This window comes from Thauera sp. 28, assembly GCF_000310145.2.
GTDB lineage: Bacteria > Pseudomonadota > Gammaproteobacteria > Burkholderiales > Rhodocyclaceae > Thauera > Thauera mechernichensis.
The window spans coordinates 1-48,085 of record NZ_AMXA01000028.1 but is presented as its reverse complement, the minus strand read 5'-3'; the positions used below and the strand labels follow the sequence as shown (position 1 = coordinate 48,085).

The 48,085-nt window shown below is 66.6% G+C and carries 40 protein-coding genes; 23 read left to right on the top strand and 17 right to left on the bottom strand.

Annotated elements, in window-relative coordinates; translation table 11 throughout:
• The coding region (locus tag C662_RS15905) for a U32 family peptidase (RefSeq protein ID WP_002931345.1) at positions 1 to 898 on the bottom strand (898 nt) is incomplete at its 3' end.
• A gap of 54 nt (positions 899 to 952) precedes the next feature.
• Entirely contained in the window at positions 953 to 1,969 is a 1,017-nt protein-coding gene (gene ubiU / locus C662_RS15900) for a ubiquinone anaerobic biosynthesis protein UbiU (RefSeq protein ID WP_002931343.1), read from the bottom strand.
• Positions 1,970 to 2,173: 204 nt separating this feature from the next.
• On the opposite strand from ubiU, the gene pomA reads away from it, so the two are divergent.
• Both pomA and C662_RS15890 read left to right on the top strand, forming a co-directional pair.
• Positions 2,174 to 2,932 (top strand): flagellar motor protein PomA, encoded by a 759-nt coding sequence (pomA, locus tag C662_RS15895; protein WP_002931341.1) that lies wholly within the window; start codon positions 2,174 to 2,176, stop codon positions 2,930 to 2,932.
• A gap of 10 nt (positions 2,933 to 2,942) precedes the next feature.
• Positions 2,943 to 3,836, top strand: coding sequence for a flagellar motor protein MotB (locus tag C662_RS15890; protein WP_002931340.1), 894 nt, complete (start codon positions 2,943 to 2,945; stop codon positions 3,834 to 3,836).
• A 24-nt stretch (positions 3,837 to 3,860) separates the two neighbouring features.
• Here the strand turns inward: C662_RS15890 and C662_RS15885 are convergent, their stop codons facing one another.
• The 4 genes from C662_RS15885 to ubiB all read right to left on the bottom strand — a co-directional run bounded on the left by C662_RS15885 (position 3,861) and on the right by ubiB (position 11,028).
• Complete coding sequence (locus C662_RS15885; protein WP_002931337.1) at positions 3,861 to 5,546, bottom strand: hypothetical protein; 1,686 nt, start codon at positions 5,544 to 5,546, stop codon at positions 3,861 to 3,863.
• Between the two features lie 46 nt (positions 5,547 to 5,592).
• The gene (locus C662_RS15880) at positions 5,593 to 7,053 is read right to left on the bottom strand and encodes a sodium:solute symporter family protein (RefSeq protein ID WP_002931334.1); all 1,461 of its coding nucleotides are present in this window, start codon (positions 7,051 to 7,053) and stop codon (positions 5,593 to 5,595) included.
• A gap of 121 nt (positions 7,054 to 7,174) precedes the next feature.
• A complete protein-coding gene (gene rocD, locus C662_RS20665; protein WP_002931325.1) occupies positions 7,175 to 9,394 on the bottom strand; it encodes an ornithine--oxo-acid transaminase in 2,220 nt (739 codons plus the stop codon).
• Positions 9,395 to 9,498: 104 nt separating this feature from the next.
• On the bottom strand, positions 9,499 to 11,028 hold the full coding sequence (ubiB, locus tag C662_RS15870; RefSeq protein ID WP_002931323.1) for a ubiquinone biosynthesis regulatory protein kinase UbiB: 1,530 nt from the start codon (positions 11,026 to 11,028) through the stop codon (positions 9,499 to 9,501).
• 170 nt (positions 11,029 to 11,198) lie between these two features.
• Here ubiB and argS point away from each other — a divergent pair, with 170 nt between their 5' ends.
• The 4 genes from argS to C662_RS15850 all read left to right on the top strand — a co-directional run bounded on the left by argS (position 11,199) and on the right by C662_RS15850 (position 14,731).
• Positions 11,199 to 12,962: an arginine--tRNA ligase gene (gene argS / locus C662_RS15865; protein ID WP_002931315.1), complete on the top strand. Its 1,764-nt coding sequence runs from the start codon at positions 11,199 to 11,201 to the stop codon at positions 12,960 to 12,962.
• Between the two features lie 16 nt (positions 12,963 to 12,978).
• Positions 12,979 to 13,572, top strand: a complete 594-nt coding sequence (locus C662_RS15860; RefSeq protein ID WP_002931314.1) for an SPOR domain-containing protein — start codon at positions 12,979 to 12,981, stop codon at positions 13,570 to 13,572.
• A 74-nt stretch (positions 13,573 to 13,646) separates the two neighbouring features.
• Complete coding sequence (locus C662_RS15855) at positions 13,647 to 14,279, top strand: thiol:disulfide interchange protein DsbA/DsbL (RefSeq protein WP_002931313.1); 633 nt, start codon at positions 13,647 to 13,649, stop codon at positions 14,277 to 14,279.
• The gene (locus C662_RS15850; RefSeq protein WP_002931312.1) at positions 14,276 to 14,731 is read left to right on the top strand and encodes a PilZ domain-containing protein; all 456 of its coding nucleotides are present in this window, start codon (positions 14,276 to 14,278) and stop codon (positions 14,729 to 14,731) included. The genes C662_RS15855 and C662_RS15850 overlap by 4 nt, the downstream gene beginning before the upstream one ends.
• Positions 14,732 to 14,802: 71 nt before the next feature.
• Here the strand turns inward: C662_RS15850 and C662_RS15845 are convergent, their stop codons facing one another.
• Entirely contained in the window at positions 14,803 to 17,409 is a 2,607-nt protein-coding gene (locus C662_RS15845; protein ID WP_002931311.1) for a TRAP transporter permease, read from the bottom strand.
• Positions 17,410 to 17,520: 111 nt separating this feature from the next.
• Entirely contained in the window at positions 17,521 to 18,489 is a 969-nt protein-coding gene (locus C662_RS15840) for a TAXI family TRAP transporter solute-binding subunit (protein WP_002931309.1), read from the bottom strand.
• 266 nt (positions 18,490 to 18,755) lie between these two features.
• On the opposite strand from C662_RS15840, the gene C662_RS15835 reads away from it, so the two are divergent.
• Entirely contained in the window at positions 18,756 to 19,592 is an 837-nt protein-coding gene (locus tag C662_RS15835; RefSeq protein ID WP_002931308.1) for a helical backbone metal receptor, read from the top strand.
• Here C662_RS15835 and C662_RS15830 read toward each other — a convergent pair.
• Genes C662_RS15830 through C662_RS15820 form a run of 3 tightly spaced genes read right to left on the bottom strand, consistent with a single transcriptional unit; the run spans position 19,570 to position 22,938 of the window.
• The gene (locus C662_RS15830) at positions 19,570 to 20,007 is read right to left on the bottom strand and encodes a putative toxin-antitoxin system toxin component, PIN family (protein ID WP_002931307.1); all 438 of its coding nucleotides are present in this window, start codon (positions 20,005 to 20,007) and stop codon (positions 19,570 to 19,572) included. The two genes, C662_RS15835 and C662_RS15830, sit on opposite strands and share 23 nt — an antisense overlap.
• A gap of 60 nt (positions 20,008 to 20,067) precedes the next feature.
• Positions 20,068 to 21,891 (bottom strand): class I poly(R)-hydroxyalkanoic acid synthase, encoded by a 1,824-nt coding sequence (gene phaC / locus C662_RS15825; protein WP_002931306.1) that lies wholly within the window; start codon positions 21,889 to 21,891, stop codon positions 20,068 to 20,070.
• A 33-nt stretch (positions 21,892 to 21,924) separates the two neighbouring features.
• Entirely contained in the window at positions 21,925 to 22,938 is a 1,014-nt protein-coding gene (locus C662_RS15820; protein ID WP_002931305.1) for an MBL fold metallo-hydrolase, read from the bottom strand.
• A 170-nt stretch (positions 22,939 to 23,108) separates the two neighbouring features.
• Here C662_RS15820 and C662_RS15815 point away from each other — a divergent pair, with 170 nt between their 5' ends.
• The 5 genes from C662_RS15815 (at position 23,109) to C662_RS15795 (ending at position 27,769) form a co-directional block, all read left to right on the top strand.
• Entirely contained in the window at positions 23,109 to 23,552 is a 444-nt protein-coding gene (locus C662_RS15815; RefSeq protein WP_002931301.1) for a MerR family transcriptional regulator, read from the top strand.
• Positions 23,553 to 23,643: 91 nt separating this feature from the next.
• Positions 23,644 to 24,111, top strand: coding sequence for a PaaI family thioesterase (locus tag C662_RS15810; RefSeq protein WP_198291784.1), 468 nt, complete (start codon positions 23,644 to 23,646; stop codon positions 24,109 to 24,111).
• Between the two features lie 48 nt (positions 24,112 to 24,159).
• Positions 24,160 to 25,302 carry a carbonate dehydratase gene (can, locus tag C662_RS15805; RefSeq protein WP_002931298.1) on the top strand — a complete coding sequence of 381 codons (1,143 nt, stop codon included), beginning with the start codon at positions 24,160 to 24,162 and terminating at the stop codon, positions 25,300 to 25,302.
• A 43-nt stretch (positions 25,303 to 25,345) separates the two neighbouring features.
• Positions 25,346 to 26,554: an acetyl-CoA C-acetyltransferase gene (locus C662_RS15800; protein ID WP_002931297.1), complete on the top strand. Its 1,209-nt coding sequence runs from the start codon at positions 25,346 to 25,348 to the stop codon at positions 26,552 to 26,554.
• 81 nt (positions 26,555 to 26,635) lie between these two features.
• Complete coding sequence (locus C662_RS15795; protein ID WP_002931296.1) at positions 26,636 to 27,769, top strand: acyl-CoA dehydrogenase; 1,134 nt, start codon at positions 26,636 to 26,638, stop codon at positions 27,767 to 27,769.
• Positions 27,770 to 27,850: 81 nt separating this feature from the next.
• Here C662_RS15795 and C662_RS15790 read toward each other — a convergent pair whose 3' ends face one another.
• On the bottom strand, positions 27,851 to 29,134 hold the full coding sequence (locus tag C662_RS15790; RefSeq protein ID WP_002931295.1) for a DUF3047 domain-containing protein: 1,284 nt from the start codon (positions 29,132 to 29,134) through the stop codon (positions 27,851 to 27,853).
• A gap of 168 nt (positions 29,135 to 29,302) precedes the next feature.
• Here C662_RS15790 and C662_RS15785 point away from each other — a divergent pair, with 168 nt between their 5' ends.
• Both C662_RS15785 and C662_RS15780 read left to right on the top strand, forming a co-directional pair.
• Positions 29,303 to 30,754: a sensor histidine kinase gene (locus tag C662_RS15785; protein WP_002931294.1), complete on the top strand. Its 1,452-nt coding sequence runs from the start codon at positions 29,303 to 29,305 to the stop codon at positions 30,752 to 30,754.
• On the top strand, positions 30,751 to 31,380 hold the full coding sequence (locus C662_RS15780; RefSeq protein WP_002931292.1) for a response regulator: 630 nt from the start codon (positions 30,751 to 30,753) through the stop codon (positions 31,378 to 31,380). The genes C662_RS15785 and C662_RS15780 overlap by 4 nt, the downstream gene beginning before the upstream one ends.
• Positions 31,381 to 31,414: 34 nt before the next feature.
• Here the strand turns inward: C662_RS15780 and C662_RS15775 are convergent, their stop codons facing one another.
• On the bottom strand, positions 31,415 to 31,903 hold the full coding sequence (locus tag C662_RS15775) for a tetratricopeptide repeat protein (RefSeq protein WP_002931289.1): 489 nt from the start codon (positions 31,901 to 31,903) through the stop codon (positions 31,415 to 31,417).
• Positions 31,900 to 32,751 (bottom strand): tetratricopeptide repeat protein, encoded by an 852-nt coding sequence (locus C662_RS15770; protein ID WP_002931287.1) that lies wholly within the window; start codon positions 32,749 to 32,751, stop codon positions 31,900 to 31,902. The genes C662_RS15775 and C662_RS15770 overlap by 4 nt, the downstream gene beginning before the upstream one ends.
• A 309-nt stretch (positions 32,752 to 33,060) precedes the next feature.
• On the opposite strand from C662_RS15770, the gene C662_RS15765 reads away from it, so the two are divergent.
• Positions 33,061 to 33,741, top strand: a complete 681-nt coding sequence (locus C662_RS15765) for a DUF3334 family protein (RefSeq protein WP_002931285.1) — start codon at positions 33,061 to 33,063, stop codon at positions 33,739 to 33,741.
• 142 nt (positions 33,742 to 33,883) lie between these two features.
• Entirely contained in the window at positions 33,884 to 34,306 is a 423-nt protein-coding gene (locus tag C662_RS15760) for a hypothetical protein (RefSeq protein WP_002931283.1), read from the top strand.
• A gap of 128 nt (positions 34,307 to 34,434) precedes the next feature.
• Here the strand turns inward: C662_RS15760 and C662_RS15755 are convergent, their stop codons facing one another.
• Positions 34,435 to 34,818 (bottom strand): hypothetical protein, encoded by a 384-nt coding sequence (locus C662_RS15755; protein WP_002931277.1) that lies wholly within the window; start codon positions 34,816 to 34,818, stop codon positions 34,435 to 34,437.
• Between the two features lie 255 nt (positions 34,819 to 35,073).
• Between C662_RS15755 and C662_RS15750 the strand changes: the two genes are divergently transcribed.
• The 3 genes from C662_RS15750 to C662_RS15740 all read left to right on the top strand — a co-directional run bounded on the left by C662_RS15750 (position 35,074) and on the right by C662_RS15740 (position 40,356).
• Positions 35,074 to 36,189 carry a patatin-like phospholipase family protein gene (locus tag C662_RS15750; RefSeq protein ID WP_002931275.1) on the top strand — a complete coding sequence of 372 codons (1,116 nt, stop codon included), beginning with the start codon at positions 35,074 to 35,076 and terminating at the stop codon, positions 36,187 to 36,189.
• Positions 36,190 to 36,253: 64 nt separating this feature from the next.
• Positions 36,254 to 39,229, top strand: coding sequence for a hypothetical protein (locus tag C662_RS15745; RefSeq protein ID WP_002931273.1), 2,976 nt, complete (start codon positions 36,254 to 36,256; stop codon positions 39,227 to 39,229).
• 11 nt (positions 39,230 to 39,240) lie between these two features.
• Positions 39,241 to 40,356: a ComEC/Rec2 family competence protein gene (locus tag C662_RS15740; RefSeq protein ID WP_002931271.1), complete on the top strand. Its 1,116-nt coding sequence runs from the start codon at positions 39,241 to 39,243 to the stop codon at positions 40,354 to 40,356.
• Positions 40,357 to 40,385: 29 nt separating this feature from the next.
• Here the strand turns inward: C662_RS15740 and C662_RS15735 are convergent, their stop codons facing one another.
• On the bottom strand, positions 40,386 to 40,868 hold the full coding sequence (locus tag C662_RS15735) for an acyl-CoA thioesterase (RefSeq protein ID WP_002931268.1): 483 nt from the start codon (positions 40,866 to 40,868) through the stop codon (positions 40,386 to 40,388).
• Between the two features lie 181 nt (positions 40,869 to 41,049).
• The gene (locus tag C662_RS15730) at positions 41,050 to 42,096 is read right to left on the bottom strand and encodes an AraC family transcriptional regulator (protein ID WP_002931266.1); all 1,047 of its coding nucleotides are present in this window, start codon (positions 42,094 to 42,096) and stop codon (positions 41,050 to 41,052) included.
• Positions 42,097 to 42,255: 159 nt separating this feature from the next.
• On the opposite strand from C662_RS15730, the gene C662_RS15725 reads away from it, so the two are divergent.
• The 4 genes from C662_RS15725 to C662_RS15710 all read left to right on the top strand — a co-directional run bounded on the left by C662_RS15725 (position 42,256) and on the right by C662_RS15710 (position 47,932).
• Positions 42,256 to 43,437 carry an isovaleryl-CoA dehydrogenase gene (locus C662_RS15725; RefSeq protein WP_002931264.1) on the top strand — a complete coding sequence of 394 codons (1,182 nt, stop codon included), beginning with the start codon at positions 42,256 to 42,258 and terminating at the stop codon, positions 43,435 to 43,437.
• A gap of 14 nt (positions 43,438 to 43,451) precedes the next feature.
• Entirely contained in the window at positions 43,452 to 45,059 is a 1,608-nt protein-coding gene (locus tag C662_RS15720) for a carboxyl transferase domain-containing protein (protein WP_002931262.1), read from the top strand.
• 9 nt (positions 45,060 to 45,068) lie between these two features.
• Complete coding sequence (locus C662_RS15715; RefSeq protein WP_002931260.1) at positions 45,069 to 45,860, top strand: enoyl-CoA hydratase/isomerase family protein; 792 nt, start codon at positions 45,069 to 45,071, stop codon at positions 45,858 to 45,860.
• A gap of 68 nt (positions 45,861 to 45,928) precedes the next feature.
• On the top strand, positions 45,929 to 47,932 hold the full coding sequence (locus tag C662_RS15710) for an acetyl/propionyl/methylcrotonyl-CoA carboxylase subunit alpha (protein ID WP_002931258.1): 2,004 nt from the start codon (positions 45,929 to 45,931) through the stop codon (positions 47,930 to 47,932).
• The last annotated feature ends 153 nt before the right edge of the window (positions 47,933 to 48,085 follow it).

The following is a 48,085-nucleotide window of genomic DNA, read 5'->3' as shown; positions in this document are numbered from 1 at the left end:
ATTGTTCGGCACCGGCGCGGCCGTGCCAGAAGCCGTTGCAGGGCGCCTCGATCATCAGTGCGCGGCTTGCCGCGAGGGCTTCGGCGGGCGAACGCTGGGCATCGATGGTGGTGCGGAACAGTTCGACGATGGCGCGCGTGTTGGCGCCCTGTGGGCTGATGCGCAGGACTTCGGCGTTGCCACGTACCGCGGCGAGGTCGCCGAGCAGGTTATGCACCCGTGCCGACTGCGTCTGCACGCCGTTCAGGGTCAGGAAGGGTTCGCCTTCGCGGGTGCGCAGCGTGATGCCGTCCATGATCGACAGACAGCGGAACTCGCAGGTGTCCTTCTGCAGGTTGAAGTGGCGGGCGGTGAAGCAGCGCGCCGAATGCGCGAGCGGCAGGCGGCCGTAGGCGAAGACCTCGGTTTCGATCGGGGCTGCGAGCGCTTCGCGCACCTCGGCAAGCGCGGCACCCGACATCTCCGGGGCGACGGCCCAGCGCGTGGCGCCCGAGTCGATCATCAGCTGCAGCGTGTTCGGGTTGAAGATGTTCAGTGTGGGGCCAGCGACCCAGTCGGTGATGCCGGCCTCGGCGAGCAGTCGCACCGCGCCCATGTCGTTGGCCTCGACGCGGAAGCCGGTCTCGCCCTCGCTGTGCTGGCGCACGATGCGGCGCAGTACCTTGAGGTCGGATTCGGATTCGATCAGGCCCTGGGTACTGATGACCACTTCCTTGCCGGCCGCGGCGAGCACCTTGCCGACCTCGAGCCAGTCGTCGAGGCGCAGTTCGTGGCGGCGCGAGCACACCGTCTCGCCCAGGTAGACGCTGTCGATCGGTGCTTCGACCATGTCGGCGTAGAAGTCGAGCACGCTCTGGTGCGGCCAGTAATAGAGCAGGGGGCCGAGGGCGAGTTTCATCGGGCGGGTCTCAGTTCGTTCGGGTGATGCGGTGCGAGGCGGCTTGCGCGACGCTCACTTCCACGGGCGGTAGTAGGCGCCCAGCGTATGGCTCTGGCCTTCGGAGACCTTGTTGAGCTCGGCCATCCACGCCGGCAGCACTGCGAAGCCTTCGGCGCCGCCGGCCTTGAGCTTGTCGAGCGCGGCGCGCCACACCTTGGTGACCTGGGCGACATAGGCTGGGCTGCGCTGGCGGCCTTCGATCTTGATCGCACGGATGCCGATGCGGGCGAGCTCGGGCAGCAGTTCGAGCGTGTTGAGGCTGGTCGGCTCCTCGAGCGCGTAGTAGGTCTCGTCGTTGACCTCGAAGCGGCCCTTGCACAGGGTCGGGTAGCCGGCGCGCTCACCGTCGGCGAAACGGTCGATGAGGATGCCGTTGAGGCGCGTCTCCATGCCGCGCGGCGTGTCTTCCCAGCGTACGTGCTTGCCCGGCGAGCAGGCGCCATTGCAGTTGGGCGACTCGCCGGTGGCGTACGCCGACAGCGCACAGCGGCCCTCGACCATCACGCACAGGCCGCCGAAGCCGAAGACCTCGATCTCGACCGGTGTGTTGGCGACCACGCTCTCGACCTGGGCCATGGACAGCACGCGCGGCAGCACCGCGCGCTGGATACCGAAGCGCTCATGGTAGTAGTTGATCGCCTCGTAGCTGGTGGCCGAGCCCTGCACCGACAGGTGCAGGCGCAACTGCGGATGCGTTCTGGCGGCGTAGGCCATAAGACCGGGGTCGGCGAGGATCAGGGCATCGAGACCGAACTCGGCAGCGCGGTCGATGGCCTGCGTCCAGCTCGGCCAGTTGCCGGTCTGCGGATAGGTGTTGAGTGCGAGCAGCACCTTCTTGCCACGGGCGTGGGCGTAGGCGATGCCTTCGCGCATCTGCGGCGGGTCGAAGTTGAGGCCGGTGAAGTTGCGCGCGTTGGTGGCGTCCTTGAAGCCGAGATAGACGCAGTCTGCGCCGTGGTCGACGGCGGTTTTCAGGGCGGGGAGGCTGCCGGCTGGGCAGACGAGCTCGATCGTATTGGGTGCGGACATTGGCGGCCGGGCGGGCAGGGAAGAACCCGGGCACCATAGTGCGTGGTCGCTGAGGTGGCTTTGACGAGTGTCAAACGCCCGTTGTGCAGCATCGTGCGGTGCGCAAAAAAACCTTATGATTCGGGCCAATGACATTCGGCCGCGATGGCGTCTGCACAAAGTGGTGCAGGCGCGCATCGGTGTGCTCAACGCAATGGAGCGTGCGTGGATCTTGCAACACTGATCGGGCTGCTGGGCTCGCTGGGCATTGTCGTCTCGGCCATCGTGCTCGGTGCGTCGGCAATGATCTTCCTCAATGGACCATCCTTGCTCATCGTTGTCGGCGGCAGCCTGTTCGTCGTACTCAGCAAGTTCACGCTGCAGCAGTTCCTCGGCGCGTTCAAGGTGGCGGCGAAGGCGTTCAAGTTCCGCCTGCCCGACACCGAGGAGGTCATCAAGGAGGTGATGGAGGTTGCGCAGGTGGCGCGCAAGGAGGGCATGCTGGCGCTCGAGAGCCGGCCCTCTTCCATCCCTTTCTTCCAGCAGGGCATCCAGCTCATGATCGACGGCCAGGCACCCGAGACGGTGCGCGAGATCCTGCAGAAGGAGCGCCTTCTCACGCTCGAGCGCCATCGCTGGGGGGCAAAGGTGTTCAGCGCCATGGGTGACGTCGGCCCGGCGATGGGCATGATCGGGACCCTCATCGGCCTGGTGCAGATGCTGTCGAACATGGAAGACCCGAAGTCGATCGGCCCGGCGATGGCGGTGGCGCTGCTGACCACGCTGTATGGCGCGATGATGGCAACGATGATCTTCCTGCCCATGGCGGACAAGCTCAACCTGCGCATGACCGAGGAGGCACGCCTCAACGCGATGCTCATCGATGCGATCTCGGCGATCCAGAACGGCACCAATCCGCGCGTGATCGAGACCCTGCTCACGAGCTACCTGCCGCCCGCCAAGCGCAAGTCCGAAGGCGGCTGAGGGCGCGCACATGGACATGCCCGAGGAGGAGAAGGCCGGCATCCCCGCCTGGGTGATGACATTTGCCGACCTGATGTCGCTGCTCATGTGCTTTTTCGTGCTCCTGCTCTCGTTTGCCGAGATGGATGCGATGAAGTTCAAGCAGATCGCCGGCGAGCTCACCAAGGCCTTCGGTGTGCAGCGCGATGTGCCGGCGATCGAGTCGCCGATGGGGACGACGCCGATCTTCGACAAGTTCTCGCCGGGGCCGCCCAAGCCCACCCCGATAGATACCGTGCGGCAGGAGACCTCCAAGGAGGATCCCAAGCTCAAGACCTACACCTCCAACGCGAGCAACGAGGCGATGGTGCGCGAGGTGTCCGAGCGCCAGGTCAGCAAGAGTGCCGACGAATTGCGCAAGACGCTCGAGAAGGAGCTCGGCCAGGGCACGCTCCAGCTCGACGAGGAGAAGAAGCGCATCGTCATCCGTATCGAGGAGCGCGGCGCCTTTCCGTCCGGCTCGGCTGACCTCGCGCCGGCATTTGCCGACGTGGCGCGCAGGATCGGCGAGTCGCTGGCCGATATCCCGGGGGAGATCGCGATCGAGGGTCATACCGACGACATCCCGATCAGCACTGCGCGTTTCCGCTCCAACTGGGATCTGTCGGCAGCGCGCGCCTCATCAGTGGCGAACGCGCTGCTCGCGACTGGCACCGTCGCGCCGGGACGGCTGCGTGTGCATGGCTTTGCCGAGACGCGTCCGCGGGTCGAGAACACGTCGGCAGCCCTACGCGCGCAGAATCGGCGGGTCGAGATCGTGATCGACATGTCCGGGCCGATCGAGGTGCTGGAGAACCGGGCGCGCCAGCTGATCGGTGGCGGCCATTCCGAGTTGCTGCCCTTCATGGGCTGGCAGGCGGAATAGCCCTATGGCCCTCCGAGGCCGGGCTCAGCGCCGCAGGGCCTGAGTCAGACGGGTGAACTCGGCGCCAAAGTGGCGAATCATGTGCTTGAATTCCGCATGGCGGTTGGCGTCGAGCACGGGGTCGGCGTCGCCGCCGTCGGCCCAGATCACGCCAACCGGACGATCACCGAGGTGGATGGCGCCAAGCAGGAAGCCCGCCGGCCGCACATGCGCGCGCAGGACCTCGGGGAGTTGGCGGCGACCGGCCGCGAGCCGTGTGCGGTCGATGCAGGTAGATCCCGCCGCGTGGCGGAACAGGCGTGCGAGCAGGTTGTCGTCACCCGCAGGCACCCAGAGGGCTTTCGCATTGTCCTCGGGGGCAAAACCGTAGGCGAAGTAGCAGCTCAGGCGGTCTGCGGCAGAGGCTTTCAGGAACAGCAGGCAGCGCGCAAGGCCAAGGCCTTGCTCAAGCGTGTGCGCCGTGTCCGCAAAGAACGCGCGCAGGTCGCGATAGCGGCCGTGCTGGCAGTTCTGCATGAAGGCCTCGATGATCTCGGTGACAGGCGCACCGCCGATGCCGCCATGGGCCTTGGGCTGCGTCGCCTTGGGTGCTGCGCTTGAAGGCTCGTCGGCCTGTGTCTCGCCTTCTAGCCTCGTTGTCACCAGTCGGGTGCGGTCGTCGCCGGCGTGTTGTGAGCGAGCATGCCATCCGTCAGTGTGCGCGTCGCTGTCAGCCGATCGCGCGGCCGCTCGGCTTGCGGGCATCTGCGCGCCGGGGCTGCGCGGTGGCGGTGGCGGCCAGAAAAAGCGCTCGCATGCGACCGGGCGATGGTCGATGAACGCAGCGGCATGGCTGATGCGTACTGCGACGCGCCGCGTGCTTGCGACGATTTCGTCGAGCGGCAGGTTCGTCATCGCCGACGCAGCGTGCAGCAGTGTCGTGGTGTGGCCACCATACCAGTTGTCATGTGTCGCCCAGGCGATGAGGTGGGCAAGGACGGCATCCGCGCCGCGCTGGTGCAGATAGCGGGCGAGTGCGATCGGCAGCTCGGGGGCCATGCCCCCTTGCCAGGCGTAGCGGCCCGCGTGTGCAAGCATGGTGCCCGCCCTGTCCATGATCGTCGTCAGCGCCGGGCTCGCCGGCAGGCCAAGATCCTGCAGGTGGGCAGCGTTCAGTTCGACGGGGGAGCAGCCTAGCAGTGCCTCCTCCACCCGCGCACGCCGCTCGCCGGCCGCGGCGCGCGCCTCGATCTCCTGGTGCAGTTCGGGGGCGGCGAGGGGGAGCTTCCAGCGCGCCACGCCGAGCAACAGCGTCAGCCATTCGAGATACTCGGCATGCTCGCCGCCGTGGTGGTGCGCCCAGTCGGCCTGCAGGACACGGCCGAACTGGCTCGTTGCCATCGCCCGTACCGCCTCGTGCCGGGCAGCGGCGCTTGCATCCAGGCCCTGGTCAGTACACCGTCTGGCCAGGGCCTGGACCTTGTCGACGCCAAGCATGTTGAGCGCATGCTGAAGGCCTTGCACCTCGCCGTCGATGCGCGGTTCGCGGGCGGCGAGCAAGATGACCTCGAGCGCAAGCGGGATGTCGCCGTGCAGCATGGTGCGCAGCGTGTCCATGCCGATCCCGGGGTCGAGCAGGGTCTCGAGCGCCTGTGCTGTCGACAGCACAGGCATGCGCACGGCGGCCAGTTCGCGCCGCCAGTAGTCCAGCCCCTTGGCCGTGCCATTCATGACTGCCGCCCCCTTGGCCTGGCCTCAGGACGCGCTGGCCGTGGGGTCAACGCGCGGTGTGGTAGGTGCCTGCGGCGGCGCGATGACCACCGACCTGCGGCCTGTGGTGCGTCTTGGGGCCGATCAGGCCGCCGACCAGCATGCCGAGCGCGCTTGCCGCCAGGCCGTAGAGCTGGGGCTCGACGTCGCCCTCGGTGACGAAGATCTCCAGCAGTAGCCAGGTCGACAGGCCGAGGATGATGGCCAGCGCTGCCCCCAGGTTGTTGGCGCGCTTCCAGAACAGGCCGGCGGCCAGGGGCACGAAAGCGCCGGCCAGCGTTACGCGATAGGCGCTCTCGACCATGTGGTGGATGGTGGCCTCTGTGGTGGTGGCGTACCAGGTCACGAGGACGGTGAACACCACCACGGTGACCCGCGTGCTGAGCAGGAAGGCGCGGTCGCTCATGCCCGGGATGAAGCCGCGCAGCACGTTCTCGGAGAAGGTCACCGAGGGCGCGAGCAGGGTGCCCGAGGCGGTGCTCATGATCACCGACAGCAGGGCGCCAAAGAAGATCACCTGGGCGAAGAAGGGCATGTGCTGGAGGATCAGCGTGGGCAGGATGAGCTGCGAGTCCTGCTCCATCAGGCGCTCGACCATGCCGGGGTCGATGATGTTGGCGGTATAGGCGAGGAACAGCGGCACCGCAGCAAAGAAGAAGTAGCTCACACCCCCCAGTGTGGTACCCCATACGGCGACGCGCTCGTTCTTCGACGAGTTGACACGCTGGAAGACGTCCTGCTGCGGGATCGAGCCCAGCGCCATGGTGGCGAAGGCAGCGAACCAGGCGATCATGTCGATGAGGTCGAGGGAAGGCAGCCACTCGAACTTGCCCTCGGCCGCGGCCTTGGCGATGACGAGTTCGAAGCCGCCAGCCTTGTCGCCGGCAAGCCAGGTGACCCACACCAGGCCGATCACGATCACGATCATCTGCACGAAGGTGGTCAGTGCCACCGACCACATGCCGCCGAACAAGGTATAGACCAGCACGACGGCGGCGCCGATCAGCATGCCCTCGTTCATGCTCACGACGTCGTTCGACAATACATTGAACACCAGTCCGAGCGCGGTGATCTGCGCCGCTACCCAGCCAAGGTAGGACAGCACGATGCAGATCGACAGCACGAGCTCGGTCGTGCGGTTGTAGCGCATGCGGAAGAAGTCGCCCAGCGTGAGCAGGTTCATGCGGTAGAGCGGGCGGGCGAAGATGAGGCCGAACAGGACCAGGCAGGCTGCCGCGCCCAGTGGGTCGGAGATCAGCCCACGGAAGCCTTCGTCCAGGAAGGTGGCCGAGATGCCGAGCACGGTCTCGGCGCCGAACCAGGTTGCGAACACCATCGCCAGCACGATGTACATCGGCAGGTTGCGACCCGCAGTGATGTAGTCGCGCGCATTGTGTACCCGGGTGGCGGCATACAGTCCGATGCCGATGGAAATGACCAGATAGGCGACGACAAGCCAGAGCAGCATCAGGGAGCCCTTCGTTGAGGCGCACGCACGCGCACGGTTGGAAAAACAGGCGCGAGTTTAGCAACAGGAGGCGTTGCGATGGGGGGCGAATGTGGTCGATCCGTGCGCGAACACGCCTGCTTCATTGCAGATCTGCAACGCTGTCGGCGAGCCGTGTCCGTTTCGCCGCGAACGCACGCAGCGTGGTCACGATGGTGGTGATCGCCTGCTCCAGCGTCTCCTCGTCGATGATCAGCGGTGGCGCCAGGCGCAGCACGTTGCCGTTGGTGTCGCGAGTGGCGATGGCGTGTGCGAGCAGGCGCTCGGCAATGGCGCCGGCGTCGGCGAAGTTCGGCTCGAAGGCGACCCCGACCAGCAGGCCCCGGCCACGGATCGCGCGCACGCCGGGCAGGTCCGCGTCGCGCAGGGACTGGATCAGGTGTGTGCCGAGCCGCTCGGCGCGCTCCCAGGGCCGGAGCTGTTCGAGCAGCGCCAGCACTTCGGTGCCTACGGCAGCTGCCAATGGGTTGCCGCCGAAGGTCGAGCCATGGTCGCCGGGGCCGAACACGTCCATGAGCGCGCGATCGGCAAGGAAGGCCGATACCGGCAGCAGTCCGCCGCCCAGGGCCTTGCCCAGGATGAGTCCGTCGGCACGCACGCCCTCGTGGTCGCAGGCGAGCAGGCGCCCGGTACGGCCGAGGCCGGTTTGCACCTCGTCGGCGATCAGCAACACCTTGTGCCGGCGGCAGATCTCGGCGCATCGGGACAGGTAGCCAGCCGGCGGCACCACGATGCCGCCCTCGCCCTGGATCGGCTCGACCAGAAAGGCAGCAGTGTCGGGGGTGATTGCCGCTTCGAGGGCGTCGGCGTCGCCGAAGGGGATGCGTTCGAGCCCCGGCGGGAAGGGGCCGAAGCCGGCGCGATAGTGCGCATTGGAGGAGAGTCCGACGATGGCGATGGAGCGGCCATGGAAGTTGCCATCGCAGGCGATGATGCGGGCCTTTCCGGGGGCGATGCCCTTGACCTGGTAGCCCCATTTGCGTGCCGCCTTCAAGGCCGTCTCCACGGCTTCCAGGCCGGTATTGACGGGCAGGGCACGCTCATAGCCGAAGGTCGCGCACAGGCGCTCGAGGAAGACCGGCAGACGGTCGCTGGAGAAGGCGCGCGAGGTCAGCGCCAGGCGCTGGGCCTGCTCGGTGAGGGCCTGGACCAGGCGCGGGTGGCTGTGGCCGAAGCTCACTGCCGAGTAGGCGCTCATCATGTCAAGGTAACGCCGGCCGTCGGTGTCCCACAGCCAGACGCCCTCGCCGCGCTGGAACACGGCGGGGAGCGGGGCGTAATTGGCGGCGCCGTAGCGGCGTTCCTTCTCGCGCAGCCAGGCGGTCGATGGGCCGAGCGCAGCAGCGGCAAGCTCGCGTACCCAGCGCATGCCGCTGCCGTCGGCATCCAGTTCGGGACGGTATTCGACGATCTCCAGCGCGATGAAGTCGGCGCAGGCGCGCAGACTGAACAGGCAGTCGGTGAGCGCACGGGGTGCCAGGCCGCCGGGCTCGGGGCAGCTCACCGCCGGGAAATGGCCCGGATCGAGGGCGTCGAGGTCGAGGCTGACGCCGAAGCCCGCCTGCTCGTCTGCGCGCACGATGCTCAGTGCATCGCAGAACACGGCCGCCAGACCGCGCTGCGCAATCTCCTCCATGTCGAAGATGCGCACGCCCAGACGCCTGAGCAGGTCGCGCTCCTCGGCCTCCCAGGCGCGTGCGCCGAGCACGCAGGTGCGCGCGGGATCCAGCGTCGGCCCGGGGATGTCGCACAGTTGCGGGTGGCCGACCCCCAGCAGCGCAGCCAGAGGCATGCCGTGGATGTTGCCGGAGTGGGTGCTGGTGTCGGTGTGGCTGTCGAGGTGGGCGTCGATCCACAGCAGCCCGGGGGAGCGTCCGCAGCGTCGGCCTACGCCTCGCCAGGTGCCTGCGGCGATTGCATGGTCACCACCGAGCACGAGCGGGAAGCTGCCGGGTGGCACTGCTGCCACATGGTCGGCGAGGCGACGGGCAAAGCGGCCATTGTCGTCGAGGCGCCGGGCCATGTCGGCGACTTCCGTGCTCTCGGCAGTGCTTGCCGGATCGGCTCCTGTCTGAGCTGCCGCCTGTGCAGGTACGCCGGCAGCGAGGGGGCGCAGGGTCTCGAGCCAGTCGACGCCGAGTCCGATTGCGTGCAGATGGGCGCAAAGGCCACCGCTTTGCAGACTGTCGGGGCTGGCCGCCGTACCTGGGGCAGGGGCGCCGAGCGCGCTCGCGGCGCCGATCACCCGGATCATCGAGTGAGGTACGTGCGGCGCCATGCCATCCATGCGTGTCGTCGTCATTACGGCACCTCCATGCATCCTGGTCGCGCCCGCACGCGGCGGGCCGAATCATGTGTGCATGAGTTGGATGCGGGGGCGCCCGATTCGTTCAGCCTCCGCTCGGCTCAGCCCAGCAGGCGATGCAGCTCGAGGCCGAGCAGGGTGGCTGCGACCGCGCCGACCAGCAGCAGCAGGCGGGTGAGCCGGCGCTGGCCGGCTGCCAGGTCGTCCAGGCGCTGCTGTTGCGCGCTCTGCTGGCGGCCGGATTCGGTCAGCGCATGGTGCACCAGGCGAGGCAGCTGCGGCAGCGTGCCGGCCCAGGCCGGTGCTTCTTCCTTGACGCCGCGCACCAGCGCACGCATGCCCATGCGCTCATCCATCCAGCGCTCCAGGAAGGGCTTGGCGGTCTTCCACAGGTCGAGCTCGGGGTCGAGCTGGCGGCCGAGGCCTTCGATGTTGAGCAGGGTCTTCTGCAGCAGCACGAGCTGGGGCTGCACTTCCATCTCGAAACGGCGTGCGGTCTGGAACAGGCGCAGCAGGGTCTTGCCGAAGGAGATGTCCTTGAGCGGCTTGTCGAAGATCGGCTCGCACACGGTGCGGATCGCGGCCTCGAACTCGTCCACGCGCGTCTTCGCCGGCACCCAGCCGGCTTCGATGTGGGCAAGCGCCACGCGCCGGTAGTCGCGCTTGAAGAAGGCGAGGAAGTTGGTGGCGAGGTAGTTCTTGTCCACCTCGTTGAGCGTGCCCATGATGCCGAAGTCGAGCGCGATGTAGCGCCCGTCGCGGTGCACGAAGATGTTGCCCGGGTGCATGTCGGCATGGAAGAAGCCGTCGCGGAACACCTGGGTGAAGAAGATCTCCACGCCGGCGCGCGACAGCGCCGACAGGTCGGTGCCCTGGGCGAGCAGCGCGGGCGTCTGCGAGATCGGCACGCCGCGCATGCGCTCCATCACCATGACCTTGCTGCCGCACCAGTCCCAATGCACTTCGGGCACGATGAGCAGCGAGGACTCCGTGAAGTTGCGCCGCAGTTGCGAGCAGTTGGCGGCTTCGCGCATCAGGTCGAGTTCGTCGTGCAGGTACTTGCTGAACTCGGCGACGACCTCGCGCGGCTTCAGGCGACGGCCCTCGGGCCAGATCTTCTCGAGCAGCACGGCAGCGACCTCGAGCAGCGCAAGATCGTGCTCGATCACGCGCTCGATGCCGGGGCGCAACACCTTGACGGCGACCTCGGTGCCGTCGGGCAGGAGGGCGAAGTGCACTTGCGCCACCGAGGCAGAGGCGACCGGGGTTCGCTCGAAGTCGTCGAAGACCTCGTCGATCGGTTTGCCGTAGAAGCCCTCCAGTACCGCCAGCGCCTGCTCGGTGGGGAAAGGGGGGACGCGGTCCTGCAGCAGCGCCAGCTCGTCGGCGAGGTCGGGGGGCAGCAGGTCGCGCCGGGTGGACAGCATCTGGCCGAACTTGACGAAGATCGGTCCCAGCGACTCGAGCGCCTGGCGAAGGCGTGCGCCGCGCGGCTGGGAAAACGTCCGCCAGAAGAAGATCGTATGCCATATGCGTTCAAGGCGTCCGCTGCTGTCGGCGTCGAGGACCATGCGGTCGAGGCCGAAGCGCAGGCTCACGGAGACGATCTTGGCGAGGCGGAAGAGGCGCACGTTGGGAAGCCGGGCAGACGCAAACCCGGGACTTTAGCCGGAAAGCGACGGCGGGGGAACGCCGCCTGTGCGTGACGCCTGCCACGGCGCGCAATCTGCGCTCACATCCTCGACCGGGCCCGAGGCTGCCTTCCGCTATAATCGCGCGTTTCGAATCCATCCCGAGTGCCATGAGCGCCGACCCCAAAGTCCTGTTGACCGACCTGCTCAAGACCGCGCTGAAGAGCGTGGCGCCCGACCTGGTCGATACGCCCATCCTGCTGGAGCGCCCGAAGCAGGCGAGCCACGGTGATTTCGCCACCAACCTCGCGCTGCAACTGGCCAAGCCGCTCAAACGCAATCCGCGCGAGCTCGCTGGTCTGCTGCTCGCCGAGCTTCCGGCCTCGAAGCTGGTCGAGAAGGCGGAGGTTGCCGGAGCCGGTTTCATCAACTTCACCCTGGCCGCAAGCGCCAAGACAGCGGTCGTGCGCGAGGTGCTTGGCAAGGGCGCGGGGTTTGGCCGTGGCGACGTCAAGGGCGTCAAGGTGCAGGTCGAATTCGTCTCCGCCAACCCGACCGGCCCGCTTCATGTCGGCCACGGCCGCGGTGCGGCCTACGGCGCCTCGTTGTCGGACGTGCTGGCGTTTGCCGGCTATGACGTCACCCGCGAGTATTACGTCAACGACGCCGGACGCCAGATGGACATCCTGGCGCTGTCGACCTGGCTGCGCTACCTGGCTTTCTTCGGTATCGAGATTCCGTTCCCGCCGAATGCCTACCAGGGCGACTACGTGATCGACATGGGCCGTGAGATGCGCGACGCGCATCAGGATCGCTTCGCCAGGGTCAGCGCCGAGCAGATCCTCGCCGGCACCCCCGGCCTGCCGCCGGCCGATCGCAAGGACGACGAGGCCAAGCAGCAGCGCGAGGAGCACCTCGACGCGCTGATCGCCAACGCCAAGCGCTTGCTGGGCGAGGATTACCCCTGGGTGCATGGCTTCGCGCTCAACGAGCAGCTCGGCGATGGCCGCGAGGACCTGCAGGAATTCGGCGTGCGTTTCGACAAGTGGTTCTCCGAGCAGAGCCTGTTCGACACCGGCCTGGTCGAGCGCGCGGTCGCTCAGCTCGAGAAGCAGGGTCACATCTACCTGCAGGACGGCGCGAAGTGGTTCCGCTCCACCGCTTTCGGTGACGAGAAGGACCGCGTCGTGCAGCGCGAGAACGGTCTGTACACCTACTTCGCTTCTGACATCGCCTACCACCTCAACAAGTACGAGCGCGGCTTCGATCGCGTCATCGACATCTGGGGTGCCGACCACCACGGCTACATCCCGCGCGTGAAGGGCGCCATCGCCGCGCTCGGCCTGCCGCCCGAGAAGCTCGAGGTGGCGCTGGTGCAGTTCGCAGTGCTGTACCGCAACGGCCAAAAGACCTCGATGTCCACCCGCTCGGGTGAGTTCGTCACCCTGCGCGAGCTGCGCCGCGAAGTCGGCAACGACGCCTGCCGCTTCTTCTACGTGCTGCGCAAGTCCGATCAGCACCTGGATTTCGACCTCGATCTTGCCAAGAGCCAGAGCAACGAGAATCCGGTGTACTACGTGCAGTACGCCCATGCCCGGGTGTGCTCGGTGCTCAACCAGTGGGGTGGCGAGGCGGTCGAGCTGGCCGCGGCCGATCTCGGTCTGCTGCAGAACGAGCGTGAGCTTGCCCTGTGCGCCCGTCTGGCGAGCTTCCCCGAGCTGGTGCAGAACGCGGCTGCGGATTACGCACCGCACCAGATCGCCTTCTACCTCAAGGATCTCGCTGCCGACTTCCACAGCTGGTACAACGCCGAGCGCATGCTGGTCGAGGACGAGGCGCTCAAGCTCGCCCGCCTGGCGCTTGCCGCCGCGGTGCGCCAGGTGCTCGTCACCGGCCTGAAGATGCTGGGCGTGTCCGCGCCCGAGTCGATGTGATGCGGGGAGCGCAATCGTGAGTCGAGACCGCAAGCCGGCGCGTGCCGCCCGCGCGCCGGCCAGGAGCGCCGGCGGGACGCTGATCGGCATTTTCATCGGCTTGGTCTTCGGTGCGCTGATCGCAGCCGGTGCCGCCTGGTACTTCACCCGTGCCAACCCTTTCCAGCCCGCGCCGGTCGCGCCGCGCGTGCAGGCGCCCGACAACGGCCCCGCCGCCTTGCCGGGCAAGCCGGGCGATCGCCCGGTGGTCAAGCAGGATTTCGAGTTCTACCGCATCCTCCCGCAGGGTGAGAACGTGCCGGCCCAGGCCCCGACCCCGACCACCCCGCCGACCCTCCAGGCGCCGGTCGAGGATGCAGTCGCGCGACCGGTCGAGCGTCTGTACCTGCAGGTCGGAGCATTCGAGAATCCGAGCGAGGCCGACAATCTGAAGGCCCGCCTGGCCCTGTCCGGCATCCAGGCCAGCGCCCAGCGCGCCCAGCTCGAAGATGGGCGGGTGGTGCATCGGGTCCGGATCGGCCCCTTCGCGCGCCCGGAAGACATGAACCCGATGCGCGCGCGTCTGGCCGAGGCCGGCTTCAATGCCTCGGTAAGCCGCGGCAACCCTTGATCTCCAGATGTGGCGGCCGGGAACGCCCGGCACACCGCAGCGTCTGATTGACCTGACAGCCAACGGAGCACAGCATGAATCGTCGTGATGCACTCAAACTCAGCGCCCTCGCCCTTGCCTTGCCGACCGCATCCGTGAGCTGGGCGCAGAGCCCGTTCACCGTGTTGAATCCGCCGCAGAAGGGGGATGATCCGAGCAAGATCGAGGTCGTCGAGTTCTTCCACTACGGCTGCCCGCACTGCCGTGATTTCGATCCGCTGATCAGCGACTGGAAAAAGAAGCTCCCCGAGGACGTTTCCTTCCGCGCAGTGCCGGCGATCTGGAACAACGCGCAGCTCACCGGGCTTGCGCGGCTTTACTACGCGGCCGAGGTGTCAGGTCAGCTCGACGCCATTCACGGTGCGGTGTTCGTGGCCGTTCAGGAGGAAAAGCGCCCGCTGTTTACCGAGGAGCAGGTGCGTGAGTGGGTGAGTGGCAAGGTGGCCGACCCGGCCAAGTTCATGGATGCCTACAAGTCCTTCGGGGTGAATTCGCTGGTGCAGCGCGCGGACCAGCTCGCTCGGGCGATGAAGGTCCAGGGTGTTCCCACCGTGGTCATCGATGGCACATATGTGACGTCTGCCTCGCTCAGTGGCAGCCACGTCAATACGCTCAAGGTGACGGACCAGCTCATCGCCCGTGTGCGCGAGGAGCGCAAGGGTAAATGAGCGTCGTCCAGTCGGGCGTGCCCAGTCCCGCTCAGCCGTCGGCGGGTGAGTCCGGTGAGGACAGCGGCGAGCGCAGGCGCATCCAGCGCTTCCTTGCGCTGCGCCGTGGCGAGCCCTGCTTCTGGGTCGATATCGACGGCCTGGGCCGCCGGGCCTTGCGCGACATCTCGGTTGAGGGCTTCTCGGTCGGTGCCGAAGCCGGCTTGGCCGAGGGGGCCTTGTTCGGCTTCGTGCTGCATCGAGAGGGGGTGCCTGATCTGATCAGGGGGCGCGCCCAGGTCGTCAATTGCATCGCCGCGACGGCGCAGGCGGGTTGCCGCTTCGTTGCGCTCGAGGGCGAGGATCGTGAGCGCCTGCACGACTGGCTGATCGCCCTGGTCATCATGAACGCAAGCGTGCGCATCACCGAGAAGGATGCGGCGGCAATCGTCGATGGCCCTTCGCTGATCTGAGCGCCCGCGCTTACTGCACATGAAAAGGCCGCCCGCTCCAACCGGAGGGGCGGCCTTTCTGCGTAGCGGGCTCAGGCCTCGGCTTCGGTTTCCCGGCGCCGCTGTCTGGGTTTCTGCATTGCATAGACCAGGCCCAGGAGCACGAAGGCCGGGACGAACATCCACTCCTTGGCGGGGCGCTCACCCGAGGGCAGCTCGATCGTCGTGATGGTGAAGCCCTGCTCGAGGCCCAGCTTCTCCGCCTGGCTGCCGAAGCGCACCGCGGCGATCTGGACATCGTCGCCAAGGGACATCACGGTCAGGCCCATCGCGTTGAGCCGTTCGCGTGCCGGGCCGCGCTCGCCCAGCGGCAGCAGCACACCCTTGGAGATGTCGCGGCCTTCCAGGCTCATGCCTTCGATCCATATCCGCAGCTTGCCGTTGCGCGGTGCCTCCTCCACCAGCCGGCTGAGCTCGGTTGGCGCGACCTCGTCGTAGGGCGGATAGAGCATGTCCATCCAGAACCCGGGCCGGAACAGGGTGAAGGTGACCAGCAACAGCAGGATGGTCTCGTGGATGCGGTTCCTGGCGATGAAGAAGCCCTGGGTCGCCGCGGCGAACATCATGCTTGCCACCGTGGCGGTGACGATCGTCAGCACGAGCTGGAAGCTGCTGTCGATGCCGATCAGCAGCAATTGCGTGTTGAAGATGAACATGAAGGGCAGTACTGCGGTGCGCAGGCTGTAGCCGAATGCGGTGAGGCCGGTGCGTATCGGGTCGCTCTTGGCGATGCCGGCCGCGGCATAAGAGGCCAGGCCCACAGGCGGCGTCACGTCGGCCATCAGACCGAAGTAGAACACGAACAGGTGCACCGCGATCAGCGGCACCAGCAGCCCGCTCTGCGCCCCCAGCTCGACGATCACCGGCGCCATCAGCGACGACACCACGATGTAGTTCGCCGTGGTCGGTAGCCCCATGCCGAGGATCAGGCAGATGACTGCGACCAGCACCAGCATGATCATCAGGTTGCCGCCCGAGAGTACCTCGACCAGCTCCGTCATCGCCAGGCCGATCCCGGTCAGGGTCACTGTGCCGACGATCACGCCTGCGGTGGCGGTGGCGATGCCGATGCCGATCATGTTGCGCGCGCCGGTGACAAGACCCGACAGCAGGTCGTGGAAGCCCTGGCGGGTTGCGGCGCCGAGCGCACCGGTGCCGCGGAACAACGCGAACAGCGGGCGCTGGGTGACGAGAATGAACATCAGGAACAGCGTCGCCCAGAATGCCGACAGCGCGGGCGAGAGCTGCTCGACCATCAGGTTCCAGATCAGCGCTGCTACCGGCAGCAGGAAGTGCAGGCCGGACTTGAGCGTGGGGCCGATCTCGGGCAGGTACTCCATGGTCTCGCCCGGCTTCTCGAGGTGCAGTTCGGGGTACTTCGCGCCATGGCGGACAATGAAGATGTAGGCAATGAGCATCAGCACGCCGACCACGATGAAGGCGCCGTCGCCAAAGAGGTCCTTGATCCAGCCAAAGCCCCAGTAGATTACCGCGGACAGGATCACCAGCCCGGAGAAGGTCATCAGCGTCGTGATCACCGCCTTCTGCCAGGGCAGCGGCTCGCGTCGCGGCAGGCCCTTCAGGTCCATCTTCAGGGCCTCGAGGTGCACGATGTAGAACAGCGCGATGTACGAGATCAGCGCGGGCAGGATGGCGTGCTTCATCACCTGCACGTAGGTGATGCCGACGTACTCGACCATGAGGAAGGCCGCGGCGCCCATCACCGGGGGCATGATCTGGCCGTTGACCGAGGAGGCGACCTCGACCGACGCCGCCTTGTCGGCACGGTAGCCCACACTCTTCATGAGCGGGATCGTGAAGGTGCCGGTGGTGACCACGTTGGCGATCGACGAGCCGGAGATCAGGCCGGTGCTGGCCGATGCGACCACGGCGGCCTTGGCCGGACCGCCGCGCATGTGGCCGAGAAGCGCGATCGCCGACTTGATGAAGTAGGCGCCCGCGCCTGCGGTCTCGAGCAGCGCACCGAACAGCACGAACAGGAAGATGAAGCTGGTCGACACGCCGAGTGCCACGCCGAACACGCCCTCGGTGGTCAGCCACATGTGGCTCATGCCCTTGGCCAGCGAGGCGCCGCGGTGGGCGATCACGTCCGGCATGTACGGGCCGAAGAAGATGTAGCACAGGAACACGACGGCGAGGATCACCATCGGCAGGCCAAGTGCGCGGCGCGCGGCCTCGAGCAGCAGGGTGAGGCCGACCACGGCGGTGGCAATGTCCATGTCGGTGGGCAGGCCGGGGCGGGTCGACAGCTCGCGGTAGAACAGGAACAGGTAGGCCGCACAGTAGGCCCCTGCGCCGGCGAGGATCCAGTCCTGGATCGGCACGCGGTCGCGTGGCGAGCGCTTGAGCGCGGGGTAGGCAGCAAAGGCCAGGAACACGGCGAAGGCGAGATGGATTGCACGTGCCTCGGTGTCGTTGAACACGAACACGCCTAGCGAGAAGGGCAGCGGCGAGGCAATCCAGAGCTGGAACAGCGACCATGCCAGCGCCACCACGAGCAGCACGTTGGCGGTCAGGCCGGTGGGCTTGCGTCCGCCGGTATCGGCTTCGGCAACGATTTTCTGCAGTTCTTCGTCGGACAGCTCGAAGTTGTCCTTGTTGTCATTTTTGCGGGTCATGAGCAGCGCCCCTCGAAGTCGGATCGGAGACGACAACGGCGGGGGGCTGGGCGCCCGCCGCCGTTGTCTGAAGAGCATCCGGCACCGCCCGAAGGGTGCCGGCCGGCGGACTTACATCCAGCCCTTCTCCTTGTAGTACTTCACCGCACCCTCGTGCAGCGGGGCCGACAGGCCGTCCTTGATCATGTGCGCGGGATCGAGGTTGGCGAAGGCAGGGTGCAGCTTCTTGAAATCCTCGAAGTTCTCGAACACGGCCTTGACCATCGTGTAGACGGTGTCAGCCGGTACCTTGGCCGAGGTCACGAAGCTCGCCACCACGCCGAAGGTTTCAGCCGGATCGGGGTTGTTGGCGTACATCCCGCCCGGAATCGAGACCTTGGCGAAATAGGGGTGCTCAGCCACAAGCTTGTCCACGCCGGCTCCGGTGATCGACACCAGCTTGGCGCCGCAGGTCGTGGTCACGTCCTGGATGTTCGCCGCCGGGTGGCCGACAACGAAGGCAAAGCCGTCGATCTTGTTGTCGCACAGCGCCGAGCCATGCTCATCCGGGCGCAGCTCGGACACCAGCGAGAAGTCCGAGGTCGACATGCCGATCGCGGGCAGCAGCATGTCCATCGTGGCGCGTTGACCCGACCCCGGGTTGCCGACGTTGAAACGCTTGCCCTTGAAGTCTTCCATCTTCGCGACACCGGCTTCCTTGCGGGCGAGGATGGTGAGCGGCTCAGGATGCAGCGAGAACACCGCGCGCAGGTCGGACACGGCGCCACCTTCGGCGAACTGTGCCTTGCCGTTGATGGCGTTGAACTGCACGTCGGACTGGGCGACGCCGAAGTCGAGCTCGCCAGCCTTGATGGTGTTTACGTTGTATACCGAGCCGCCGGTGCTCTCCACCGAGCAGCGCAGGCCGTGCTGGGCGCGGTCCTTGTTGATCAGACGGCAGATTGCGCCGCCTGCGGCGTAATAGACGCCTGTGACCCCACCGGTGCCGATGGTGACGAACTTCTGCTGCGCCTGGGCCGGTGCGGCACCGAGGGTGCCGACGAGGGCAAAGGCAGCGGCAATGGCGGTCAGTTTCTTCATGGATTCCTCCTGGGTCGTGTCAACGAGGGTGAGAGCGTGGTCGCCCGTACGTGCAGGGGGTGTCCGTCACGAGGGCGTGCGCGGCAGGACACCAGATCATGGCGTGACAGGCTGTCGATCGGCCAACGCAAGAGCCGACAGCTTTTCACAACCTGCGTTTCGGCGCTAGTCGGGTTTCCCGCAGGGCGCAGTGGAGCGCGCTTTGAGGCGTACTACAATGCGCTGCCGGATGTGGAGGACATACGTTGATTGCACAGCAGCCAGGAGTGACGAGGAGGGAGGCTTGGGACGACGATGGCGGGCAGCGCCATGAACGGGCGGACGGTGGTGCGCGCATCGTGTCGCTGGTGCCCTCGCTCACCGAGCTGCTGTTTGCGCTCGGCCTTGGCGGGCAAGTGGTCGGTCGCACGGGGTTCTGTGTGCACCCGCGCGAAGCGCTGCGTGCGGTGCCGAAAGTAGGGGGCACCAAGGACGTCCGGCTGGAGCGAATTCGCGAGCTCGAGCCCACCCATGTGCTGGTCAACATCGACGAGAACAGGCGTGAGACGGTGGACGAGCTTGCCGCCTTCGTGCCCCACATCGTCGTCACGCATCCCTGCTCCCCGCAGGACAACTTGCGCCTCTTCGATCTGCTGGGCGGGGTGTTCTCGGCCGCGCAGCGTGCAGCGCTGCTTGCCGCCGAGTTGCGCGCAGCCCTCGACGAGGCTGCTGCGCTGCGTGCGGAGCTCGATGATGAGCGCGTTCTTTATCTGATCTGGCGCGAGCCGTGGATGACGGTGGCGCGTGACACCTATATCGCGGCGACGCTCGCCGAGGTCGGTTGGGAGACCCTGCCGGCGCGCCATGGCGGTGCGCAGGGCGCAGCGCGCTACCCCGCCTTCGAGTGGGGTGAGCCCTGGCTCGCGCAGGTGGAGCGCGTGCTGCTGTCGAGCGAGCCCTACAGGTTTCGCGACCTGCATGTGACCGAAGTTGCCGGTCTGTCCGCCCTCCCGGCGCAGCTCGTCGACGGCGAGATGGTTTCCTGGTACGGCAGTCGGGCCGCGGAGGGGCTGCGCTACCTGTGTGCCCTTCGCCGCAGCCTCAGGGAGCAAGCTGGCGGCTGAACGCCTCGGGCGTGACGATGGCGAGAAGGCCGGAGATACCGCGCCTGCGCGCCATCTTCAGCAGTGCGCGGTCGCGTGTGAGCAGGTGGGTCGCGCCGGCGCCCACGGCCAGTTCGAGGAACTTCTGGTCATCGGGATCCTTGCAGGCCGGCAGTGTCGGGGCAGGCGGCATCGCGATCTCGCGAATCCGTCCGCGGTAGGCCGACAGCAGTGCTTCGCGGGCCTCGAGGCCCTGGCCGAACTGGGCGTAGCCGAGCACGGCACGCAACTCGCCGAGCGTGTCTGCACACGCCAGCAGAGGCGGCCGGCTGCGTTCGATCCAGTCGCGCAGCGCGGCGAGCGCTGGGTCGCGGAACATCCACAGTGCGAGCACGGTATTGGTGTCGAGTACCAGGCGGACGTCTGGATGCGTCATCGGGTCGATCGTCAACGAAAAAGGGGAGGGTTCCCCCTCCCCGGAGTGGCTAGGCAAGGCTCAGGCGGCAGCCTTGGCGTCCACGCGGATCTTCACGAAGCTGCCAGGAGCGTCCTCGATCGGCTTGATCTTGCCCTTGGCCGGATCGCGCGCCTCGACCTGTTCGCCGTCATGCGACGTGACCCAGGCTTGCCAGTCGGTCCACCAGGAGCCCGGGTGCTGCTGCGTGCCTTCGAACCAGGCGTCCGCGGTTTCGGCCAGCTTGGCAGCCGGGTTGACCCAGTAGCCGTACTTGTTGGCGGCAGGCGGGTTGACGATGCCGGCAATGTGGCCGGAACCGCCGAGCACGAAGCGCACCGGGCCACCGAAGCGGCGCGCACCCATGTAGGTGCTCTTCCACGGTGCGATGTGGTCTTCGATCGTGGAGATGAAGTAGCACGGCACCTTGATCTTGCCGAGGTCGATCGGCACGCCGTCGATCTCGATGCCGCCCGGCTCGATGAGGCGGTTCTCCATGTACATCCTGCGCAGGTAGAAGCTGTGCATGGTCGCCGGCATGCGCGTGGAGTCGGAGTTCCAGTACAGCAGATCGAACGGGAAGGGGTCCTTGCCCATCAGGTAGTTATTGACCACGAAGGACCAGATGAGGTCGTTGGCGCGCAGCATATTGAAGGTGCCGGCCATCTCCGAACCTTCCAGATAGCCGCGCTCGAACATCTTCTTCTCGAGGCTGGTGACCTGGCCTTCGTCGATGAACACGCCGAGCTCGCCCGGATCGGTGAAATCGGTCATCGTGGTGAAGAAGGTCGCCGAGGCGATGCGCTTCTGGCGCTTGCCGGCAAGGTAGGCCAGGGTGGTGGCGAGCAGGGTGCCGCCCAGGCAGTAGCCGGCGGCGTTGACTTCCTTCTCGCCGGTCTGCTTCTCGATGGCTTCGAGTGCGGCCACGACGCCTTCCTGCACATAGGCGTCGAAGCTCTTCTCGGCCAGGCGCTCGTCCGGGTTGACCCAGGAGATCACGAATACGGTGTGGCCCTGGTCCACCGCCCACTTGATGTAGGAGTTCTTCTCGCGCAGGTCGAGAATGTAGAACTTGTTGATCCAGGGCGGAACGATCAGCAGCGGCTTCTTGAGCACCTTGTCGGTGCTCGGCGTGTACTGCAGCAGCTGCATCATCTCGGTCTGGAACACGACCTTGCCCGGCGTGGTGGCGACGTTCTTGCCCAGCTCGAAAGCCGTGGTGTCGGTCATCTTCACGCGCAGGTTGCCGCCGCCGTCCTCGACGTCGCGCAGCAGGTTGTTGAGGCCCTTGAGCAGGTTCTGGCCGTGGCTCTTGACCGTCTCGCGGAAGACCTCGGGGTTGGTCATCGCGAAGTTCGACGGCGACAGCGCGTCGATGTACTGGCGGGTGTAGAAGTTGACCTTCTTCTGGGTCTGCTCGTCGAGGCCGTCGACGCCGCTGACCGTGTCGTGGATGTGGCGCGCGGCGATCAGGTAGGACTGCTTGATGAAGTCGAACAGGAAGTGCTGCTCCCACTCCTCGTCCTTGAAACGCTTGTCGGACTTCTCGGGTGCGGCGACCGGCGCGGCATTGAGGCCGGCGAAGCGCATCATCGAGTGCTGCCACAGCGAGAAGTAGTCCCACACCAGGTTCATCTGCGCCTGGGCGAGCTTGTAGGGGTTCGACAGCAGCTTGGCCATCATGTCCATGAAGGCCTGGGCGATGCCGAGCTCGTCGGCTGGCGCAGAGACGCCTTTCTTGAGCTGGCGTTGCACATGGTCGCTGATCAGGTGCGAGGCGCGGCGCGCCACCTCGGCGTAGGTCTTGGCGACTTCTTGCGGATCGGGCAGTTCTGCCTTCTGGGGGTCGTTGCTGGGTGCAGCCATGTTGTTTGGGCTCCTGTGGTCGCGCGGGGCGGGCTAACGGCAAGTGGTGAAGCGGACCAGGCCGCTCGCATCGACCTCTCTCGAGAGTGCTCCCTGCCTCTCGAGATGGTTGAGGTGGGCAATGGCCTCCCCCATGGCGAACATGACCTGATGGGTATCGAGTTCGCGGGGAAACAGCGTCCCGAGCAGGTCGCCCGCGCTGCTGGGCGTGCTGCAAGCATTGAGCAGCGCGCCACAGCGCTCGCGGTGATGCTCGATGAGCTGGTCCACGCGGACCCTGATGCCCTTGAAAGGTTTGCCGTGCGATGGTAGCACGAGCGTGTATTCGGGCAATGTGCATAGTGCCCGTAGCGAGTCGATGAACCAGCCCAGCGGGTCGTCGTCGGGCGTGGCCGCGTAGACGCTGATGTTGGTCGAGATGCGCGGCAGCAGCATGTCGCCTGAGATCAGGATCCCGAGCTCCGCACAGTGCAGGCTCGCATGTTCCGGGGCATGACCGTGGCCGACGATGACACGCCAGTTGTGGCCGCCGATCTGCAGCTCGCTGCCGGCGAACAACCGGCTGAACGTGCCGGGCAGTTCGGGCACGCCGCGCCGGTAGGCGTTGCCACGTGCGCCAAGGGCTTCGAGCCGTGCTGCGTCGAGGCCATGGCGGCGGAACTGAGCGACCATGTCCGGTACACAGTAGCCCGGCAGCTGATGCCAGATGGCGTGGGCGGCGAGGAATTCCCCCTGTGTCATGTGGATCGTGGCACCATCGCGCGCCGCCAGCCAGGTCGCGAGGCCGAGGTGGTCGGGGTGGTGGTGGGTGACGATCACCCTGCGCACCGGGCGCGGGTCGGCAGCGAAGATCGCCGTCCATGCGGCACGCGTGTCGTCCTGTCCGTAGCCGCAGTCGATGACGGTGAGCGCGTCGCCGTCATCGAGCAGCCACAGGTTGATATGATCGAGGGCGAAGGGCAGCTTCATGCGTACCCAGCGCACGCCGGGTGCAATTTCGAGCGTGTGGCCGGCGTCGGGAAGTTGGTCGATCGGGTAGCTAAGCATGGTTCGCGTTCTTGCGCTCAGGTTGTGGTCGGGGGCGTGGCCGGTGGGTGCCGATTGAAGAATGGCCCGGAATCTGTTTAACTTTTGCGATTGTGTTGTTATTTTCAGACAAAACAAGGGTTTGATGTCGGTCTGCGCAGCTGTTGCCTGCGCCGCGGGCATAACTGAACATGGGTAACGAAGAAACCTATTCCATCACCGAACTTGCGCGCGAGTTCGACATCACCCCGCGTGCCATCCGATTCTACGAGGACCAGGGTTTGTTGACCCCGGCTCGCGCAGGCCGGGCGCGTGTCTATACAAAGGCCGATCGCACCCGTCTCAAGCTCACCTTGCGCGGCAAGCGGCTCGGCCTCTCGCTTGCCGAGATCCGCGAACTGCTCGACATGTACGGCGGCGTGCGCAACTCGAGCACGCAGCTGCAGCGCTTTCTGGGCGTACTTACTGTGCGCCGCGCTGCACTCGAGCAGCAGCGCAAGGACATCGAGGCTGTGCTGGACGAAATCGACATGCTTGAGCAGCAGTGCCAGGCATTGCTCGGCGACAACGCGGAGGGCGCCGCCGCTGCACGCGCCGAACTCGCGCGTCGCATCCAGCGGGCAAGCGTGAGCTGAAAGCGCTCGCCCGCTTTTTTTGCGCTGCAGTTTACGTTAACGTAAACGTCAAGCTCGGGAAAGAGCCCCCAATCGACTGAAGAGGTGACGCATGAGACCGGAGATGCCCCAGTTCCAGCCCAAGGACCCGGGCTACGCTGCGCGTGTGCGTGCCAGCTTTGGCCTGCAGCAGGCAATGCAGCTGATCGGTGCAGAACTGGCGATCGTCGAGCCCGGCTACACCGAGATCCATCTGCCGTTCAAGGCCGAGATCTCGCAGCAGCACGGCTATATCCATGGCGGGGTGGTCGGCATGATCGCCGATTCGGCCGCGGGCTATGCCGCCAACACACTGACCCCCGCTGATACCAGCGTGCTCACCGTTGAGTACAAGCTCAACCTCGTTGCCCCTGCAGACGGCCAGCGCCTGGTAGCACGCGGTGAGGTGATCAAGCCGGGCCGCACGCTGATCATCACGCGTGCCGAGGTGTTCGCCATCCGTGACGAGCAATGGACCTTGTGCGCGATCATGCAGCAGACCATCATGGCCATGCAGGGCAAGAGCGAGCGATCCGGCTGAGGGCAGCCGGGCGTAGCGCCGCCTGAAGAAACCCAGGGGGAAAGTTGAATGAGCAGTCGCATCATCGCACTCGGCGCGTCGGATACCGTCGAAATCGGCCATGTCCGCCAGTTTTTCCGCAACTATGCGGCGTGGCTGGGCGTTGACCTGAGCTACCAGGGCTTTGCTGACGAGGTTGCCAACCTGCCCGGGGCGTATGGAGAAGCCGATGGCCGGCTGTTCTACGCCGAGCTCGATGGCCGGCCGGCCGGTTGCGTAGGCGTTCGCCGCTTCTCGGAGGGTGTGTGCGAGATGAAGCGGCTCTATGTCGATCCCGATGCGCGTGGTCATGGCCTTGGCCGCCAGCTCGCGATGGAGGCGATCAAGGCGGCCCAATCCTTGGGCTACCGGCGCATCCTGCTCGACACCCAGCCGGCGATGCGCATTGCGCTGAAGCTTTACCGCGAGCTCGGCTTCACCGAGGCGCCTGCCTATTACCCCTCACCGATCGAAGGCACGATCTTTCTCGCCCTCGACCTTGCCACCTGGTCCGAGGACGAGGTCCGCAACGAGAACCTGTTCCACCTCTTCGACTACAACCAGGCCTGGTCACGTCAGGTACAGCAACTCGACCCTGGCTTCTTCGAGAAGCTGTCGCATCTGCAGACGCCGGACTATCTGTGGATCGGCTGTTCCGATTCGCGTGTGCCGGCAAACCAGATCGTCGGCTTGCTGCCGGGCGAGGTCTTCGTCCATCGCAATGTCGCCAATGTGGTGGTGCATACCGACCTCAACTGCCTTGCCGTGGTCCAGTACGCGGTCGATGTGCTCAAGGTCAAGCACATCATGGTCGTCGGCCACTATGGCTGCGGCGGCGTCAAGGCCGCGCTCGAGCGTGCCCGCGTCGGCCTCGTCGACCTTTGGCTGCGGCACGTGCAGGACGTCCACGTCCGCCATCTGGACGAGGTCAACGCCTTGCCGCCCGAACTGCGCCACGACCGCCTGTGCGAGCTCAACGTGCTCGAGCAGGTGCTCAACGTTGCCCAGACCGTGGTGGTGCAGGACGCCTGGCAACGCGGCCAGCCACTCACCGTCCACGGCTGGATCTACGGCCTCAAGGACGGCCTGATCCGAGATCTCGGCCTCAACGTCAGTCGTCGCGAAGACCTGCTGCCGCGCTACATGGCAGCGCTCGAGACGCTCGGTAGCTGAGCCTATCCACACTTCATTCGAACAGCCTCAACAGGAGAACTGCATGTCCGATCCCGTCGTCATCGTGTCCGTCGCCCGCACGCCGCTGGGCGGCTTCCAGGGCGAGCTGTCCAGCCTGACCACGCCGCAGCTCGGCGCTATCGCCATCAAGGCGGCGGTGGAGCGCGCCCGCCTGGCACCAGAGCAGGTACAGGAAGTGATCATGGGTTGCGTGCTGCCTGCCGGCCTAGGTCAGGCGCCCGCCCGCCAGGCCGTGCTCGGTGCAGGGCTGCCGCTGTCGGCCGGCTGCACCACCATCAACAAGGTGTGCGGTTCGGGCATGAAGGCCACCATGCTGGCACACGATCTCATCCTCGCCGGCAGCAATGAGGTGATGGTCGCCGGCGGCATGGAGTCGATGTCCAACGCCCCCTACCTGCTGCCGAAGGCGCGTGGCGGCTACCGCCTCGGCCATGGCCAGATGTTCGACCACATGTTCCTCGACGGTCTGGAAGACAGCTACTCGAAGGAAAACAAGGGGCGCCTGATGGGCACCTTTGCAGAGGACTGCGCCAGCCACTTCAGCTTCAGCCGCCAGGCCCAGGACGAGTTCGCAATCGCCTCGACCACCCGTGCCCAGGCTGCAATCAACAACGGAGACTTCACCTGGGAGGTGGCACCGGTCACCGTGCCGGGCCGCAAGGGCGATGTCCTCGTCGACAAGGACGAGCAGCCGCTGAAGGCGCAGATCGACAAGATCCCGGGCCTCAAGCCCGCATTCAAGAAGGACGGCACGGTGACCCCGGCCAATTCGAGCTCGATCTCCGACGGTGCCGCCGCCCTCGTGCTGATGCGGCGGTCCACCGCCGACAAGCTCGGCCTCAAGCCGGTCGCCACCATCGTTGGCCATGCCACTCATGCGCAGGAGCCGCAGTGGTTCACCACCGCGCCGGTGGGCGCGATGCAGAAGGTGCTGGCGAAGGCCGGCTGGAGCACCGACGACGTCGACCTGTGGGAAATCAACGAAGCCTTCGCGGTCGTCACCATGGCCGCGATGCACGAGATGAAGCTGCCGCACGACAAGGTCAACGTGAACGGCGGCGCCTGCTCGCTCGGTCACCCGATCGGCGCCTCGGGTGCGCGCATCCTGGTCACGCTGATCGGCGCGCTGCGCAAGCGCGGCCTCAAGCGCGGTGTGGCCAGCCTGTGCATCGGCGGTGGCGAGGCCACGGCGATGGCGATCGAGGTCGATACCGCGGTGGCCTGCGGCTGATTCCGAACGACGGCAGTGGGGACGCCCACGAGGTGGCCCTGCTGCGCTCCCAGCAGAGATTTCTACAAGGACAGCAGTGCAATGATTCTTACCCCGGAACAGGAACTCATCCGCGACTCGATGCGCGCCTTTGCGCAGGAGCGCCTGGCCCCCTTCGCCGCCGAATGGGACCGCAACCACACCTTCCCGCGCGAGGCGCTGAATGAGCTCGCTGAACTCGGCGCGCTCGGCATGGTGGTGCCCGAAGAGTGGGGCGGCGCCGGCATGGACTACATGAGCCTGGTGCTGACGCTGGAAGAGATCGCGGCTGGCGACGGCGCCACCTCGACCATCGTCAGCGTGCAGAACTCGCTGCCCTGCGGGATCATCAACCGCTTCGGCAACGATGCGCAGAAGGAGGCCTGGTTGAAGCCGCTCGCCCGTGGCGAGAAGCTCGGCTGCTTCTGCCTTACCGAGCCGCATGTCGGCTCCGATGCCTCGGCGATCCGCACCAGCGCGGTCCGCGAAGGCAACGAATGGGTGCTCAACGGCGTCAAGCAGTTCATCACCACCGGCAAGCATGCCGATGTCGCCATCGTGTTCGCGGTGACCGACAAGAGCGCCGGCAAGAAGGGCATCACCTGCTTCCTGGTGCCGGCTGATGCGCCTGGCTACCAGGTCGGCCGCATCGAGGAGAAGATGGGCCAGAAGGCTTCCGACACCACCCAGATCCTGTTCGAGAACTGCCGCGTCCCGGCCGACTCGGTGATCGGCGCCGAAGGCGAGGGCTACAAGATTGCGCTCTCCAACCTAGAGGCCGGCCGCATCGGCATCGCCGCGCAGTGCCTGGGCATGGCGCGCGCCGCGCTCGAGGCGGCGGTCAAGTATGCGCAGGAGCGCGAGAGCTTCGGCAAGCCGATCTTCGAGCACCAGGCGGTCAACTTCCGCCTCGCCGACATGGCGACTCAGCTCGAAGCCGCGCGCCAGCTCGTGTGGCACGCCGCCACCCTCAAGGACGCCGGTCGCCCCTGCCTCAAGGAGGCTTCGATGGCCAAGCTGTTCGCCTCCGAGATGGCCGAGCGCGTCTGCTCGGATGCCATCCAGGTGCACGGCGGCTATGGCTACGTCACCGACTTCCCGGTCGAGCGCATCTACCGCGACGTGCGCGTGTGCCAGATCTACGAAGGTGCGAGCGACATCCAGAAGCTGGTGATCGGACGCGCGCTGACGAGCTGATCGCGGCGCCGTCGGCGGCGCGGAGCAGGGGAGCGGGCAGGCCTGGCCCGGAGGGACTCGGCTGCCCCCTCCCCATTCCAGCTAGAGCACCACCTGCAAGCGGTCGGGCTGACCGATCGCGATCTTGCGGTATGCGCATTGACCGTGTTGGCGCATGAAGAGCGAGTTCGCGATCAGCCAGATCCTGACGACGCGGGTGGCCTGGCCACCGACCAGACGCTGATAGTCGCGGAACAGGTCGCAGCGCTCGTGTAGTTCCTGTCCCAGCGTGTCCGTCCCGCTGCGCTGCACGACGTGCGTCTCGATGGCGTTCCAGCCCGGGATCGGGCAACGGAAGGCCGTGCCGACCGGCAGGGTCGAGCTCCACATGTAGGTGATGTCCTGGCCGTCGTCGAACTCGATGGCGATCGACAGATAGTCGTGGTTCAGCAACGCGTCCTCGGGCAGGGCCGAAGGCAGGCGGTCGACCACCCAGGTCCATTCCAGCTGCAGCCCGGGGCGTAAAGGCTGGTCGGCGAGCGGGTACTGCAGGATGCCGACGTTCTTGTGTGTTTCGCATGCGATGTCGCCCCTTGGCGCCTCGCTGAAGATTCCGCCATCGCCAAAGGCGAAGAAGTTGTGCCAGCCCTTGGGCATCAGGCGTTCCTGGCGCATGCGCTGCAATTCGGAACGAATCATGCCATGCGCGTCGCCGCGCGCAGACAGGGCGAGCAGGCCTTCATGCGCGTCGCCGCTCCATACGATGGCGACGCCTTCCACCTGGCCTTGAGCCGCGAGGTACTGTTCGAGCGGCACCCACAGTTCGCCCTGCGGGCTTGCAAACTCGCCGACGGAGCGCGCGATCTGCAAGGTTCCGGCCCTGTCCGCGGTCAGTGTTCCGGTGTTCTGCATGCAGTTGTGGATGGCGCTGTTGCCCGTTGTTCCAGCTACGCGGGCGAAGAACACGAAGCCCGGCTCCAGCCAGCGTCCATGATCCTTGCTGAACCACCACAGCCCATCGAGGAAAAAGGACACCTGTTGCCCGGCATCAAGCAGCCCCAAGGCCTGCGTCCAGGGCAGATCGGCTGGCGTGATGGTGAACGGCTCGATGCGTGCTACGGCGGAAAGGCCCTCGGCGAGGCTGGTGAAGCGGGCCGCCATCGCCGCTGCGCTCAAGGCGGGCCCCTCTTGAGGCTCGAGGCTGCCAGCATAGGCTTGCACGCAGGGCCCGGCCAGGAGTGGCGCGGCGACCAGCCCCTTCGCCCATTGGCGGCGGCTCGCACTGACGAGGCCGTGGCGGGCATGGTCGTGAGTGCAGGGCTCATGCGCGCGCCCATGTGTCTGGGCGGCTGACGGCGGGGCGGTGTTCGCGTACAGTGGCATCATGTGTCTCCTGGGCGTGGGCTCGGTCCTAGTCGATATGCATCCGAGGTGGCGCTGATCATAGCGTCGGGCCGGTGGGCCGTGCCCCGCACGGCCTGCGGGCGGGCAATTTGCCTGTGCTGCGCCGGTAGCATTGGGCGCCGATGCCGATCAGGGGGGAAATGACGCACCATGCCGCCCGAAGCCGAATCCACGAATCGACTCGATAGGACACCGCCGCCTGCGCCTGATGCGGCCAGGCCGCTTGTCGGCCCCACCCGGGCGGCCCTCGATCTGCAGCGCAGCCTGCTGCAACGGCTACTGGCCTTCGCCTGCCTTTTGACGCTGCTGTTGCTGGCAGCGCACGGCTGGCAGATCCGGCAACAGGCGCTGGCGGACACGCCCGACACTGCAGCCGTCATCCAGCAATTGCTGAACCAGGATCAGCCCCGCCAGGCCGATGTGTTCAACCGCGAATCCATCCGGGTGGATCTTGCCGTGCTGGAACCCCTCGCACGTCGGCTGGCGTTTTGTGTGCAAGTGGAAGACCTGTGGTCGCGGCAGATTGGTGCTGCCTGCGTGCGCCCCTCTCCCCCTCGCTCAGGCGCCGGGGTCGTTGCCCGCTGGCTGGAGGCCCTGCACACACCAGCTGACACCAGCGTCCGCCCCTTGCTGCGTGCGCCCGGCGTCGCGGTGGGCCATATCCATGTCCGCCCGGACTGGCACACCGAAGCCTCACACTGGCTGTCGTCGATGTATCTGGTGCTGGTCGGCTGGGCCGCATTGGCGGTGCTGGCAGCGGTGATCGTGCGCCCCGTCCGCCGCGCCTTGCGCCCCGCCGACCAGATCCTTGCCGCCGTCGGCCGGCTCGAGGGCGGCGACACCACGGTGCGCCTGCCCGCCTTCGAGCTCGATGAATTCCGCCGGATCGCAAACGAGTTCAACAGTCTTGCCGCCCAACTGGCCACGACCCGAGCCGCCGAGCGCAGGCTTGCAACACATCTGCTCGATGTCCGCGAGGACGAGCGCCACTACCTGGCCCGCGAACTGCATGACGACATGGGGCAACACCTGACCTCGCTGCGTGCCGACGCCGCCTACCTCAGACAGTCGCTAGCCGCGTCGACCGCTCACGCGCCGCTGACGTCCGTGCTGGACAGCCTGTGCGAAACCCTCGCCCGCATGCACGAGAGCATCCAGAACATTGTTCACCGTCTGCGCCCGCCAAGGCTGGAAGCCTTCGGTCTGATCGCCGGACTGGAGCAACTGATTGCCGACTGCAAGCGCATGCACAGTGGCGCGCCCAGCATTCAATTCCATCATCAGGGCCTGCTCGACACGCTCGAGCCAACGCTGATCATCCACCTGTACCGCATCGTTCAGGAAGGGCTGACCAACGCCCTTCGTCACGCCGATGCCCGTCAGATCGAGATCGATCTTCAACGCAATGGCGACCGCTTGCGCCTGTCCATCCGCGATGACGGCAAAGGCGACACCGCCGGTCCGGTACTGGAAGGGCTCGGGCGACTGGGTATCCGCGAACGGGCTTACGCGCTGGGTGGCACGGTGGAATGGATCAGCGCGCCGGGACAAGGCACGCAGTTGCGGGTCGAACTCCCGGCAGGCACGTGGGGCGCCACATGATCCAGTTGCTGCTGATCGACGACCATGCCGTCGTCCGGCAAGGGTATCGCCGCTTGCTGGAGTTGCAAGGCACGATGACGGTAATTGCTGAGGCGGGTACCGGCGAAGACGGCATGCGCCTGTGGCGTGAGCGCCAGCCCGACCTCTGTATCGTCGACCTGGCGCTGCCCGATCTTGGCGGATTGGAAGTGATTGCGCGTATCCGCCAGCGCGACCACTCGGCCCGCCTGCTTGGCTTCAGCATGCATCGTGATGCACTGTGGGCACTCCGTGCGCTGGAGGCCGGCGCTCTGGGTTATGTCACCAAAAGCAGTCCGCCAGAGGTATTGCTACAGGCCGTCAACACCGTGGCTGGACGGCGCACCTTTATCAGCCCCGACCTTGCGCAGGAAGTTCGCCAGCTGCGCGGAGAGGGCGAACGCGGCCCTTCCGACCAACTGACACCACGCGAAAGCGAGATCCTGCGCCTGCTGCTGGACGGCCGGTCGGTTGCCGACATCGCCACCACCTTGTCACTCAGCCCCAAGACCGTGCATAACACCCACTATCAGATCAAGACCAAGCTCGGCGCTGCTAACGACTTCGAACTGGTCCGCCTCGCCCGCCGCATCGGCTTCGGCAACTGACGGGCAAATCACGCGGATACCGATCCGACCGCGCTCAATCCGCTTCGCGCCAGCGCAGCAGGGCGTCTGCGGCCAATACGTCGCCCTCGTCCGCGGCGCGCTGCAGCCAATGTCTTGCGCGTGCCGGGTCGGCATCCACGCCTCGTCCCTGCGCCAATGCCATCCCCCAGTGATAGCGCGCCAGGGTCGCATAGCCACCCACCTCATCGCTCATAGCCCCGCGCTCCATCAGCCGCGCGGCACGGGCTTCGTCGCGGGCAACCCCTACGCCCGATTCCAGCATCTGTGCCAGCCAGATCATCGAATACACATCGTTCCAGCGCGCAATGCAGTCCTCGAAAATCCTGACTGCAGATACGTGGTCGCCCGTTTTTTCAGCGACGTAGCCATACAGACACTTGATCCGACGTGGGCTGTCCACAAAGTGGCGGTAGCTGAGATCCCCCTCATCCTCCGCCTGTGCGACGGGCCCCTGCAGCAACAGCAACCACGCAAGCACGCCACGCAGGGCAATGGCTTTCATGGCCGCAGCTCCACAAAGTCCGGGTCACGGAACAGGCGTCCATCGATGCGTCGCCACGCTGAATGCGTGCCGGTTCGCAGAAACTCGTCCGCCGCACTGTCACCAAGACTTGCAGCCGTCTGGAACAAGGCCAGCGCGCGGGGCCGATCCACCGGCACGCCAACACCAAAATACAAGGCCGTGGCGTATAGCGTCTTGGCACTGATGTGATACTCGGTATTGTCCGCCGAGGCCGCCCGCGCCAGAAAATGCGTCGCACGTTCCGCGCGCCGGGGCACGGCGGCACCGATCTCGTATAGCTGGGAAATACGCACCAGACCACCTGCATGGTTCTGATGCGAACACAGGCTGAGCAGCTTCAGCGTGGTCTCATGATCGCCACATTTCTCCAGTTCGAGCAATGCGGACGAAAAATTGCCAGTGCTCAGCCCGCAATCGGTCGCGGCCTCGAGGCTGGGTTCCGGCACCTCGTCATGACGCGGATCAGGCTGCAGACCACGACAGTAGCGGTTACGCTGCACCTGCTCCAGCGCGACCCGCTCAACCCCCTCGACCCACCGCCGGAATCCGTCGGAGTCTGCGGACTCCCCCATCCCCGCCAGGCGCGTGCCTCCGTCCACCTCATCCCAATCCACCGATACGCTCACTGGCAAGGCGTCGTCCAGCACAATGGTCGCCTCAAAACGCTCATGATCGACCGCCAGCACGGGCACCCCGCTGCCCAGGACCGCAGTCCACACACGCGCCGGTCCGGCGCTCAGCGTACGCTCCACCGTTGCCGCGCCAACCGCCTGCGTCAGCATGGACAACATCGCACCCAGCACCCCTGCCACCTTGATTGCCTTCATCGCCGCCTCCCTGGATCGATGCACCGATTCTAGGAAGCCGCACCGCGTCACGTCCCGGGCAAATCGCCCGCACAATACCTCCCGGCTTCTGGCCCCGCTTCATGGTGTGGTTAGGTCATGGCCCTGACGGAGCCAGCCTTTTCATCGTCATGCCGCCCGCAGCATTTGTTCGCCGATAGCGTCGCAATACACCTGGTCGGGAGTGCGTCCCTGGTGAGCGCCGTGACGCCGCCCATCCGAACCGCTGACAGCTCGTGCAGTGTGGTATAGAGTGGGTTTCGCCATTCCATGCGCACAAGGATGCCACTGATGAGCAGATCTCGAGACAACGCCGTCGTTTTCGGTACCGAAGACCTCCTGAAAAGCCTGTGCGATTCGGTCGCCAAGGTGCTCACGGCGGCGACACAGAGCGAGATCCGCTACTCCGGGATGGTCCAGCGCATTTCCAAGACCTGCCTCAAGCCTGATATCGGCTGTTTCGTGCTCTTCGATGGCGGTTTTTCCGGTTTGGTCGTCATTAATTTTTCGGCTCCGGCAGCCATGGAGCTGTACCAGAAGTATCTGCTCAGCATGGGAATGGCGTCGAGCGAACTCGCCGCATCGCACACGTCGGACGAGGTCAGCAATGTCATGGGTGAGCTCATGAACCAGATCGTCGGCGACTTTACCGGCAAGGTGGGGCGCCAGCTCCAGACCCATATCACGCAGAACCAGCCCAAGATGCTGGTGCTCAACAAGCAGGTCATCCTCAGCGTCGACACCAAGCTCGACAACCCGGAGGCACGCCGGGTCACCTTCTACACCGGTGGGCACAACGTTTTCTACCTCGAGCTTGCCGTCGATCGTGCGGAGTTCATCCAGCTCAACGACTTCGATGCCCACGAGGTTCTTGATCCGGATGCGCTGCTCGAGCAGGCTGCGCAGCCTGCCCGCGTTCCGGTTGCGCCCGCGAATGATCACGATGATTTGTTGAAGTCGCTGGGCATGTAGTGCGCAGTGACCGTGACGCCCTTATCGGTCACGGGCGTTCGCGATATGTCACACTGGCAACACATGTTCCTGGGCGCGCGCCTGCCACGAGCGGGCCGGGCATTCGAAGTGCAGGGAAGCAGACCACAGGAGGGGGTAGGCCATGGATGCGATCAATACTGCGACGGGACTCGCCGTCCGCGATGCTGCACGGCTACCCGAACTGCGCCAAGCGCAAGCCATGCCGCAGGAAGGGCAGGCTGGGCGTGCCGCCGATGCCGCGTTGGCAGATGCCGCCAGAGCCAGTTCCCCAAGCGCCGTCGTGTCCCTCAGTGCCGAGGCACGAAGCGAGGCTGTTCGCCAGTCGGCGCCCAGCCCGGACAACGGCACCCAGGAGGCGCGTGCGGTTGAGCAGGCGCGCGCCGCCGCCGCGAATGCCGATATCCGCAACAACTACTCGGCCCAGCGGGCGTTATCCAGCTATGAAGCGATGGCGCAGGTCGGTGCAAACGCGGCCGTGCGTCCGGCTCCGCCCGAGCAGACGACGGCGCCGGGCCAGCAGGACCCGAGCGTGCTGCGTACCTGATTCCTGCGCCTCCGGGCGGTACGCCTGGTCCTGAGTGCGGCCATCCTTTGCCCGTCGCCGCAGACGCTTGAAACGCAGTGCCGCGCCCTTGGTGGCGCGGCACGCTTGCGATCAGGCTGGCGCGTCCCTCAGACGGGGCCACCCGAGCCTTCGCCACCCGAGCCTTCCCCACTCGGCGCGGCGCTGCGGCGCTTGCTGCGTGTGTCCACATAGCCGCCGCTGACGACCGGCGATTTCAGCAGCACGTCATAGCCCACGATTGCCGCCGCGTCCTTCCACTGGTAGCCGACGCCAACCGGCAGTCCAACCTTGCTGCCGGTGGCGAACGGGTGGTAGCTGAGGCCGGCGGCCAGGATGCCGCGGTCCTGCTTGCGCGTCGAAGTCGCCTGCACGGTAAAGCCAATACCTTGATTCGAGCCGAAGGCATAGGTGATGCCGACGAACGCCCCGACATCGGCTTGCGCCGTCCCGGTGGCGAGAACGAATGCGCTGGCGAGGAAGACTCTTTTCATGATCACTCCTTGTCATGGTCGATGGGAAACGCTGCTGACCGCCACTACGCCATGGTCGTGCCCAGAAGGCCCCCAGGCGTGTCGGCAAATACCTAAGCTCTCATGTCCAGCATAGACCTGCCGTCGCCCCATGTCATTGCCTGGCCGCTTTGCACGGCGCCGTCTTACTGCTCGTGCTGACGCGGCGCCTGGGCGGGCCTATATTGGATCGAGGCGCGGGCGCCTGCCGAGCGCTGCAGCCAGGAGGGGACGGAGATGAGCAGGGGAGACGAAGCAAGGGTGGGGCTCGCCCTATCGGGCGGGGGGTTTCGCGCAACGCTGTTCGGCCTCGGGAGCCTGTGGAGGCTCAACGAAGCAGGCCTGCTCGGGCGCCTGGCGCGGGTCACGAGCGTTTCCGGCGGGTCGATCCTCGCGGGCGTGCTTGCCCACCGCTGGCGCGCGCTCGCGTTCAGCGAGGGGCGCGCGGACAACTTCGAGACAGTGATCGCGCAGCCGGTGCGTGCCTTCTGCAGCCAGTCCATCGACGTCAAGACGGCCGCGCTGGGCCATCTCGTACCTTTCGTCACCTCGGGAGACTTCCTCGCCCGTCGCTACGCCAAGGACCTGTTCGGCGACACGCTGCTCAGGGAGCTGCCGGATCCAGCGCTGGAGGCTGCGCCGCGTTTCATCTTCTACGCCACCAACATGCAGACCGGGCGGAGTTTCCGCTTTCGCCAGGACTACATCGCCGACTACTACCTCGGTCTGTCGCGCAGTACCGACGTCAGACTGGCGGAAGCCGTTGCTGCATCGAGCGCCTTCCCGCCGATCTTCTCGCCGGTGGTGCTGAAGTCCGACCCTGCCACCTGGGTGCAGCCCGAGCGCGAGCTGCCGAACCTTGAGGCACTGCGGCGGCGAATTGTGCTCGCAGACGGCGGGGTGTACGACAACATGGGGCTGGAGGCCCTGCTGCGCGAGATCGACCTCATTCTCGTGAGTGATGCCGGGGCGCCGTTCGAGATCGACGAGTCGCCGTTCGAGGACGATCTGCTGCAGCTCGGTCGCGTGCGCGACATCCTCATCGACCAGACGCGCGCGCTGCGCAAGCGCTGGCTGGTGGAGGATTTCCAGGCCGGTCGCCGCCGTGGTGCCTACTGGGGGATCGGTACCCGGATCGGCGATTACAAGGATCCACGGGCATTGGTTGCCGACAACACCCTCACCACGACGCTCGAGCACATTCCTACCCGGCTCAAGAAGTTCGAGCCTCGCGACCAGGGCCGCCTGATCAACTGGGGTTATGCGCTGGCCGATGTTGCCCTGCGCATGCGGGCAGGGCTCGCCATTCCCGCCGCGCAGGGCTGGCCCGTACCGGAGTGGCCTCTGGGCTGAACGCAGCGGCCGGTGCGCCCGCTGGCGCCGGTCGCATTGCAGTTACTGACAGGAGCGCGCCGCCATGATCGATCGCGATCGCCTTGCCGCCTGGGGCTTGGGGCTTGATGACGACGACTTTGCGCGAGCGTGTGCGGCCCTCGGGGCGCTCAACGCCGCACAGCGCCGCTTGCGTCGCCGCGTATCGGCGCAGCGCGTGTCCGCGGGCGGCTCGTTTGCGCGGCCGAGGGCGGCCGAATGGTCGATTGCCCAGGCGGCGGACCGCCGCGACGGAGCGCCGCTGGTGGCGTGGGAGCTGCCAGCCCTGCAACGCCTGCCCGCCTTCCCGGCGGCGCTCGAACTTGCGCAAGCCTGGCAACGCTACCTCGACGACGCGCCCTGGGGTACTCGGCTCGCGGTGTATGGCCGCGGACGGGACTGGCAAGCCCTGCTGCCCTTGCTGCGCGTCCTGCAGCAGCCCGCGGTGAGTGCCGCGGCAGTCTTCGTGGCCGACGCCTTCGCGGCCGACGGTCGCGTGGACTGGGCCTTGCCCTTCCGCCTCTGTGTGCTGGCTGATGATCCGCTTGCCAACGCCTTCGGCGCGTTTCGCGCGCACTGGAGGGAGCCGTGGCCCTACCGTTTCATGCGTGCGGATCGCGCCGTACCAAGGGTGGAGGTGATGGTCTTCAGCGGCTCGCTGCGTGCAGTGGCGGCTCGACTGCTGGCCCGGGGGGCGCCCTGTCGTGCGGCGTTTGCGCTCGTGCTTGGGGGCACGGATGTCGAGGGCGGGCAGGACGGAGGCCAGCTCGAGCGTCTGGTGCGCGTCGTGGCGGACGTGCTGGCGGCCGAGGGTGTTGCCTGCGTGCGCTCGCTCGGCACCGCCGGCGTGGATGTCGAGCAGCGCATGCCTGCCCTGGTACGCCTGGGCGATGAGCTCACCCACAACCTACCGCTCGATATAGCGCTGCGGCAGGCCTTCGGTGCCGATGTCTTGGCCTTTCTCAATCGCGACCTGATCCGACTCAGTCATCTTGCCAGCGCAGCCGACCGCCTTGCAGGGCGGTTGAAGGCGGCTCCTGCCCAGGCCTCGCTGGCGCTCAGCGAGCGTACGCTGGCGCAATTGATCGGTACGCCGGGCGTGGTCGAAGCGCTGGAGCAGGTTCGCCCCAGCCAGGCCCGCGGTCTGGGGCGGGTGGCGCAGGCTGTAGTGGGCGCGGGCGAGAACTTGCGCAGCGTGGCACCACGGGCGCTCGCGCGTGGCATCGATGCGTCGCGCGAGCGCTACCGCTACGTCCGTGAGTCCGACGAAGCTTCATCCCTCACCGAAGCTGTGGCTGCGCTGGCTGCCGTGGAAGCCGTGCAGGCGGCCGAGCAGCCCGAGACACGCTACGTCCAGCACGGCTTCTGGCGCCGGGAGGGTGAAGATCTCGTCGAGGAGCACGAGTGCCTCAGGGTTGGCGAGCAGGTGCTGCTGCGGCTGCGCATCGGCCCGCCGGGCGAAGGCTGGCAGACCGCTTCCGAGGCCTTTCCCGCACATGAGCTGCCGCCCCGGCGACGGCGCCACCGCCTGCAGGTGGTCTTTCACGAGCCGCTCCAGCTCGATGCGCCGCTGACGGGTGTGCTTTGGTTGCCCCGTTCCGGGCCGAGCAGCGTGCTCGAGTTCGTGCTCACGCCGCGCATGGCGGCGGCGTTCGAAGGCCGTATCAGCGTGCTGCACCGTGGGCGTGTGCTGCAGACGGTGCTGATCCATGCCCAGGTGGTCGAGCAGGGGGGGCTGACCGGTCCCCGCCCGGCAATCACCCAACAGGTCGAGGCGCGGGTGCGCGAGCATTGGAGCGACCTCGGTTCGCGGCGGCGCTTCGATGCGTCGTTCGTGCTCAATCACACGCATGGGGCACGCCCGCTGCTCACCGGCATCGCTGGCCGGCGTGCATGGGCGACCGACCTCAGCGGCATCCAGGAGCCGGTCGATGCCATCAACCGACTACTCTCCGAGGTTGCCTACAGCGTGGCCGACTACAGCGCCGGACTGACCACGGGTGACAACCTCACGCTGTTCTTCAGGCTTGCCCGGCTCGGGGGCGACCTCTACTCCGCGCTGGTCATCGACCATCTGCAGGCCCTCAATAGCGGTGGCATGGATGTCGACGAGGCGACCCACATCCAGATTGTCAGTACGCGCGCAGATGCCGTGGTGCCCTTCGAGTTCATCTACCAGTATGTGCCGCCGGACGATGAGGGCGATGTGCGCTTCTGCCCCGACGCGCTCGAGGCCCTGGCCGCGGGCGCCTGTCCGGGCCATTGCGCGGGCCAGCAGGACCCCCGCCGGCATGTATGCCCGATGGGCTTCTGGGGGCTGCGCAAGGTGATCGAACGCCATGTCTTCAATCCCGCGCTGGGCCGGCCGGGAGATGCCGAAGTGCTCGTTCAGGCCGAACCGGCGGGTGACCGTCTGCGCCTGCAGCTCGACCGCTCGGCGCTGGTGGGCTATAGCGCGGAGCTGCGGCAGGAAGAGGTGGGGCCGCTCATCCGCCTGCTCGAGGGCAGGATGCAGGGCGCGGTGCGTGAGGTGAAGGACTGGGACGAGTGGCGGGCTGCGGTCGGCGGGGAACGCCCAACATTGCTGGTGGCGTTTCCTCACAACACGGGCGACAAGCAGGATGTCGCGCTCGAGATTGGTGGCAAGCCGTTCAAGACCTTGCGCCTGCCGCGCGAATACGTGCACATCGATGGACCCTACCCGCTGGTGCTGCTGCTGGGGTGCGATGTCGCCAGTACGGCGCAACAGTACGCCAGCCACATACGCTATTTCCGTCAGGCCGGTGCGGCGGCCGTCGTGTCCACCATCGCTACCGTATTCGGTCCGCATGCCGTCAAGGTGGGCGAGAAGATCCTCGATGGCCTGCTGGCCGCGGCCGCAGGGCGGGATGAGGGCGGGGGTGCCGAGGGCTCACGCTGCCTTGGTGAAGTGCTGCGCGCGGTCAAGCGCCAGGCCCTGCTCGACAGTCTGCCGATGGCGCTCTGCGTGGTGGCGTTCGGCGACGCCGACTGGCGCTTGTGAGCCTGCAACCCATGAGCGCCGCACCATTCTTTCGCATCGAGATGCTGCCGGCACGACACGGTGATTGCCTGTTCGTCGAGTACGGCGATGCGTCGCGCACACGGCGCATGTTGATCGATGGCGGCCCGATCGCGACCTATCCTCACCTGGAGGCCCGCCTGGATGCGCTGCCGCAGGGTGACAGGCGCTTCGAGCTGGTCGTGATGAGTCACGTCGACACCGACCATGTCGAGGGGCTCGTCCGCCTGTTCGCCAACAAGCCCGTACCGGTGCGCGTGGTCGACATCTGGTTCAACGGCTGGAGTCATCTGCAGGCAGGCGGCCGCGTGCTGGGCGGCAAGCAGGGCGAGTTCCTCAGTGCGCTGATCGTGCGACGGTTCGACGCCGGACAGTGGAACAGGGCGTTTGCTGGCAATGCGGTGGTGGTGCCCGATACGGGGGTGTTGCCGGAATGCACCCTGGCTGACGCGCACGGCATGCGTCTTACCCTGCTGTCGCCCACCCGGGCCAAGCTCGACCGCATGCGGGAGCGCTGGAAGAAGGATCTCGGCGCCGACATCAACCCCGGTGACCTCGAGTCGGCGTGGACGAGCCTGTCCAGGCGCAAGGCCTACCTGCCTGGCCAGGGCTTGCTGGGCACGACCGCGGAGCTCGACGCGGTGCTCAGGCGCCAGCTCAAGGTCGACAAGGCTGCCGCCAACGGCAGCTCGATTGCCTTTCTCGCCGAGTTTGGCGGCAAGTCCTGCCTGTTTCTCGCCGACGCCCATCATGATGTGATCACCGCCTCGCTTCGCCGCCTGCTCGCGCAGCGCGGCGAAGCGGTGTTGCGCGTCGATGCGGTCAAGGTGTCGCACCACGGCAGCGCGGGCAACATCAGCGACGAGCTGCTCGCCCTCATCGACAGCCCGCGCTTCCTGTTCAGCACCAATGGCAGCCAGTTCCGCCACCCCGATGCCGAAGCCGTGCAACGCATCATTGCGCGTTCGGTGCATCAGCCGCCAACGCTGTGCTTCAACTACGAAAGCCAGACGACGCTACGCTGGGCTCCGGCGGAAAGGCAGGCCGGGCTCGGCTACATCGCCGAGTACAACCCGACCCCAGGGGAGCCCTACGTGATCGAGCTGTGAGGGGGCAGCAGGCGCCGATCGGGCTGATCTCATTCTCCGCCGCGCACCTCGGCGAACTTGCGCTCCATCTCGCGCCGCATCGCGCGGCGCACTTCGGCTTCGGCGAAGCGGCGGCGTTCGTCCGGCGTATGGGGTTCGAGCGCCGGCACCTTGGTCGGCCGGCCTTCGTCGTCGACCGCAATCATGGTGAAGAAGCAGCTATTGACGTGGCGTACGACCTTGGCGCGGATGTCCTCGGCAACGACCTTGATGCCCACCTCCATCGACGAGTTGCCGGTGTGGTTGACCGAGGCGAGGAAGCTGACCAGTTCGCCAACCTGGATGGGCTGGCGGAACATCACCTGGTCGACGCTGAGGGTGACGACATAGTGGCCGGCGTAGCGCGCAGCACAGGCGTAGGCCACCTGGTCGAGCAGCTTGAGGATGGCGCCGCCGTGAACCTTGCCTGAGAAGTTGGCGGTGTCGGGCGTCATCAGGACGGTCATGGTGAGCTGGTGGGCGGGGAGGTCCATTGCAATGTCTCGCGCTTGAGTGGCTGATCGGGTAGGGGCAGTGTCGGCTTCGGCGAAACAGGGTGCAAGGCTAGAATGCGGGCCCCGAGCCAGCCCGTCCGCACCGATGCACAAGACCCTCACTGCTTTCGCTCACGCTGTTCGTGAGGTGAGGCGAGATGGGCTGCACGCTGCGTGCCCGCTATGCTGCGGAGTCTGCGCCCGTTCGATAGGCACTTGGCGCAGCCCCTGTCCACGCGCGGAATGCCCGCGCAAAGCTCTTCTCGCTGTCGAAACCGACGGCTGCCGCGACCTGCTTGACCGGTTTGCGGGTCTGCAGCAGCAGCCGGGTCGCGTGCTCGCGCCGGGCTTCGTTCTTGAGCTGTTGCAGCGACACGCCTTCCTCCTTCAGTTGCCGGTGCAAGGTTCGTACCGAAAGGTTCAGCTGTGCAGCGACGTCCTCGGCGGTGTGCGCGGCCGCTGGCGTGGCAGCAAGGAGCTGGGCGACGCTGTGCACGAGCAGGCGGTCGCGGCGGTATTGCAGCACGGTGAGCGGGAGCGCGCGTTGCAGCATGGCCTGCAGCGCCTTCTCGTCGCGGCGTACCGGCAGGGTGAGGTAGCGGGCGTCGAAGCTGATCGCTGCAGCAGGGGCCGAGAAGCTTGCAGGCCCGGCGAACAGGTAGGCGTAGGCGTCGGCATGCGCCGGGGCGTCGAAGGGGAAGGCGGCTGCGGTCAGTGCGATACGCGAGTCGACCAGCCAGCAGGCGTAGCCGAGCAGGTAGCGCAGCGTGCTGACCAGGCAGAACTCGCGCAACTCACCCAGTTCAGTGTGTTCGGCAACCCGGATAGTCGCCACGCCGCGCTGGGGCACGAGCTCGAACACGATGTCCTCGGTCAGCAAGCGGTGGTGGCGGCACCAGCGTTTCAGCGCCACCTCCAGCGTCGGCGAGGTGAGTGACGCCCGGCACAGCATGCCATAGCTGCCCCAGGGCAGGCGGCGCGAGAACCAACCCAGCGCTTCGTCGTCGAGCGCCTGCATGGCGATTCCCGAGAGCAGTTCCATCTGTGCAGCGGTGACCCGTGCTGCAGGGTCTTCCAGCACTGCTGCCGGGATCTGCGCCTGCGCAAGTGCGCTGGCCGGATCCATGCCCCGCAGCCGGTACCCTAGGACGATCGCACGGATAAAGGCGATCGGCGTGGCGGCGCGGCCCCGAGTGAGGTCGGCGGGTGAGGGGGCGAGGATCTTCATGTGCTGGAATGCTAGCGGGCATGGCACGAATTGCAACCACGATGGCACTCGGCGGGCGCACGCTGCGCTTAATCTCGTCCTATCTTCGGGCATGCGCCGTCCATAATGGATCTGCGCACTGCCCGCCGCGCCAGGACAACCTCGAGAAGGAGACACCCCATGAACGTGCCCAGCCTGAACTTCAACCTCGGCGAGACCATCGACGCCCTGCGCGACACCTTGCAGGCCTTCTGCGCTGCCGAGATCGCACCGCGCGCGGCCGAGATCGACCGCGTCAACGAGTTCCCCGCAGACCTGTGGAAAAAGCTCGGCGACCTCGGCGTTCACGGCATGACGGTGAGCGAGGAGTACGGCGGTACCGACATGGGCTACCTCGCCCACATCGTGGCGATGGAAGAGATCTCGCGTGCCTCGGCCTCGGTGGGCCTCTCGTACGGCGCGCACTCCAACCTGTGCATCAACCAGATCCGCCGCAACGGCACCGAGGCGCAGAAGCAGAAATACCTCCCCAAGCTGATCTCGGGCGACCACGTCGGCGCGCTGGCGATGTCCGAGCCCAACGCCGGTTCCGACGTGGTGTCGATGAAGCTGCGCGCCGACCGCAAGGGCGACCATTTCGTGCTCAACGGCGCCAAGATGTGGATCACCAACGGCGGCGACGCCGACACCCTGGTGGTCTACGCCAAGACCGACATCAACGCCGGTCCCAAGGGCATCACCGCCTTCATCATCGAGAAGGGCATGAAGGGCTTCTCCTGCGGCACCCACCTCGACAAGCTCGGCATGCGCGGCTCCAACACCTATCCGCTGTTCTTCGACGACGTCGAGGTGCCGGTCGAGAACGTGCTCGGCGGTGAGGCCAACATCGGCCGCGGCGTGCAGGTGCTGATGTCGGGCCTGGACTACGAGCGCGCCGTGCTGTCGGGCGGCCCGCTCGGCATCATGGCGGCGTGCATGGACGCGGTCGTGCCCTACATGCACGAGCGCAAGCAGTTCGACACCCCGATCGGCGAGTTCCAGCTCATGCAGGGCAAGATCGCCGACCTGTACTCCACCTGGAGCGCCTGCCGCGCCTACGCCTACGCCGTGGGCCAGGCCTGCGACCGCGCCGACCACGCGCGCACGCTGCGCAAGGACGCCGCCGGCGTCATCCTCTACACCGCCGAGAAGGCGACCTGGATGGCGGGCGAGGCGATCCAGGCGCTGGGCGGCGTGGGCTACACGAACGAGTATTCGGTGGGCCGTCTGTGGCGCGACGCCAAGCTGTACGAGATCGGCGCCGGCACCAGCGAGATCCGTCGCATGCTGATCGGTCGCGAGCTGTTTTCCGAAACCCGCTGAGCGGAGCGTCTGCGATGAGCGTGATCAAGTCCAGCATCAACACCCGCAGCGAAGACTTCCAGGCCAACGCCGCAAGCCTGCGCGCCCAGGTCGAGGATCTGCGCGCCAAGGCCGCCCAGGTCAGCCTCGGCGGCGGCGAGGCCGCACGTGCCAAGCACACTGCGCGCGGCAAGCTGCTGCCGCGCGACCGTGTCGGTCACCTGCTCGACCCCGGCACCCCCTTCCTCGAAGTCGGCCAGATGGCCGCGTACGGCATGTACGACGACGAGGCGCCGAGCGCCGGCGTGATTACCGGCATCGGCCGCGTGCAGGGCGTCGAATGCATGATCGTGGCCAACGACGCCACGGTGAAGGGCGGCACCTACTACCCGATGACGGTCAAGAAGCACCTGCGCGCGCAGGAGATCGCCGAGCAGAACAACCTGCCCTGCATCTACCTGGTCGACTCGGGTGGCGCCTTTCTGCCGAAACAGGACGAGGTCTTCCCCGATCGTGACCACTTCGGTCGCATCTTCTTCAACCAGGCCAACATGTCGGCCAAGGGTATCCCGCAGGTCGCGGTGGTGATGGGCTCGTGCACCGCCGGCGGCGCCTACGTGCCGGCGATGTCGGACGAGACCGTCATCGTCAAGAACCAGGGCACCATCTTCCTCGGCGGCCCGCCGCTGGTGAAGGCGGCGACCGGCGAAGTGGTGAGCGCCGAGGACCTGGGCGGCGGTGACGTGCATACGCGGCTCTCGGGCGTGGCCGACCACCTGGCCGAGAACGACGCCCATGCGCTCTACATCGCGCGCCGCATCGTCTCCAACCTCAACCGCACGAAGCCGATCAACATGGCGCTCGGGCAGGGCGAGGCGCCGCTTTACGACCCGGAAGAGATCTACGGCATCATCCCCACCGACACCCGCAAGCCCTTCGACGTGCGCGAGATCATCGCCCGCGTGGTCGATGGCTCGCGCTTCGACGAGTTCAAGGCGCGTTACGGCGCCACCCTGGTGTGCGGCTTCGCCCAGCTCCACGGCTACCCGGTGGGCATCGTCGCCAACAACGGCATCCTGTTCGGCGAATCGGCGCAGAAGGGCGCGCACTTCATCGAGCTGTGCGGCCAGCGCGGCATCCCGCTGCTGTTCCTGCAGAACATCACCGGCTTCATGGTCGGCCGCAAGTACGAGAACGGCGGCATCGCCAAGGACGGCGCCAAGATGGTGACTGCCGTGGCGACCGTGCAGGTGCCCAAGATCACCATGCTCATCGGCGGCTCCTTCGGTGCCGGCAACTACGGCATGTGCGGCCGTGCCTACTCGCCGCGCTTCCTGTGGATGTGGCCCAACTCGCGTATCAGCGTGATGGGCGGCGAGCAGGCGGCGAGCGTGCTGTCCACCGTGCGCCGCGACGGCATCGAGGCCAAGGGCGGCAGCTGGAGCAAGGAGGAGGAAGAGGCCTTCAAGGCGCCGATCCGCGACCAGTACGAGTTCCAGGGCCATCCCTACTACGCCACCGCGCGCATGTGGGACGACGGCGTGGTCGACCCGGCGCAGTCGCGTCGCATCCTCGGCCTGTCGCTGTCGGCCGCGCTCAATGCACCGATCCAGCCGACCAAGTTCGGCGTGTTCCGGATGTAAGGGGGCGAGATGAGCTACGAGACCCTGGAGATCGTCCGCGCGGGTGGTGTGGCGACGATCTGGATGAACCGTCCGGACGTGCATAACGCCTTCAACGCGCAGCTGATCGCCGACCTCACCGCCGCCTGCATCGAGCTCGATGCCGACAACGCGGTGCGCGCGGTCGTGCTGGCGGGACGCGGCAAGAGTTTTTCGGCCGGCGCCGACCTCAACTGGATGAGGGCCGCCGGCGAGGCGAGCGAGGCGGAGAACTTCGCCGATGCGATGAAGCTCGCCGGCATGCTGCGCACCCTGGCGGAGATGAACAAGCCCACCATCGCCCGCGTGCATGGTGCGGCGCTGGGTGGCGGCATGGGGCTGGCGAGCGCCTGCGATATCTGCATTGCCGGTGACAAGGCGGTGTTTGCGACTTCGGAGGTCAAGTTCGGGATCATCCCGTCGGCGATCAGCCCCTACGTGATCCGTGCCATCGGCGAGCGCCAGGCCTACCGCTACTTCCAGACTGCCGAGCGCATCAATGCGACACGCGCGGCCGAGCTGGGGCTGGCCCATGAGGCAGTCGCCGCCGAGGCGCTGGATGCCAAGGTCGAGGAAGTGGTCGATGCGCTGCTGCAGGGCGGCCCCAAGTCGCAGGCTGCGGCCAAGGATCTGATCCGTGCGGTGGCCAACCGGCCGGTGAGCGATGCGCTGGTGATGGATACCGCAGGCCGCATCGCCAGCCTGCGCGCAACCCCGGAGGCCAAGGAAGGCCTGGCTGCCTTCCTCGACAAGCGCCCTGCAGCCTGGATCGCGCAGGGCTGAATGCCGGAATTGGGCCGAAATTGCGCCTGGCCTCGCGCCGAACCGACACAAGACACGCTGGAGACAACATGTTCGACAAGATCCTGATTGCCAATCGTGGAGAGATCGCCTGCAGGGTGATCAAGACCGCCCGCCGCATGGGCATCAAGACCGTCGCGGTGTATTCCGAGGCCGATGCCAACGCCCGCCACGTACGCCTGGCCGACGAGGCGGTGCTGATCGGCCCCGCGGCGGCGCGCGAGAGCTACCTCGTCATCGACAAGATCATCGCTGCGGCCAAGCAGACCGGCGCCCAGGCCATCCACCCGGGCTATGGCTTTCTGTCCGAGAACGAGGACTTCTGCCACGCCTGCGAGCGCGAGGGCATCGTCTTCATCGGCCCGCCGGTGTCGGCGATTCGCGCCATGGGCTCGAAGTCCGAGGCCAAGAAGCTGATGGAAGCGGCCGGCGTGCCGCTCACCCCCGGCTACCACGGCGACGAGCAGGCGCCGGCTTACCTGCACCAGCAGGCCGACGCCATCGGCTACCCGGTGCTGATCAAGGCCGCGGCCGGCGGTGGCGGCAAGGGCATGCGCCTGGTCGAGAAGTCGGAGGACTTCATCGACCTGCTCGCCTCCTGCAAGCGCGAGGCCATCTCCAGTTTCGGCGACGACCATGTGCTGGTCGAGAAGTACATCACCAAGCCTCGCCACATCGAGATCCAGGTCTTCGGTGACACCCACGGCAACGTGGTGTACCTGTTCGAGCGCGACTGCTCGGTGCAGCGCCGCCACCAGAAGGTGCTGGAAGAAGCGCCCGCGCCCGGCATGACGCCCGAGCGGCGTGCTGCGATGGGCAAGGCGGCGGTCGATGCGGCCAAAGCGGTGGGTTACGTCGGCGCCGGCACGGTGGAGTTCATCGCCAACCAGGACGGTTCCTTCTACTTCATGGAGATGAACACCCGCCTGCAGGTCGAGCACCCGGTCACCGAGATGATCACCGGGCTGGATCTGGTCGAGTGGCAGCTGCGCGTCGCCTCGGGCGAGAAGCTGCCGCTGGAGCAGGAGCAACTGCAGATCCGCGGCCATGCACTCGAGGCGCGCATCTACGCCGAAGACCCGGCCAAGGGCTTCCTGCCCTCCACCGGCAAGCTGGTGCACCTGGCGCCGCCCGCCGAGTCGCTGCATGTGCGCGTCGACACCGGCGTCGAGGAGGGTGATGAGATCAGCCCGCACTACGACCCGATGATCGCCAAGCTGATCGTATGGGACATCAACCGCGACCGCGCGCTCGCCCGCATGCTGCAGGCGCTGGCCGACTACCGCGTGGTGGGTGTCGCCAACAACATCGAGTTCCTGTCGCGCCTGACGGCCTGCCCGGCGTTCTCGGGTGCCGACCTCGACACCGGCCTGATCGAGCGCGAGAAGGCCTATCTCTTCCCCGCCGACGTCGGGGTGGCGGACGAAGTGCTGCAGATTGCCGCGCTCGCCGAGCTGCTGCGCGAAGCGGCCCTGGCCGACAAGCGCGCGCAGCGCACGGCGGATGCGCGCTCGCCCTGGCATGCGCGCGACGGCTGGCGGATGAACGCCACCGCACGTCGCACGTTGCTGTTCCGTCATGCCGATACCGACCACGCCGTCGATGTCGCCTACCTGCCGGGGGCCTGGCGGCTCTCCATCGACGGTCGCAGCGTCGAGGCACGCGGTGAGCTGAACGAGCGCGGGCTGCTGCGCGTCGAGCTCGACGGCACGCGCATGGACGCCACCGTGATCGCCGCCGCCGGCCGCCGCCACGTCTTCGCCAAGGGACGCGCCTGGCAACTTGCTGCAGTCGATCCGCTGCACCACGGCGGCGAGGGTGGCGGCGCCGAGGGCGGCCTGCTGGCGCCGATGCCCGGCAAGGTCATCGCGCTCGTTGCCGCTGAGGGTGCCAAGGTAGAGAAGGGCGCGCCGCTGCTGATCCTGGAGGCGATGAAGATGGAGCACACCATCACCGCGCCCGCCGCCGGCACGGTCAAGGCCTTCCGCTTCGGCGTCGGCGACCAGGTGGGCGACGGCGCCGAGTTGGTGGATTTCGAGGCCGCCGCGGCCTGATTCACGCAAGGCCGATTGCTGTAGGAGCGGCGACAGCCGCGAGGGGTTGAAGGCGATGGCGTACGGGTCAGGTGCTTTAAAGGCTCGCGGCTCGCGCCGCTCCTACGGCAAGCCCCGCACGCCTGCGCCCTCCCTGTAGGAGCGGCGCCAGCC

Bases quoted from the DNA above. Each gene is read 5' to 3' on its own strand.
- C662_RS15710 (WP_002931258.1), top strand. From the start codon at position 45,929: ATGTTCGACAAGATCCTGATTGCCAATCGTGGAGAGATCGCCTGCAGG.
- C662_RS15800 (WP_002931297.1), top strand. From the start codon at position 25,346: ATGTCCGATCCCGTCGTCATCGTGTCCGTCGCCCGCACGCCGCTGGGC.
- C662_RS15745 (WP_002931273.1), top strand. From the start codon at position 36,254: ATGATCGATCGCGATCGCCTTGCCGCCTGGGGCTTGGGGCTTGATGAC.
- rocD (WP_002931325.1), bottom strand. From the start codon at position 9,394: ATGACGACGACACGCATGGATGGCATGGCGCCGCACGTACCTCACTCG.
- argS (WP_002931315.1), top strand. From the start codon at position 11,199: ATGAGCGCCGACCCCAAAGTCCTGTTGACCGACCTGCTCAAGACCGCG.
- C662_RS15855 (WP_002931313.1), top strand. From the start codon at position 13,647: ATGAATCGTCGTGATGCACTCAAACTCAGCGCCCTCGCCCTTGCCTTG.
- C662_RS15735 (WP_002931268.1), bottom strand. From the start codon at position 40,868: ATGGACCTCCCCGCCCACCAGCTCACCATGACCGTCCTGATGACGCCC.
- C662_RS15850 (WP_002931312.1), top strand. From the start codon at position 14,276: ATGAGCGTCGTCCAGTCGGGCGTGCCCAGTCCCGCTCAGCCGTCGGCG.
- C662_RS15765 (WP_002931285.1), top strand. From the start codon at position 33,061: ATGAGCAGATCTCGAGACAACGCCGTCGTTTTCGGTACCGAAGACCTC.
- C662_RS15730 (WP_002931266.1), bottom strand. From the start codon at position 42,096: ATGAAGATCCTCGCCCCCTCACCCGCCGACCTCACTCGGGGCCGCGCC.
- C662_RS15810 (WP_198291784.1), top strand. From the start codon at position 23,644: ATGAGACCGGAGATGCCCCAGTTCCAGCCCAAGGACCCGGGCTACGCT.
- C662_RS15820 (WP_002931305.1), bottom strand. From the start codon at position 22,938: ATGCTTAGCTACCCGATCGACCAACTTCCCGACGCCGGCCACACGCTC.
- phaC (WP_002931306.1), bottom strand. From the start codon at position 21,891: ATGGCTGCACCCAGCAACGACCCCCAGAAGGCAGAACTGCCCGATCCG.
- C662_RS15815 (WP_002931301.1), top strand. From the start codon at position 23,109: ATGGGTAACGAAGAAACCTATTCCATCACCGAACTTGCGCGCGAGTTC.
- C662_RS15750 (WP_002931275.1), top strand. From the start codon at position 35,074: ATGAGCAGGGGAGACGAAGCAAGGGTGGGGCTCGCCCTATCGGGCGGG.
- ubiU (WP_002931343.1), bottom strand. From the start codon at position 1,969: ATGTCCGCACCCAATACGATCGAGCTCGTCTGCCCAGCCGGCAGCCTC.
- C662_RS15840 (WP_002931309.1), bottom strand. From the start codon at position 18,489: ATGAAGAAACTGACCGCCATTGCCGCTGCCTTTGCCCTCGTCGGCACC.
- C662_RS15715 (WP_002931260.1), top strand. From the start codon at position 45,069: ATGAGCTACGAGACCCTGGAGATCGTCCGCGCGGGTGGTGTGGCGACG.
- C662_RS15845 (WP_002931311.1), bottom strand. From the start codon at position 17,409: ATGACCCGCAAAAATGACAACAAGGACAACTTCGAGCTGTCCGACGAA.
- C662_RS15885 (WP_002931337.1), bottom strand. From the start codon at position 5,546: ATGAATGGCACGGCCAAGGGGCTGGACTACTGGCGGCGCGAACTGGCC.
- C662_RS15770 (WP_002931287.1), bottom strand. From the start codon at position 32,751: ATGAAGGCAATCAAGGTGGCAGGGGTGCTGGGTGCGATGTTGTCCATG.
- C662_RS15725 (WP_002931264.1), top strand. From the start codon at position 42,256: ATGAACGTGCCCAGCCTGAACTTCAACCTCGGCGAGACCATCGACGCC.
- C662_RS15785 (WP_002931294.1), top strand. From the start codon at position 29,303: ATGCCGCCCGAAGCCGAATCCACGAATCGACTCGATAGGACACCGCCG.
- C662_RS15780 (WP_002931292.1), top strand. From the start codon at position 30,751: ATGATCCAGTTGCTGCTGATCGACGACCATGCCGTCGTCCGGCAAGGG.
- C662_RS15795 (WP_002931296.1), top strand. From the start codon at position 26,636: ATGATTCTTACCCCGGAACAGGAACTCATCCGCGACTCGATGCGCGCC.
- C662_RS15890 (WP_002931340.1), top strand. From the start codon at position 2,943: ATGGACATGCCCGAGGAGGAGAAGGCCGGCATCCCCGCCTGGGTGATG.
- C662_RS15790 (WP_002931295.1), bottom strand. From the start codon at position 29,134: ATGATGCCACTGTACGCGAACACCGCCCCGCCGTCAGCCGCCCAGACA.
- C662_RS15830 (WP_002931307.1), bottom strand. From the start codon at position 20,007: ATGACGCATCCAGACGTCCGCCTGGTACTCGACACCAATACCGTGCTC.
- C662_RS15755 (WP_002931277.1), bottom strand. From the start codon at position 34,818: ATGAAAAGAGTCTTCCTCGCCAGCGCATTCGTTCTCGCCACCGGGACG.
- can (WP_002931298.1), top strand. From the start codon at position 24,160: ATGAGCAGTCGCATCATCGCACTCGGCGCGTCGGATACCGTCGAAATC.
- C662_RS15880 (WP_002931334.1), bottom strand. From the start codon at position 7,053: ATGCTGCTCTGGCTTGTCGTCGCCTATCTGGTCATTTCCATCGGCATC.
- C662_RS15720 (WP_002931262.1), top strand. From the start codon at position 43,452: ATGAGCGTGATCAAGTCCAGCATCAACACCCGCAGCGAAGACTTCCAG.
- C662_RS15740 (WP_002931271.1), top strand. From the start codon at position 39,241: ATGAGCGCCGCACCATTCTTTCGCATCGAGATGCTGCCGGCACGACAC.
- C662_RS15760 (WP_002931283.1), top strand. From the start codon at position 33,884: ATGGATGCGATCAATACTGCGACGGGACTCGCCGTCCGCGATGCTGCA.
- C662_RS15775 (WP_002931289.1), bottom strand. From the start codon at position 31,903: ATGAAAGCCATTGCCCTGCGTGGCGTGCTTGCGTGGTTGCTGTTGCTG.